The organism is Pseudoalteromonas sp. SW0106-04 (assembly GCF_001293805.1).
In the GTDB taxonomy this organism is placed as follows: domain Bacteria; phylum Pseudomonadota; class Gammaproteobacteria; order Enterobacterales; family Alteromonadaceae; genus Pseudoalteromonas; species Pseudoalteromonas ruthenica.
This window is the reverse complement of the sequence record NZ_BCAI01000006.1, coordinates 57672-115342: the sequence shown is the minus strand read 5'-3', so window position 1 is coordinate 115342 and position 57671 is coordinate 57672. Positions and strand designations below refer to the sequence as shown.

49 protein-coding genes (2 of these 49 cut by a window edge) are annotated in these 57671 nt (G+C 47.7%); 22 read left to right on the top strand and 27 right to left on the bottom strand.

Features of this window, described 5'->3' with window-relative positions; all coding sequences use genetic code 11:
- Positions 1 to 764, top strand: partial view of a TatD family hydrolase gene (locus W04_RS08865; protein ID WP_053910580.1) — the 3' portion only. Its footprint begins 4 nt before the window's first position; only the last 764 of its 768 coding nucleotides appear in the window; the start codon falls outside the window, past its left edge; the stop codon is at positions 762 to 764.
- On the opposite strand, the gene W04_RS08860 is transcribed toward W04_RS08865, so the two are convergent.
- Positions 731 to 1354: an AhpA/YtjB family protein gene (locus W04_RS08860; RefSeq protein WP_053910639.1), complete on the bottom strand. Its 624-nt coding sequence runs from the start codon at positions 1352 to 1354 to the stop codon at positions 731 to 733. The two genes, W04_RS08865 and W04_RS08860, sit on opposite strands and share 34 nt — an antisense overlap.
- Positions 1355 to 1447: 93 nt before the next feature.
- On the opposite strand from W04_RS08860, the gene serB reads away from it, so the two are divergent.
- Positions 1448 to 2467: a phosphoserine phosphatase SerB gene (gene serB, locus W04_RS08855; protein ID WP_231658091.1), complete on the top strand. Its 1020-nt coding sequence runs from the start codon at positions 1448 to 1450 to the stop codon at positions 2465 to 2467.
- Here serB and W04_RS08850 read toward each other — a convergent pair.
- A complete protein-coding gene (locus W04_RS08850) occupies positions 2464 to 4932 on the bottom strand; it encodes a PilZ domain-containing protein (RefSeq protein ID WP_053910579.1) in 2469 nt (822 codons plus the stop codon). The genes serB and W04_RS08850 overlap by 4 nt on opposite strands.
- Positions 4933 to 5035: 103 nt before the next feature.
- Here W04_RS08850 and radA point away from each other — a divergent pair, with 103 nt between their 5' ends.
- From radA to yghU, 3 genes are all read left to right on the top strand, one after another.
- Positions 5036 to 6406, top strand: coding sequence for a DNA repair protein RadA (gene radA, locus W04_RS08845; RefSeq protein ID WP_026111063.1), 1371 nt, complete (start codon positions 5036 to 5038; stop codon positions 6404 to 6406).
- A gap of 48 nt (positions 6407 to 6454) precedes the next feature.
- Positions 6455 to 7372 (top strand): hypothetical protein, encoded by a 918-nt coding sequence (locus W04_RS08840; RefSeq protein ID WP_053910578.1) that lies wholly within the window; start codon positions 6455 to 6457, stop codon positions 7370 to 7372.
- Between the two features lie 135 nt (positions 7373 to 7507).
- Positions 7508 to 8350, top strand: a complete 843-nt coding sequence (yghU, locus tag W04_RS08835; protein ID WP_053910577.1) for a glutathione-dependent disulfide-bond oxidoreductase — start codon at positions 7508 to 7510, stop codon at positions 8348 to 8350.
- A gap of 35 nt (positions 8351 to 8385) precedes the next feature.
- Here yghU and W04_RS19150 read toward each other — a convergent pair whose 3' ends face one another.
- From W04_RS19150 to W04_RS08805, 7 genes are all read right to left on the bottom strand, one after another.
- On the bottom strand, positions 8386 to 8511 hold the full coding sequence (locus W04_RS19150) for a hypothetical protein (RefSeq protein WP_022944597.1): 126 nt from the start codon (positions 8509 to 8511) through the stop codon (positions 8386 to 8388).
- Positions 8512 to 8589: 78 nt separating this feature from the next.
- Entirely contained in the window at positions 8590 to 9819 is a 1230-nt protein-coding gene (gene serA / locus W04_RS08830) for a phosphoglycerate dehydrogenase (RefSeq protein WP_053910576.1), read from the bottom strand.
- Between the two features lie 13 nt (positions 9820 to 9832).
- Positions 9833 to 10486: a ribose-5-phosphate isomerase RpiA gene (gene rpiA / locus W04_RS08825; RefSeq protein WP_022944595.1), complete on the bottom strand. Its 654-nt coding sequence runs from the start codon at positions 10484 to 10486 to the stop codon at positions 9833 to 9835.
- Between the two features lie 46 nt (positions 10487 to 10532).
- On the bottom strand, positions 10533 to 11144 hold the full coding sequence (locus W04_RS08820) for a 5-formyltetrahydrofolate cyclo-ligase (RefSeq protein ID WP_053910575.1): 612 nt from the start codon (positions 11142 to 11144) through the stop codon (positions 10533 to 10535).
- A 3-nt stretch (positions 11145 to 11147) separates the two neighbouring features.
- On the bottom strand, positions 11148 to 11699 hold the full coding sequence (locus tag W04_RS08815) for a hypothetical protein (RefSeq protein ID WP_053910574.1): 552 nt from the start codon (positions 11697 to 11699) through the stop codon (positions 11148 to 11150).
- Between the two features lie 120 nt (positions 11700 to 11819).
- On the bottom strand, positions 11820 to 13358 hold the full coding sequence (locus W04_RS08810) for a S10 family peptidase (RefSeq protein WP_053910573.1): 1539 nt from the start codon (positions 13356 to 13358) through the stop codon (positions 11820 to 11822).
- A gap of 60 nt (positions 13359 to 13418) precedes the next feature.
- On the bottom strand, positions 13419 to 14297 hold the full coding sequence (locus W04_RS08805) for an SDR family oxidoreductase (protein ID WP_053910572.1): 879 nt from the start codon (positions 14295 to 14297) through the stop codon (positions 13419 to 13421).
- Between the two features lie 134 nt (positions 14298 to 14431).
- Between W04_RS08805 and W04_RS08800 the strand changes: the two genes are divergently transcribed.
- The 4 genes from W04_RS08800 (at position 14432) to mrcB (ending at position 19931) form a co-directional block, all read left to right on the top strand.
- Positions 14432 to 15673: a response regulator gene (locus W04_RS08800; protein WP_053910571.1), complete on the top strand. Its 1242-nt coding sequence runs from the start codon at positions 14432 to 14434 to the stop codon at positions 15671 to 15673.
- 181 nt (positions 15674 to 15854) lie between these two features.
- Positions 15855 to 16193, top strand: coding sequence for a P-II family nitrogen regulator (locus W04_RS08795; RefSeq protein ID WP_022944590.1), 339 nt, complete (start codon positions 15855 to 15857; stop codon positions 16191 to 16193).
- Positions 16194 to 16204: 11 nt separating this feature from the next.
- Positions 16205 to 17434, top strand: a complete 1230-nt coding sequence (locus W04_RS08790; protein ID WP_053910570.1) for an ammonium transporter — start codon at positions 16205 to 16207, stop codon at positions 17432 to 17434.
- A gap of 286 nt (positions 17435 to 17720) precedes the next feature.
- Positions 17721 to 19931, top strand: coding sequence for a penicillin-binding protein 1B (gene mrcB / locus W04_RS08785; RefSeq protein ID WP_231658090.1), 2211 nt, complete (start codon positions 17721 to 17723; stop codon positions 19929 to 19931).
- A gap of 85 nt (positions 19932 to 20016) precedes the next feature.
- On the opposite strand, the gene hemL is transcribed toward mrcB, so the two are convergent.
- The 4 genes from hemL to W04_RS08765 all read right to left on the bottom strand — a co-directional run bounded on the left by hemL (position 20017) and on the right by W04_RS08765 (position 24712).
- Positions 20017 to 21297, bottom strand: coding sequence for a glutamate-1-semialdehyde 2,1-aminomutase (gene hemL, locus W04_RS08780; protein ID WP_053910568.1), 1281 nt, complete (start codon positions 21295 to 21297; stop codon positions 20017 to 20019).
- A gap of 142 nt (positions 21298 to 21439) precedes the next feature.
- The gene (locus W04_RS08775) at positions 21440 to 22456 is read right to left on the bottom strand and encodes an aspartate carbamoyltransferase (protein WP_053910567.1); all 1017 of its coding nucleotides are present in this window, start codon (positions 22454 to 22456) and stop codon (positions 21440 to 21442) included.
- Between the two features lie 126 nt (positions 22457 to 22582).
- Positions 22583 to 23017, bottom strand: coding sequence for a CopD family protein (locus W04_RS08770; protein ID WP_053910566.1), 435 nt, complete (start codon positions 23015 to 23017; stop codon positions 22583 to 22585).
- 12 nt (positions 23018 to 23029) lie between these two features.
- Positions 23030 to 24712, bottom strand: a complete 1683-nt coding sequence (locus tag W04_RS08765) for a chloride channel protein (protein WP_022944583.1) — start codon at positions 24710 to 24712, stop codon at positions 23030 to 23032.
- Positions 24713 to 24942: 230 nt separating this feature from the next.
- Between W04_RS08765 and erpA the strand changes: the two genes are divergently transcribed.
- Positions 24943 to 25281, top strand: a complete 339-nt coding sequence (gene erpA, locus W04_RS08760) for an iron-sulfur cluster insertion protein ErpA (RefSeq protein WP_053910565.1) — start codon at positions 24943 to 24945, stop codon at positions 25279 to 25281.
- A 63-nt stretch (positions 25282 to 25344) separates the two neighbouring features.
- Here the strand turns inward: erpA and W04_RS08755 are convergent, their stop codons facing one another.
- On the bottom strand, positions 25345 to 25527 hold the full coding sequence (locus W04_RS08755) for a hypothetical protein (RefSeq protein WP_053910564.1): 183 nt from the start codon (positions 25525 to 25527) through the stop codon (positions 25345 to 25347).
- A gap of 303 nt (positions 25528 to 25830) precedes the next feature.
- Between W04_RS08755 and W04_RS08750 the strand changes: the two genes are divergently transcribed.
- On the top strand, positions 25831 to 26073 hold the full coding sequence (locus W04_RS08750; RefSeq protein WP_022944581.1) for a helix-turn-helix transcriptional regulator: 243 nt from the start codon (positions 25831 to 25833) through the stop codon (positions 26071 to 26073).
- Positions 26074 to 26130: 57 nt separating this feature from the next.
- On the opposite strand, the gene W04_RS08745 is transcribed toward W04_RS08750, so the two are convergent.
- The 4 genes from W04_RS08745 to W04_RS08730 form a co-directional block, all read right to left on the bottom strand.
- The gene (locus tag W04_RS08745; protein WP_053910563.1) at positions 26131 to 27537 is read right to left on the bottom strand and encodes an MFS transporter; all 1407 of its coding nucleotides are present in this window, start codon (positions 27535 to 27537) and stop codon (positions 26131 to 26133) included.
- 62 nt (positions 27538 to 27599) lie between these two features.
- Positions 27600 to 28235, bottom strand: coding sequence for a peptidylprolyl isomerase (locus W04_RS08740; RefSeq protein ID WP_022944579.1), 636 nt, complete (start codon positions 28233 to 28235; stop codon positions 27600 to 27602).
- A complete protein-coding gene (locus W04_RS08735; protein ID WP_022944578.1) occupies positions 28232 to 28807 on the bottom strand; it encodes a YajG family lipoprotein in 576 nt (191 codons plus the stop codon). Before W04_RS08735 ends, W04_RS08740 begins: the two co-directional genes overlap by 4 nt.
- Before the next feature lie 8 nt (positions 28808 to 28815).
- The gene (locus W04_RS08730) at positions 28816 to 29940 is read right to left on the bottom strand and encodes a methyltransferase (RefSeq protein WP_053910562.1); all 1125 of its coding nucleotides are present in this window, start codon (positions 29938 to 29940) and stop codon (positions 28816 to 28818) included.
- A 110-nt stretch (positions 29941 to 30050) separates the two neighbouring features.
- On the opposite strand from W04_RS08730, the gene W04_RS08725 reads away from it, so the two are divergent.
- The 11 genes from W04_RS08725 (at position 30051) to nqrM (ending at position 39988) form a co-directional block, all read left to right on the top strand.
- Positions 30051 to 30611, top strand: coding sequence for an alpha-ketoglutarate-dependent dioxygenase AlkB (locus W04_RS08725; RefSeq protein ID WP_053910637.1), 561 nt, complete (start codon positions 30051 to 30053; stop codon positions 30609 to 30611).
- Between the two features lie 172 nt (positions 30612 to 30783).
- Positions 30784 to 31095: a BolA family transcriptional regulator gene (locus W04_RS08720; RefSeq protein ID WP_053910561.1), complete on the top strand. Its 312-nt coding sequence runs from the start codon at positions 30784 to 30786 to the stop codon at positions 31093 to 31095.
- Positions 31096 to 31175: 80 nt separating this feature from the next.
- Positions 31176 to 32366, top strand: coding sequence for an enoyl-ACP reductase FabV (gene fabV, locus W04_RS08715; RefSeq protein WP_053910560.1), 1191 nt, complete (start codon positions 31176 to 31178; stop codon positions 32364 to 32366).
- Between the two features lie 410 nt (positions 32367 to 32776).
- On the top strand, positions 32777 to 34120 hold the full coding sequence (locus tag W04_RS08710) for a Na(+)-translocating NADH-quinone reductase subunit A (RefSeq protein ID WP_053910636.1): 1344 nt from the start codon (positions 32777 to 32779) through the stop codon (positions 34118 to 34120).
- A gap of 1 nt (position 34121) precedes the next feature.
- The gene (locus W04_RS08705; RefSeq protein WP_022944572.1) at positions 34122 to 35324 is read left to right on the top strand and encodes an NADH:ubiquinone reductase (Na(+)-transporting) subunit B; all 1203 of its coding nucleotides are present in this window, start codon (positions 34122 to 34124) and stop codon (positions 35322 to 35324) included.
- Positions 35314 to 36081 (top strand): Na(+)-translocating NADH-quinone reductase subunit C, encoded by a 768-nt coding sequence (locus tag W04_RS08700; protein ID WP_022944571.1) that lies wholly within the window; start codon positions 35314 to 35316, stop codon positions 36079 to 36081. The genes W04_RS08705 and W04_RS08700 overlap by 11 nt, the downstream gene beginning before the upstream one ends.
- On the top strand, positions 36081 to 36710 hold the full coding sequence (locus tag W04_RS08695; protein ID WP_053910559.1) for an NADH:ubiquinone reductase (Na(+)-transporting) subunit D: 630 nt from the start codon (positions 36081 to 36083) through the stop codon (positions 36708 to 36710). Before W04_RS08700 ends, W04_RS08695 begins: the two co-directional genes overlap by 1 nt.
- Before the next feature lie 10 nt (positions 36711 to 36720).
- Positions 36721 to 37329, top strand: coding sequence for an NADH:ubiquinone reductase (Na(+)-transporting) subunit E (gene nqrE, locus W04_RS08690; RefSeq protein WP_022944569.1), 609 nt, complete (start codon positions 36721 to 36723; stop codon positions 37327 to 37329).
- A gap of 17 nt (positions 37330 to 37346) precedes the next feature.
- Entirely contained in the window at positions 37347 to 38573 is a 1227-nt protein-coding gene (gene nqrF / locus W04_RS08685; protein ID WP_053910558.1) for an NADH:ubiquinone reductase (Na(+)-transporting) subunit F, read from the top strand.
- Between the two features lie 95 nt (positions 38574 to 38668).
- A complete protein-coding gene (locus tag W04_RS08680; protein ID WP_053910557.1) occupies positions 38669 to 39700 on the top strand; it encodes an FAD:protein FMN transferase in 1032 nt (343 codons plus the stop codon).
- Positions 39701 to 39775: 75 nt separating this feature from the next.
- On the top strand, positions 39776 to 39988 hold the full coding sequence (nqrM, locus tag W04_RS08675; RefSeq protein ID WP_022944566.1) for a (Na+)-NQR maturation NqrM: 213 nt from the start codon (positions 39776 to 39778) through the stop codon (positions 39986 to 39988).
- Between the two features lie 86 nt (positions 39989 to 40074).
- Here the strand turns inward: nqrM and W04_RS08670 are convergent, their stop codons facing one another.
- From W04_RS08670 to W04_RS08630, 9 genes are all read right to left on the bottom strand, one after another.
- On the bottom strand, positions 40075 to 42750 hold the full coding sequence (locus W04_RS08670; RefSeq protein ID WP_053910635.1) for a TonB-dependent receptor: 2676 nt from the start codon (positions 42748 to 42750) through the stop codon (positions 40075 to 40077).
- Between the two features lie 73 nt (positions 42751 to 42823).
- On the bottom strand, positions 42824 to 43870 hold the full coding sequence (locus W04_RS08665) for a FecR family protein (RefSeq protein ID WP_231658087.1): 1047 nt from the start codon (positions 43868 to 43870) through the stop codon (positions 42824 to 42826).
- A 2-nt stretch (positions 43871 to 43872) separates the two neighbouring features.
- Positions 43873 to 44439, bottom strand: a complete 567-nt coding sequence (locus W04_RS08660) for an RNA polymerase sigma factor (RefSeq protein WP_053910555.1) — start codon at positions 44437 to 44439, stop codon at positions 43873 to 43875.
- Positions 44440 to 44508: 69 nt separating this feature from the next.
- Entirely contained in the window at positions 44509 to 47256 is a 2748-nt protein-coding gene (locus W04_RS08655; RefSeq protein WP_053910554.1) for a family 20 glycosylhydrolase, read from the bottom strand.
- Positions 47257 to 47399: 143 nt separating this feature from the next.
- Positions 47400 to 49685: a beta-N-acetylhexosaminidase gene (locus W04_RS08650; RefSeq protein ID WP_053910553.1), complete on the bottom strand. Its 2286-nt coding sequence runs from the start codon at positions 49683 to 49685 to the stop codon at positions 47400 to 47402.
- Between the two features lie 83 nt (positions 49686 to 49768).
- Positions 49769 to 52285 carry a TonB-dependent siderophore receptor gene (locus W04_RS08645; RefSeq protein WP_053910552.1) on the bottom strand — a complete coding sequence of 839 codons (2517 nt, stop codon included), beginning with the start codon at positions 52283 to 52285 and terminating at the stop codon, positions 49769 to 49771.
- Positions 52286 to 52574: 289 nt separating this feature from the next.
- Entirely contained in the window at positions 52575 to 55709 is a 3135-nt protein-coding gene (locus W04_RS08640; RefSeq protein ID WP_197275953.1) for an FG-GAP-like repeat-containing protein, read from the bottom strand.
- 379 nt (positions 55710 to 56088) lie between these two features.
- Entirely contained in the window at positions 56089 to 57246 is a 1158-nt protein-coding gene (locus tag W04_RS08635) for a glutathionylspermidine synthase family protein (protein ID WP_053910550.1), read from the bottom strand.
- Positions 57247 to 57671, bottom strand: the 3' portion of a protein-coding gene (locus W04_RS08630) for a DUF1190 domain-containing protein (RefSeq protein WP_022945795.1). Its footprint extends 163 nt past the window's final position; the window shows 425 of its 588 coding nt (coding positions 164-588); the start codon falls outside the window, past its right edge — the gene reads right to left on this strand; it ends in the stop codon at positions 57247 to 57249.

Genomic DNA, 57671 nt, shown 5'->3' with positions numbered 1-57671 from the left:
GGTTTATCGATTCTCATTGCCACCTCGATTTTAGCGAGTTCAATGGCCAGCGAGAGGCGATAATAGCGAATGCCCAAGCATTGGGCGTGGAGCAGTTTATTGTGCCTGGCATTAGCTTGGCGCAATCCCAGCAGTTGCTCGACTTCAGCCAGCACCATGGGTCCATTCATATCAGTGCTGGTTTACATCCCTACTTTTTATCGCAACACGCGAGTGAACATATCGTCGGCCTAGGCGAACTGGCAACAGCGCATAAGCACCGTTGGTGCGCTATCGGAGAGTGCGGCCTTGATCGCAGTATTGGAGAAATGGACAAGCAAGTGGCGCTCTTCGAAGCGCAAATTGCCTTAGCGAATGAACTGGCGTTGCCACTCATTGTTCATCATCGTCAGAGCCATGACTTAATCGCCGCGAGTTTTAAGCGTTGTCAGCCGCGTTATGGCGGCGTCATCCATGCGTTTTCTGGGTCCGAACAAGTGGCTAAATACTATATCAAGTTGGGCTTTAAATTGGGTGTGGGCGGAACCATTACCTATGCTCGAGCGGCTAAGACTCAGCAAGCACTGCGCAGTGTCGCAATAGAGCACCTGCTATTGGAAAGTGATGCACCGAGTATGCCGCTTTGCGGATACCAAGGGAAAATCAATACGCCAGAGCGTATTCCTCAAGTGTTTATAGCCCTAGCACGGCTATTGCAATGCCAAGACCTCAGCGCCTTGAGTGAGCAGCTCTATTTTAACTGCTTAGCTTTTTTACGAAAGTAACGCTTTAACTGCCAACGTTTTAATCCTCGTCCAAGCTGCCAAGTGAATACGCAGGTGATCAATAGCATAAGAAGTACTTGGCGACCGACCTCATGAAAATATCGGTGACTGTCATCAATGGCGACTTGGGGCAGATAATTAACGCGAGCAAAACCGACGGGCTTATTGCTTTGCAATGAGGTGATGGGGATGACAATAGGCTGACTCAATTTACTCACCCCCGGGGTTGCTTGCGTGACTCCAAACTCACGTTGATAGGGGCTAAACGCCTCACTGAGCGCCATCGCAGTGCCGTGAGCATCATAAATGGCTGCACTTTGAATACTCGAGTCTGTACTCAATTGATTGGCCAAGTGTCCCAAGCGTGGCTTATTGCTCTGCTCCAAAGGCTCCGCTGCGGTCAAGGCTAACTGTTCGGTGAGGCTTTTGGCATATTGATAGCTTTGCTGATAGAGCATTTGGTGGCCTTGAAAGCTGGTGTTAAAGGCCATCCAAGTCAGTAATACAAAGCAAAAAGCGGCAAACACCAAGCGCAGTAGCCGTTGCCACTGCGATGTTCGAACCGGGTTTTTCACTTGTTTATTTTTCATATCATGGGTGTACTTACTGACTTTCATCGCTAAGGGTGATTAAATTAAGCATCCGTTGTCATCAGCTAACGTGTTCACCTTTTTGGAGTTTTAATGTCGCACCAAAGCATGCTCTTGTCTACTTTAGCACAGCAAGACGATTTGTCTTTACAGCAAACCCTAAGTTTAAATACTTGGTATTCTTTTGACGATTCGCCTTTAGTGGCAAGTCAGCAGAGCGAACAGCCACTGGCTTATGTCAGTGTGTTTGGTTTTCAACTGGGCATGCACGTTGCTCAACTGGCACAGCAGCTGCTTGACTGGCAATGTCAGGTGCAGGCGGTGGTGCGGTATCACGCCGATGACGATTTACCTCCAGGGTTCGCGTTCGCGATTGCTAATCCCCGGGCTGAGCTTAACTCTCAGCTCAAGCAATATGCAGCTGAAAACGCAGTGCAATGCGCACTGCTGAGCAACCCGCCACGTTTACATACACCTGGCTTATTGGTTATGGATATGGACTCGACGGCGATCACCATCGAATGTATTGATGAAATTGCGCGTTTGGCAGGGGTGTACGACGAGGTCGCTGCGGTCACCGCACAAGCGATGGGTGGGCAGTTAGAATTTAGTGACAGTCTGCGTCAGCGCGTCGCTAAACTAAAAGGCGTTGAATTGTCTTTGCTTGCAGAGCTCAAAGAGCAGCTTCCCTTGATGCCAGGGGTCGACCACCTGTGCGCAACGTTAAAGCGCCATAATTGGCATTTGGCCATCGCCTCGGGAGGATTTATTCCATTTGCTGAGCAGGTACAAAAACAGCTCAAACTAGACCGTATTCATGCCAATCAATTAGCAGACGATGGTAAAGCGCTAACCGGAGTGGTCAATGGGGATATTGTTGATGCGCAAGAAAAAGCACGCTTTTTATTAGCTTACCGCGATGAGTTGGGCGTGGGCGCAGAGCAAACTGTGGCCATCGGTGATGGTGCCAATGATCTGCTTATGATGCACGCCGCTGGGCTAGGTGTTGCTGTCCACGGTAAGCCTAAAGTGGTGGCACAAGCTCCCACCGCCATCAATGCTGGCAGTTTGGCGCAGATACTGTATCTACTCAGTATTCCCGAGTTCAACTAACCTAAACGCTGTAGCCACAGGTTGCGGCGTTCAAGCATTTTTTGGTAATCCTGAACCTCTATATCACAGAGCTTTGGCACTAACTCATCAATAGCGAGGGCATCAATCACGCCCTCTACACGCCATAGCGCCTGCTCTAACTCCTTGGCTTTGTGCAGTGCATAGTGACTGATGTACTTCAGCTCGCTGATTAGGTATTTCGTGTCTGGGCGGCCAGTTTTCGATAAATGCAGGCGAAACGCAAACAACAAGCCCGATTTCAGCGCCTTGTTCACAAAGGGCAGCAGTGAGCTGTAGTCCTCTTCGGTGTTAATACAGCGGCTGGTAACTGCGCTACTGAGGTCGTCTTTTTTAAGGTTTAAGCGAATAAACAAGTCGAAAGTTTTGGGCTTATCTTGGCGGTTTCCATCGCGTAGGGTATCACTGAGCTGTTGGAACTCTTTGATACTCAGTAAGGGTTTTAAGTTTATTTGCGTAGAGAACTCACCAAACTGACGCCAAATATGGTGAATCGCGCTTTGATAACGTCCTTCACCTATTGCACCTAGCTCAAGGTGTGCTTCTTCTTTGGTAATATATAGCGGTGTTTGCGCTAGATTCTTGACCACAATATTACGCAAGGCTTTGGATAGCCCCGGCACTTTCGGCTCTTCCTCACACACTTGCAGTTTGTCTTTGTTGTTCTCTACTAGTTGCGAGAAAAACTGTACGCCAACATGGGGTTGCTTACTTTTTTGGTAGGCTTTTAAGTTTAAAATGGTGCCGGTCTTACTGACAGCCATCACCTCGTAAGGCAGCTGAGTGAGCTCAAATTTTTTCGTTATTTCTTGCAGTTGCGGTAAGCGCAGATAAATAACATCGCCTTTTTTGGTTTCAGGCGCTGGCTGGCTCAGCTCTATTTGCATTCCTAGTACACTGAAATCACGAGATTGTGCTGACATCGGCGCTGCCAAACCACTTTCAACGGTCACTTCTGTTTGGTACAGATACCGTTTGTGAGCCCGTAAGTTAGCATACTCCAAAGCAACGACTTCAAGCTCTGGCTCTGCCACTTTACGATGGCCAAATACTTTGAGCTGGTTGACCAAGCTTTTATCGAGGCGGTAGCGGCGCTTGTGTGCGGTTAAATTAGCAGAGCTCACCTCCGATAAGGTACACAGGTACTTTAGACCCTTTAAATAGCTTTGCACTCGAGCGCTCGGAGGCTTATTAAGTTTAGCGATGGCTTCGCCGGCACTGTCGGGGAGCGAGAGTGGAATATGGGAGTCTTCGCTTTGCACGGGAACCAATTGCAACTTAAATACCCGCCAAGACGGCTTCCTACTGGCATAGGAAAAAAATAACGAGCGTAACTTAGGGTAGGTGGCCAGTTCGATATCGGTGGCGCTGTAAAAGAAGACCTTGCCATTTTGGGTGTGACTAAAGCTGTAAAGTAGGGTTGATTTGACTTGCCCCTTGCGTGCCAAAATGCTGCTTATGCGCTGCGTATTAAGAATACTCGGCAGCACAGAGCGGCGCTCTTCATCACTGAAATAATAGTGAATGTAGGCATTATTCTCGGTGGTAAGCAGCAGTTTAGGGGTGAGCTTTTTATTGTTTACGCAAATGAAACTGAACAGCGAACTGACCCTTGGCAAGTAATACTGCTCATAACCTTTGGTTAAAACCGCATCGAGGGTGTTATCAAGGTTGACCTTGTAGCGGCGTTTATTACCGTTAATAAAGCGCGCCAGAAACTCATCGAATCCAGGGGTTGTCTCGCTACCGGTGCGCTTCATGCGGGCGTAATAAAAGTCGATGGTGCTCGCAGGATCTATGCCCACAATTTCATATTCTAAGCCGTTTTTGAGGCCCAGTTCGAAATCTTCCTCTAGACCGGTAAAGCGAACCTGCACTTTTTGCCCACGCTCAAGCATGGCATGACTAGGCAACTTAAGCTTACATCCCCCCAAAGAAATATCGCTGCTTTTACCCTCTATGGTTTTGTCATTCACCATAACACTGACTTTGATGGTGTAATTCATGCGCTCTTGCTGACGAAAATCATAGGAGGCAAAGTGGATGACACGGGCACTTTTTTCACTATTTTCCGGCTGTGGTGTTGCACCTTGGCGCAATTGGCGCTGATTGTTCACCTCTTCCATCACCATTTCATAAACAGCCATGGTGTAGTCGCCGAAGCGAGCGACGCCTTTTTCAAAGGTTGCGATGGCTTGAGCATCCATAAAGTGCTGCTGACCCTTGTATGAGTAGCTTTGCACCTCACCGGAAGCCGTGCCGCGTAAATCAATGGTGCGACTGCACGGCTGACGAAGACGATTAAACTCCATCTTTATAATAAATTGATCGCCCTTAGGTAGCTGTGCCGTTTTAGCGGCAAAATCGCGGCTAAAGCTCGCCTGCCCGAGGCTTTGCTTGAGTTCGTCAACTAAGGGTTGGTGTTTTAAAAGGGTGTCTTCAGCCATGCATTAAACCATTACCCAGTCGGCAAAAACCGTTATACTGGGTGTCAAATTATTGTTTATTCGTTATTTAAACGATTTATCCAGCAAAAATTATGCCCGTAATATGGTAAAAAAGAAAACAGCTTTTGTATGTAATGAGTGTGGTGCTGAGTTTGCGCGTTGGCAAGGTCAATGTAGCGAGTGCAAAGCATGGAACACAGTAACCGAATTTCGTGTGCCCTCGGTTAAATCGGCGCCACGCAATAGTGCTGCGAGCGGCTATGCCGGCATGGTTGAGGCCAAAATTCAAACCCTGGATGAGGTTAACCTTGAAAGCCTGCCGCGCTTCTCCACCGGGTTTGTTGAGTTTGACCGCGTGTTAGGGGGCGGTGTGGTGCCGGGGAGTGCCATTCTTATCGGTGGCGAGCCTGGAGCCGGTAAAAGTACTATTTTGCTGCAAACCATGTGTGGCCTCGCAGAAAATATGAAAACCCTGTATGTCACCGGGGAAGAGTCTCTGCAGCAAGTGGCTATGCGGGCAAAGCGTTTGGGGTTGCCCACCAATAAGCTGCAAACCTTAGCCGAAACCAATGTCGAAACCATTTGCCAGCTGGCGCTAAGAGAGAAGCCCGGGATCATGGTCATTGATTCCATTCAAGTCATGCATATGGCCGATGTGCAATCGGCACCGGGTAGCGTTTCCCAGGTGAGAGAAAGTGCGGCGTACCTCACCCGTTTTGCTAAACAAAATCAAATAGCCATGATCATGGTGGGCCATGTGACCAAAGACGGCTCCTTAGCCGGCCCTAAGGTATTAGAACACTGCATTGATTGTTCTATTTTACTTGAAGGCAGCAGTGATAGCCGTTTTCGCACTTTGCGTGGTCACAAAAACCGCTTTGGCGCAGTAAACGAGCTTGGGGTGTTCGCCATGACTGGGCAAGGCTTGCGTGAGGTGAAAAACCCCTCGGCTATTTTCTTGAACCGCTCACAAGAGCAAACACCGGGCTCGTTAGTGATGGTGGTGTGGGAAGGTACCAGACCGCTGCTGGTGGAAGTGCAGGCGCTAGTCGATTATTCGCAGCTTGCAAACCCTCGTCGCGTCACGGTGGGTTTGGAACAAAATCGCCTCGCGATGTTATTAGCAGTGCTACACCGCCATGGCGGTTTACAAGTGGCCGATCAGGATGTGTTTGTTAACGTCGTCGGTGGTGTCAAGGTCACGGAAACCAGTGCTGATTTGGCTTTGATTGTGGCTTTGGTGTCCAGCTTTAAAAATTATAGCTTGGCCCGTGAGCTCGTGGTCTTTGGTGAAGTTGGCCTGGGCGGGGAGATTCGTCCAGTGCCCAGTGGTCAAGAACGACTGCGTGAAGCCGCGAAACATGGCTTTAAACGTGCTATTGTACCCATTGACAATAAACCGAAAGAGGCAATCGAGGGCATGGAAGTCACAGCAGTCGCAAGCTTAAGCGATGCACTCGATGCGTTATTTTAAAGTAAAGTCCAAACTAGGAGGGAGCTGGACACTCCCAAGGAAGTCAACATGAAAAAACTACTCATTGTCGGTGCCGTGGGTGCCATCGCCATTGGCGGATACAGCTATGCCAATTATTATGTGTCGAAAGAAGCGCGCAAGGGCATTGATCAGCAGCTAATGCAAATTCAAACGCAAACAGGCCTTGATATTCGCTACGACGAGATTTCTGCCAATGTATTGGACAATGCGTTGGCGTTGGCCGATATTTCTGTCAATGACCACCTCGGCGAGCAAATTGCTCAGATTGAGCGTGTTGAAATGACCGGCTATGAGCCGAATAAGATTTCTGAATATTCTCGTGTCGAAATCAAAGACTTAACTTTCTCAGGTGCCGCAGTGCAAGGCATGGATGAGCTTAAAGGCGAGAATATCAATGTCTTGAGTGAGTTCACTTATGATGAAAAAAGTGGTGATGCGGATATTTTTACCAAGCTCAATGCAGGTAAATTAGCCGATGTTGAGTTTAGCTTTGCCATGACCAATTCACAGGCGTTAATGGCAGTGTCGCAGCAACTTAATGAGATGCAACAACAATCGCAACAAGAGCAGGGGAACTTACAGCAACAGCTGGCGCTTCAAAGCCAGATGATGAGTGCTGTGACCGAGTTGGTGCCAAAGAAAGTGAGCTTTAAATTAGCCAACAACGGTAAACTCAAGGCGCTTCTTGAGCGCCTAGTTGGCGAGCAAGGCATGACCTATGAGCAATTCCAACAAAATGCCCAGCAACAATTGAGCATGTCACCGGCGCCGGTGGTATTGCGAGAAGCGGCACTGAATTTTATCGAGGGCACGGAGCAGTTTGAAGTCTCTATGCAGGTTCCCGAGAATACCTCGGTGGCAGAAATTAATCAGCAAATGATGACACTAATGGGTAAGCCGGAAGAGTTGGCTGACTACTTTAGCTTGCATGCTGTAGGCAAATAATGATCACCCATAGCGCGCACGGATGTGGGCGGTAAAATTCAAAAAGGCACCTGAAGGTGCCTTTTTTGCTCTTGTAATTATATTATCCACCCTCAGGTCTATACTCAAAACGTTTTTACATCATCAGGAGCGACAATGAGTAAATCGACCTACACTCCGCCGAAAGTTTGGCAGTTCGATAGCGAAAGCGGCGGCAAATGGGCAAGCCTAAATAAACCCACAGCAGGAGCCACGTTCGAGCAGCATCTGCCAAGCGGACAGCACCCCTTTCAGCTTTACTCTATGGCCACTCCTAATGGTCAAAAGGTCACGATTATGTTCGAAGAGCTGCTAGAGCAGGGAATTAAAGGCGCCGAATACGATGCTTTTTTAATCGACATTAGCGAAGGCGACCAGTTTGGTTCTGACTTTGTTGCCATTAACCCAAACTCAAAAATCCCGGCGTTATTGGACACCTCCAGCACCCCCGCCACACCGGTTTTTGAATCGGGAGCAATACTGCTTTATTTAGCACAGAAATTTGCCACGCTTATCCCTTCAGAGCCTTATGCAAAGGCGCAGTGTATGAATTGGTTATTTTGGCAGATGGGCAGCGCGCCGTATCTAGGTGGCGGTTTTGGTCACTTTTATGCTTATGCCCCAGAGCCGATGGAATATCCCATCAATCGCTTTACCATGGAAACTAAGCGCCAGTTGGATGTGTTAGATAAGCACTTGGCGCAAAACGAGTATATGGCCGGTGAGCAATACTCTATTGCCGATATTGCTATTTGGCCTTGGTATGGGGCCTTGGTGTTAGGGCGGTTATACGATGCCGCTGAGTTTCTCAGTGTACACGGGTATAAGCATGTGTTGGCGTGGGCCAAGAGAATTGACGCTCGGCCTGCAGTAAAGCGGGGCCAACGAGTTAATCGCGTATGGGGTGAGCCGAGCGAGCAACTCAAAGAGCGCCATGCCAGTAGCGACTTTGATACCTAAACCAGCAGCCGCTTGGATTGGCAAGAGTCTGGGTATTACGCTAGAAGCTCGCCTACTTTAATACCCAAGGCAAAAATACCCACCGCCACTAAAAAGGCAATGAGGGTGATATGGCCGCGACGTTCTTTCGCTTTGTCTTTGTTATTATTGTTAGAGTCCATAAGGTGATCCCTATTAGTTATTGTTGATCAAAAAAGCACAGCCGAAGCTGTGCTTTTTAGTCTACCTATACAAACCATTTAGTGCAAAATTCGCGCACGTATGGTGCCGTCCACGGCGCTGAGTTCTTTCAATGCCACTTCGGAGTGGTCGCTATCCACATCAATAACGACATAACCTATGTTGTCATCGGTTTGCAGGTACTGCGCGGCTATATTAATGCCATGCTGTGCAAACGCTTGGTTAATTTGTGTCAGTACACCCGGGCGGTTTTGGTGAATGTGTAACAGGCGACTACGATTAGCCAGTTCTGGCAGGGCTACTTCAGGGAAATTGACGGCTGTCATTGTTGAGCCGTTGTCCGAGTATTTAGCGAGCTTACCGGCCACTTCCACACCAATACTTTCTTGCGCCTCTTGCGTGGAGCCGCCAACATGGGGGGTTAAAATAACGTTGTCGAATTGGCGCAATGGCGAGACGAATTCTTCATCGTTTGATTTCGGTTCAACAGGGAACACATCAATGGCCGCGCCGGATAGGCTCTGCTCTTCAAGTGCCTCGGCAAGGGCGTCAATATCGACAACGGTGCCGCGTGAGGCGTTAATCAAGATACTGCCTTTTTTCATGACCGCTAACTCAGCGGTGCCGATGAGGTTCTTTGTTTGCGGGGTTTCCGGCACGTGTAAACTGACTACGTCCGATTGTTGCAGTAGTTTAGTGAGGTTTTCTACTTGTTGGGCATTACCTAAGGATAACTTATCTTCAATATCGTAATACCGCACTTGCATGCCAATGTTCTCAGCCATAATGCCCAACTGAGTACCGATGTGGCCATAGCCTATGATACCCAATGTTTTGCCTCGAGCCTCAAAAGAACCTTCTGCTGATTTCAGCCACTGGCCTCGGTGAGCCATGGCATTGCGCTTAGGAATACCGCGCAGTAACAATAAAATCTCACCCAGCACCAATTCGGCGACCGAGCGAGTATTGGAAAATGGTGCGTTGAAGACCGCAATCCCCCGGCGCTTCGCGGCGTCGAGGTCAACTTGGTTAGTACCAATACAGAAGCAACCGACAGCGACCAGCTTTTGCGCCGCATCTAAGACCTGTTCTGTGAGTTGTGTACGTGAGCGCAAGCCAACGAAGTGCACGTCGCTAATGCGCTCTACAAGTTCACTTTCAGGTAGCGAGGTTTTAACGTAATCGATATTGCTGTAACCGTTGCGTTTTAGCGTTTCCACCGCACTTTGGTGTACGCCCTCTAGCAAGAGAATCTTAATTTTGTCTTTTGCTAACGATACCTTACTCATGTTCCTCATTCCTCTAACGTGTAGTAGGCCCCTGCGCAGTACCAACGACAACAGCATCGGCACCACGATGGGCAAATAGGCCGTTGGTTACAACACCGACGACTTGGTTTAATGTCTGCTCAAGCGACTTGGCATCAACAATATGTAAATTATGCACGTCCAAAATGACATTGCCGTTATCGGTAGTGACACCTTGGCGATAAACTGGGTCACCCCCGAGTTTAACAATTTCACGGGCGACATAGCTGCGCGCCATCGGGATCACTTCCACTGGCAGTGGGAACTCACCCAAGGTATCGACGATTTTGCTCTCATCAACGATACACACAAAGCGCTTGGCCACTGCCGCGACAATCTTCTCACGAGTCAATGCTGCACCGCCGCCTTTGATCATTTCATTGTTGGCGTTGATCTCATCGGCGCCATCAACATAAATATCGAGGCTACTGACATCATTGAGCTCAAATACCTCTATTCCTAACGCTTTTAACCGTTGTGTTGAGGCTTCAGAACTGGAAACGGCGCCACGAATCGTGTCTTTTATCGACGCCAGTGCATCAATAAAGTGATTCACAGTAGAACCGGTGCCAACACCAACAATCGTGTCGCTTTTTACATAGTCTAGCGCTGCCCAAGCAGCCGCTTTTTTCATTTCATCTTGAGTCATGGTGTGCTCATTAAAGAGTTAATAGCAAAGGGTTTCGGTTAGTGTATCACTGTGCACCGGGGCGATAAATTGTCTTCGGTGTCACAATATAATCAAGTGGCACATCCCAACTCGCGACCGGTAGTTGCGCCACTTCTTGGCATTGATGAGCAATGCCTATGAGCAGAGGGCGCTGACTTCGATCGGCGGGGATTTGTGCTAATGTGCGGTCATAATATCCGCCACCCATACCCAACCGATTGCCTTGACTATCAAATGCAACCAGTGGCGTGAGAATATAATCTAACTGCGCAACCGGACACACATGACTGCAATTCAACTTGGGTTCCAAGATACCATAGCGGTTTGTGCTCATGGGTGAATTTTCTTCATACCTCTGGAAGAGTAAATGAGTCTTTGAAAAGGGGTGAATGATGGGCAGGTTGGGTACTGCTTTTTTAGCCCATAAGTCTTCAAATATGGGAGATAGGCTGGGTTCCCCATCGTTCGCCAAGTACCCGCCTACTTGGGTCCCTTGAGTAACTTTTGTAACTTGAAGAAAATTAATGATGAGGTCGTCGGCGGCACTTTTTTGTTCAGAAGTGGATAAGCTTTTTCTCATTTCCCGCATCTTCTTGCGGATGTCAATACGTTGCTGATTAAACTGATTCGCACTCATAGCTTAAAAAGTTAGTAATTCAGGGTAGATGAAAGCCAACGCGAGCACACCAAGCAGAAGCACAATCAGCGCGATTAAGGTCAACAAAGGCCAACGTTTGCGACTAGGCTGGGGCGCCAGCTCGAGCTCCTCGTCGAGGCTGAGATCAACGGCAAAATCATCATTCACTTCATTACTAGAGTCTTGCTGTAGCTGATCATTGAGGCGGTTATCCATATCATCAAGACGCTCCTCAAGGCGAATAAGGCTACTGGTAATATAATCAAGCGCCGCCAAAATTTGTTCGTCTCTAGCAGCGGCCGATGCCGTATTCCCGGTCTCATTGGCTGTACTTTGCATGCTTTGCAATCGAGTACGAATGCCCAGCGAAGCCAACACCTTAGCTTGTTTTAATGCTTTGGTTTTGTCACTGGGAGCGAAGATACTCCGCCCAGTAAAAAACGCTTGCGCCTGCTTGGGTGACAGTTTGAGTTTCTGCTGCAACGCATGTGCGACTTCGCTTTGCTCAAGACCCTCATCGAGGCTGGCGAATACTAACCTATATTGTTCACTCATAGATATCCTGCTGTGCTGATACAGCTACAACGATTGTGTAGTTGTGAGTATAAATCCTTTTTTTTAAAAAGAAAAAGCCCACCATTGGGTGGGCTTTAATAGATACAGTGAGTATCCGGCTTAGTATTTAGCCGCTGCTCCTTGTTCTGGCAGAGCGTTCAAAATGAACTCGCGCAAATCGTTGTTTGAGCTTTCTAAATCAGCTCGACGTAAATACATCATATGACCACTGCGGTAGCCTTTAAAACTCAAGCGTTCTTTCATTTTACCGCTTGGGTCTAGCTGCCACATTGTGTACTTGGCATCAAAATAGTTGGTCGCACCATCGTAGTAGCCTGATTGGATTAGCACATTGAGGTAGGGGTTTTGTGCCATCGCCAAGCGTAGGTTTTCACCAGTGTTGTTATTGCTACGGTCCCAAGGATGCACCGAGCCAAACATGTTGTATTTCACATCGGTTTTGTAATTTAGCTCTTCACTAAGGTAGTAGTTGATAGCCGGTGTGAACGAGTGCAACCAAGAAGTCAGCTCCGCCCAGTAATCTGGACGCTCGCCGGTGTCACGCTTATCAATACCTAAATAACGAGAGTCCAAACGTCCCACTGTTTGCCCGCGCTCACGTAATAGCTCTTTCCAAAAAGACATGGTGGGCACATCGAGGTTGTTGCGCTCAATATAGGTTTCAGAGACGCCTGCATAGCGGGCCATTTGTGTAACGATGCGACGTTTTTCATCGTCAGAGATAAAGCCACCTTTGGCCAGCGCTGGGATCAGCTCATTGACAGTGAAGGTTTCTACTTCGCTTAAAAACGGCTCGAGGTCCATGTTTTGGTACTGCTCATCTAGCGCCTTATGATACCACGCTGTGGCAGCGAAGTAGGGCAGACGGTTAGCGGCTTCCACGGGGCCTTCGCGTTTGATACCGATCTCTGTAGGCGATACCAGCACCACACCGTTGAGGTACATCCATTGGCTGTTTTGTAACTCTAACGCCAAACCTGATACTCGGGTGGTGCCATAGCTTTCACCAATTAGGAATTTGGGCGAGCGCCAGCGATTATGACGATGTACAAAGGTATTGAGCCACTCAGCTAAATATTGAATATCGGCGTTAACGCCAAAGAACATATCCTTTTGCTTGTCGCGGCTAGGCATTTTGCCATCAGCGTCCGGCAATACGCGAGAGTAGCCGGTGTTAACTGGGTTTACATAGACAATATCCGCTACATCTAGCACCGAGTAGGGGTTTTCTTTAACACCGTAGGGTTGAACTGGGTAACCCTCGTCATCAATCTTTAATACCTTGGGGCCGGTGTAAGCTAGGTGCATCCACACCGACGCCGAGCCAGGTCCACCATTGAATGAAATAAGCAGCGGACGCTGGGTGTCATCATCAACACCATCACGCTTATAGTAGGTGTAATGCAGTGTAGCCACAGCATGGCCTTGGTCGTCCCACACCGGTTGCGTGCCCGTCTCGGCGGTGTACGATAAGCGATCGCCATTGATGCGCGCTTTGTGCTCGGTAATAACTTTACTATCGATATCAATTTGGCGGCTGTGCTGTGAGGCGTCGTGCTGATCGACCTCGGCAACAGCCAGTGGCGAAAGTGCCACTGCAAGAGTTAGGCTCAATGCCTTTAATTGTGTTGCGAACATGATTCACCCTTAGTTCCTGTAGTTTTCTCCATTAAAGGAGTTCAAAGTGACAAGTACAAGTTAATGCGACAAGTGGGGAGCAATCACTGTGGCGATACGAGCACTAAAATCACTATCAATGGTCAGCCCCATCGGCGCCAGTCGAGTATCACGCAATTGACAATCCTTGGGCCGTGGTGCAGCGTTGCTGTCCACACTGGCAGCACTGAGACTGTTGGGGTCAATATGTAATAGCGGTGCCATGGCTTGGGCCATTGCCAGTTTAGTGAGCTTTTCGCTGGCACTGATATGGAATATACCGCTTAGGTCGTTGTTCATCATATGCAGCGCATTACTGAGCACATCGGCAATATCGTTAACATTTGTTGGCAAGCGCTGCGCCTCATCGTCAAACTGCCGTTGTCCGGCTTTTAGTTGTGCCGCAATGGTGGTCACAGCCGATTCTTTTAAGTGAGAAACTTCACCGTAAAGTACCGGGATACGAACGATGGCTGCATCGGGGTAGTTTGCTTGCAATAGTGTTTCACTGCGCGCTTTGGATTCACCATAGAGGTTCAGTGGGTTGACGGCAGCGCCTTCTTCATAGGGCGGGTGCTGGCCATCAAATACGTAATCAGTACTAATAAAGATGAGTCGGCATTGGTACTCGGTGCATAACTGGGCGATATGTTCGGTAACCTCGCAGTTCAGTTGTATGCTGCGTTGCGGGTCGGTATCAAATTGGTCTGGGTTGCGCTCAGCGGCTGCATGAATAAACACCTCGGGGCGATGCTTTGAAAAAAGCGCGGACAATGCCTCGGCATCGGTCAGGTCGACTTTAACAAGGGGTGGCTGAGCACGGGAAAAACCTAACCCAATCACTTGGTGATGCGGCGCAAGACGCTGATAAAGCGCACGGCCGAGTAACCCGGTTGCGCCGGATAGCATGATAGTAGACATAATAAAAACGCAGGTCATCTATTGGTGGAACTCACCCTAGCGACACAAGTTTATAAAGTCAAAGATGTCCTTTAATGCCAAAGTGTGGTTAAATTTGGTCCGCTTAATGAAAGATATTCACCTTGGAGTTGGCGATGGCCCGAGTATTGATTGTTGAAGATAGTAAAGTTGTGCAGCAAGTATTGCGCCATTTGCTAACGCAAAAATTTGCCCGTGAATTTATTAAGCACGTTGATTTTGCTTGGAATTATGAGCAAGCCCAAGAGCTACTTGAGCAGCACACATATGATTTGGCATTGGTTGACATGACCTTGCCAGACTGTGCCAGTGGCGATGCTGCGCGCCTTACGATTGAACATAATGTCGCTTCAGTCATTTTAACCTCGAGTATGGATGAGTCTCAGCGCCAACAGATGCTGGAACTCGGCGTGGTTGATTATGTTATTAAAGATAACCGTGACTCCTACCTTTATGCCGTGCGTCTATTAACGCAGCTACTGCGTAATAAAGGTCTACCCGTACTGGTGGCTGATGATTCGCAATTAAGCCGACAAGTACTTAAGCAGTTACTACAGCGTCAGCTTTATCATGTTATTGAGGCTGAAGACGGTGAACAAGCGCTGGCGATATTGCGTGAAGACACCAGTATCAAGCTGCTGCTATGTGATTATGCTATGCCGAAAATGGACGGCTTCGAATTAGTACGAGCGGTACGTAACCACCGAGGCCGTGATGATCTGGCTATTATTGGTATTTCCGGGGCGGGCAACAATGGTTTATCGGCGAAGTTTATCAAATACGGCGCCAATGACTTTTTGACTAAGCCGTTCATGAATGAAGAATTTCATTGTCGCGTGCTGCAAACGGTAGAGCAGCTGCATTTAATCGAACAAATTAAAGCCACGGCAGAGCGTGATTACCTCACCGGCATGTTTAATCGTCGCTATTTACAAGAGCATGGTCGGCGCTTATTTGCAAAAGATAAACACGCTGTCACGGTGGCGCTTATCGACGCCGATAACTTCAAACAGATCAACGACCAGTATGGTCACCAAGCCGGAGACAGCGCGCTTCGACAGCTTGCCCAGCGACTACAGCAGCACCTTGATGAGCACATTGTTGCGCGGTTTGGTGGTGAAGAGTTCGCCGTGTTGGCACATTGTCACGATAGTGCACAATTGCAGCAGCAGCTGGAAAATGTAAACGATTCGCTGCGCGATGAGCCAATAGAACTAATCGATAGCACGCATACACTAAGTGTCAGCATTGGCTTAGCAGCGATGAATCATCATGACTTCGATGCCTGCTTAAGTGCTGCTGATAAAGCCCTTTATCGCGCTAAGGCGCAAGGTAAATGTCAGCTGGTGTGTGAATAACATCATCGCTGTGATGAGTTAACGCACAACTTTGGTCAGAGCGACTGATAAACGCACCACAATGGTGCGTTTTTTTATGCCTAGATAAGTTAATGCGCTGTTAAATAAAGGGAATTTAAACTGGCATAAAGGTTGGATTGGTCCTTAGACAATAATAATGAATATTGCCTAAGGGGGCCGTATGAAAATGATCAGCGCCATCATCAAGCCATTTAAACTTGATGAAGTACGCGAAGCCTTGGCGGAGCTGGGTATAGAGGGGATGACTGTGGTTGATGTTAAAGGCTTTGGCCGGCAACGCGGACACACCGAACTCTATCGCGGCGCCGAATACCAGGTGGACTTTATTCCCAAAATTAAAATCGAAATCGCAACCTTAAGCGACAACGTCGACAGAGTGGTTGAGCTCATCACCCAGGTGGCCTCCACTGGCAAAATTGGCGACGGTAAGATTTTCGTTTATGACCTTGACCAAATTGTGCGCATCCGTACGGGTGAGCTCGACGAAGAAGCGATTTAAGGGGAGCCATCATGGAAAATACGGTTGTAGAATTACAGTTTTCACTCAATACCTTTTACTTTTTAATCTCCGGGGTGCTGGTGATGTGGATGGCAGCAGGCTTTGCTATGCTCGAAGCAGGGCTCGTGCGCTCTAAAAACACCACCGAGATCCTAACGAAAAACATCGCTTTGTATGCTATCGCTTGCACCATGTACTTGCTGATTGGGTATAACATCATGTACGTGGATAACGCTGAGGGCGGCTTTATACCTAGCTTTGGAGCCTTGATAGGCACCCAAGCCAGTGATGCCGATCATGCGCTAGAGTCTGACTTTTTCTTCCAAGTTGTCTTTGTTGCCACCGCCATGTCTATTGTCTCTGGCGCTGTCGCGGAGCGTATGAAGCTGTGGGCATTCTTAATCTTCTGTGTTGCTCTCACTGGGGTGCTATACCCACTTGAAGGCTACTGGACATGGGGTGGAGGCTTTTTATCGGAAATGGGCTTTATTGATTTTGCCGGCTCAGGCATTGTGCACGGCGCGGGTGCATCAGCAGCGTTGGCCGGTGTGTTACTGCTCGGTGCGCGCCGAGGTAAATACGGTAAAAACGGTGAAATTTACCCCATTCCTGGTTCTAACTTGCCACTGGCAACACTGGGCACCTTTATTTTGTGGATGGGCTGGTTTGGTTTCAATGGCGGCTCGCAGTTATTTATTAGCGATGCTGAGAATGCCACCGCAGTGGGTAAAATCATGCTCAACACCAATGCTGCCGCAGCAGCCGGTGCCGTGGCTTCCTTACTTGTGTGCAAAACTTATTGGGGTAAAGCCGATTTAACGATGGTATTAAATGGTGCTCTTGCTGGGCTGGTGGTGATCACCGCTGAGCCGGCGTCCCCTTCACCCTTGCTGGCTATTTTACTTGGCGCGATAGGGGGCATTGCCGTTGTCTTTAGCATTGTCGCTTTGGATAAGGCGCGTATTGATGACCCGGTGGGTGCTATCTCAGTGCATGGGGTGTGCGGTGCTATTGGCTTAATGTTAGTGCCCTTGTCGAACGCTGACGCCAGCTATGCCACGCAGTTAATTGGTTTATTGTGTATCTTTGGCTTCATGTTCGTAGCGTCATTTATTGTTTGGGCTATTTTGAAGAAAATCATCGGCATTCGTGTCGGCGAGGAAGAAGAGCTCAACGGTATGGACCAGCACGATTGCGGTATTGATGCTTATCCGGAGTTTGTGTCTGTACGTTCCAGTTAAGCTCACCCATTCCCATAGAACGCCAGCCCCTAGCTGGCGTTTTTTATGCTTATTTGCTGCTGCATAAGTCAGTCACAGTTAAGTTTTACCACGCTAGAGTTCACTCGCACCCTGCTTGGCATGCTCGTGGGCGGTTAATTTCAATCACGAGTATGCTAAGCTTCTCAACAATTTCACCCTAGCTAGCATTTGCACATACATGGCGTCGAAAAAATCTCCCAGCAAAAAGAAGTCCAATTCCAAAAAAGCAGCCTCTAAGCAGCCATCATCAACCTTTAAGCGGGTTATGAAGCGGTTATTTTCCATTGCCTGGAAGCTGGCTTTAGTCACATTCATTAGTGTGGCTTTGTATATGATTTATCTCGATGCCAAAGTAACCAGGCAGTTTGAGGGGAATAAGTGGCAGTTACCTGCGCAGGTATATGCCCGGGCAATGAACTTTTATCCTGGGCAATACCTATCTCTTGAGGAAGTAGAGTGGGAGCTGCAACGCCTAAACTACACGCAAGTGACTAAGCTTGCTCATACTGGGCAATATGAGCAAAGTCGAACTCGGCTACGCATTTATCGTCGTGCTTTTGAGTTTGCCGATGGCGCAGAGCAAGCACATATTATTGAGCTGCGTTTCAAAGGTGACCGCTTAGCCAGCGTACAAAATAATATAGGCCAGCGCTTAGAGCGTGCGCGACTGGAGCCGGTGCAAATCGCTCGTATCGGCAATGACAAAACCCAAGACCGAGAATTTTTGCCCCTAGATAAGTTCCCACCATTATTAAAAGAGACCTTGCTGGTGGTGGAGGATCAGGACTTTTATCAGCATCACGGTGTCTCGCTTTGGTCAATTATGCGCGCCTTGTATGCCAATATTCGAGCTGGACGCACGGTACAAGGCGGCAGTACGTTAACACAGCAGCTTGCGAAGAACTTTTATTTATCGCGAGAGCGCACTTTAGTTCGCAAGATCAACGAGGCCTTAATCGCGCTGATCTTGGATTACCGCTATTCCAAAGATGCCATACTCGAGGCCTACCTTAATGAGGTTTACCTAGGTCAGTCATACACTAAAGGCGTGCATGGTATGGGGCTGGCATCGGAGTTTTACTTTTCCAAGCCCGTTGATGAGTTGGAGTTTGACCAAATTGCGCTACTGGTCGCCTTAGTGAAGGGGCCGTCGTACTATAACCCGCGACGTTATGAAGAGCGCGCCATGGAGCGACGCGACCTTGTACTGCGGTTAATGGCCGAAAATGGTTTGCTAACAACCAACGAATATCGTCGGGCCCTAAAACGGCCTCTGGATATCGTGGCGATGCGCCGTGATATCAATAAAACCTACCCAGGCTATTTAGAGCTGGTTAATCGTGAGCTCAAAGAGTTACTTCCCAATAAAGCCACATTGGATGCTGGAGTGCGGGTATTTACATACCTTGATTTACAAAAGCAAGAAGCGATGGAAGCGTCAATTGAAAAGTCGCTCCCCTATTTAGAACGGCGCCCGAAAACACAGCAGTTGGAAGCGGCGATGCTGTCAGTTAATCGTGAAGTAGGGGGCGTCTCTGCTCTAGTTGCTGGACGCGATGTCCGTTATTCCGGTTTTAACCGGGTACTGGATACTAAGCGGAATATCGGCTCTTTGGTGAAACCTGCGGTGTATTTAACAGCCTTGCAGTTACCACAATATAACTTAGGGACTTTGTTGGATGACAGACCACTGGAGGTGACTGACGAGCAGGGTGAGGTTTGGCAACCTGACAACTTCGATCATCAACACCGAGGGATGTTGCCTTTATACCGTGCCTTTAGCCAAAGTATTAATATTCCAGCGGTCAATTTGGGGCTAGACGTGGGTGTCGACAAGGTTGCCAATACTTTACAGGGGTTGGGTGTGCACTCGCGTATCAATCAATATCCATCGCTGCTGTTGGGGGCATTGGAGCTGTCGAGCTTTGAAGTGGCGCAAATGTACACCACATTGGCGAATGATGGCGCTTATGGCCAGCTAAGTAGTATTTCGGCATTGACTGATAACAGTGGCCGGGTGCTGTATCGCCATCAGTTTGCCCCGCAGCAACGTTTTGCTAAAGATGCGATGTACATGACCAAATATGGTATGAAACGGGTGACTAAAGATGGCACGGGTAAGCGTTTAAACAAACACTTCCCAACGATTCAATTGGCTGGCAAAACAGGCACCAGTAACAACTTACGTGATAGCTGGTACGCTGGGTTTGACCAAAGTACCGTCACTGTGGCTTGGGTGGGCCGAGATGACAACCAAAGTACCGGATTAACCGGTTCGGTGGGGGCATTGGAACTCTATATTCGTTATCTGCGTCAGCTCAACCCTCAATCTATCGCCGATACTCGCCCTGAAGGTATTCGTTGGGCTTTCGTTAACGAGACCACTGGTGAGCAAGCGCCTCCTGGTTGTGGCAAGGTTATCCAGCTCCCGGTGCGCGAGCGCGAGTTTAATCCACGCCCTCCGTGTCGGCAGTAACGGCCGTTAATAGATATGCATTAAAAAGCCGCCCTTGAGGCGGCTTTTTTTCAGCTAGTGAGCCATGGATTATGGCTTCACCGCCTTATAGCTTTGCAAATGCTCGCTCAGCGGCGGCAATGGTTGCTTCTATTTGCTCATCGCCATGAGCGGCGCACACAAATCCAGCCTCGAACGCTGACGGAGCGAGATACACCCCTTCTTCTAGCATTAGGTGGAAAAAGCGCTTAAAACGCTCAAGATCACATTCGGTAGCTTGCTGGTAGCTGCTTACCTGCTCGGCGTCGGTAAAGAAAAAGCCAAACATACCGCCTGCATAGTTAGTTGTCAGGGCGATCCCCGCTTTGTCAGCGGCGGCTTGGAAACCGCTACACAGCACCTTACTCTTCGCTTCCAGCTGCTCATGTAAACCTGGCTCGCTGAGCAGCTGCAAGGCTTTTAAGCCAGCTGCCATAGCGATGGGGTTCCCAGAGAGAGTACCGGCTTGATAAACAGGCCCAACTGGCGCGATATAGTCCATGATTGCTTGTTTACCGCCAAAAGCGCCCACCGGCATGCCGCCGCCGATCACTTTACCTAAACAGGTCAGGTCAGGGGTAATGTTGTAATAAGCTTGAGCACCGCCTAGTGCAACGCGAAAGCCGGTCATCACTTCATCGAAGATCAGCACACTGCCGTGTTCATCGCAAATTTCACGCAGGCCTTCTAGAAAGCCTGGTTGCGGTGGAATGCAATTCATATTGCCAGCCACCGGCTCGATAATAATACAGGCGATGTCTTGTGGGTACTCGGCAAAAATAGCCTTCACTTCGTCAAGGTTATTGAACGACACAGTAAGGGTGTGTTTGGCAAAATCTTCTGGGATCCCTGGCGAGTTTGGCACACCCATGGTTAATGCCCCTGAGCCTGCTTTAACCAGCAGAGAGTCAGCGTGGCCGTGATAGCAGCCTTCAAACTTTAGAATTTTATCGCGACCGGTGTAACCACGCGCCAAACGAATCGCGCTCATGGTGGCTTCTGTACCAGAGTTAACCATGCGCACCGAATCAATGGAAGGCACTAACTCTTTTACCTTCTCAGCCATATCAATTTCGGCTTCGGTAGGTGCGCCATAGCTCAAGCCGCGCTCTACTGCTTGATGTACTGCTTGTTTAATTTCAGGGTGGTTGTGGCCTAAAATCATCGGTCCCCAAGAGCCCACATAGTCGATGTATTTTTTGCCATCGGCATCATAGGTGTATGCACCTTCGGCATGAGTGATGAACAATGGCGTACCACCTACACCATTGAAAGCACGTACGGGAGAATTAACGCCACCGGGAATAGAGGCTTGGGCGCGGGAATATAAGTCTTGGCTTTTGCTCATAATGCTTCCTATAAATTCGGGTCAGTTGACCTTTTAAGTGTGTAGCAGCTCACTTGGCATGTTTACGAATCTGAGCCTGTGTAAGTTTAACTGCGTATCCAGGCGGGGCAGAGCCCCTCAGCGATATGCATACACGTCGGTTTTAGTCTTCACGTTTACGGCTGAACCACGGTACTGTGGTTTCATACTTTTCTACTTGGTTCTCGACCCCAAGGGTTAATGCAAACAGCGCCATACGAATTAACACACCATTTTGAACTTGGCGGAAAATCGCTAAATTATCATTGGCATTTAAATCATTATCTAATTCATTGGCATCGCTGCGACTATCTCGTGGCAACGGGTGCATCAGCACTGAACTGGGCTTGCAATGAGCGTTGTAGATGGATTGGGAAATACGAAAACCACCACGGTATTTATTGGCTTCTTCTTGGCTTGGAAAGCGCTCTTCTTGAATGCGAGTTTGGTAGACGATATCAGCGGCCAGGTTACCTTCCATTTTATCGGCGAGGACAATGTGGTGGCCGGCATCGCTGACGCTGTCTAGAATGGTTTGTGGCATTTGCAAGCCATCCGGGGCAACCATGGTAAAGCGCACGTCTTTATAATGACAGAGTAACTTGGATAACGAATGCACGGTACGGCCATATTTTAGGTCGCCGACTAGAGCGATATGCATGCCATCAATTTTTTGGCCAAAGCGGTTTAACTCGCGGTCGATGGTTAACAAGTCGAGTAGTGCTTGAGTGGGATGCTCGTTGGGGCCATCACCGCCATTAAGTACAGGGACGCTACAGCCGGTGGCAAACTCGGCCACGGAGCCGGCATCGGGGTGGCGCATAGCGACAGCATCGGCATAAGCAGAAATGACGCGTGCGGTATCGTAGAGGGATTCCCCTTTGGCCAAAGCGGAGCTTTGCATGCCTGTTGTCTCGCGCACTAATCCGCCTAGCAAGTTAAAGGCGGTGCCAAAGCTGACCCGTGTACGGGTGCTAGGCTCAAAAAATAGATTCGCAAGAATCGCCCCTTCGAGCACTTTTGTGCGTTTTTGTTTTTTGGCATAAGGTTCCATCCGTTTAGCCACTGCAAATATATGCTCGATACTTTCTCTATCAAGTTGATTTACAGACAGAATGTTTTCACCTAAGAAGCGTAGCATGGAGGTCTTCCCAAACATTAAAGTGAGACAGTATGAGGGTACGTTGGGCCTAACACCGCCGTCGAGTGTAAGCCGTAAGTACGCCACCGCGTTTGGAGGCGCACTATAGCAGATTTTTTCTAATTTTTAGAGTGCCGGCTTTAATACTGCCAAAAAGATGATTGCCAGCAGTACTAACACAGGGAGTTCATTGAAAATACGATAGAACCGGTCACTACGGGTGTTTCTATCGTGTTTAAAATCACTTAAGAGCTTAAAGCAGTAGCCATGATAGGCGTACAAAATAAGCACTAAAGTGAGTTTGTAGTGCAGCCACATGCTAGCGCGAAACCACTCGCGGCCATACTCGACGATCATCAGTACTCCAAACACCGCAGTTAAAATCGCAAACGGGGTAACGAACAGGAGTAACCGGCGCTCCATAACTTTTAGCATAGAGCTGCATGATTTCTCTTCGTTGAGCGCGTGATAAACAAACAAACGTGGTAAATAAAAAATACCAGCGAACCAGGCAACCATGAAAAATAGGTGTAGAGCTTTATATACCAAAATCAGTGACATTGTACTTCCCAGTTAGAGTAAGGCATTACGAATAGTGAGAATGTGGCGGATTTGATCCCAGCGCATAATTCCCAAAATTTCTTTGTGATCGTGCATATCATACACATATACGGCGCCGCTGCGCTTGTCTTTGAGCACATCGAAGGCATCCGATAGGGTGGCCTGTGAGCTCACCCCTTCGAGCGTAACGTAGCGGATATTGATATTTTCCTCAGACATTAAATTAAGATCATATTCCGCAAGTCGATAGCCATTTTCTTCATCATAAACAATCAGCGGCGTTTGTCCGTCGAGATTATCCAAAGACTCTTTGATTTGCTCTTTGTCCTCAGCGTATAGCAGCTTAAAGTCTTCATTCATCTCTGCCATGATGCCGACTTTTTGCAGTGCCTCCGTGGCTGGAGATACTTGGTAGGTCAGCCCCTGAAAGTCGAGTTGTTGGAGGAAAATAGAGCGGTTGCCAAACACTTGTAAGGCGGTGACGTAAGCGGTCACAATCACTAACATCGCTGGCACAATAATTTGCGGACTGGAAGTGAGCTCCATCACCGCTGTCAGCGACGCCAGTGGTGCATGCAGAGTCGCGGCAAGTAATCCGGCCATGCCTAATACACCATAGGTGCCAGCAACGTCGGTGCCGGGGGCAACAAGGTGGGCGAAAAATGACATTAAGGTGCCCATAATAACTCCCAAACCAATAACCGGGCCAATCAGGCCGCCAGGTATACCTAAGCCGATGGCAAACAACGTTGCCAGTAGTTTAGCGATCAATATGGTCAGCAGCAGTTGTACATTATCCGGTGAATGAGTAGCGATAGTAATGGCGCTCATTCCCGAGCCCATTGCTTGCGGGACTAGGTAACCGATGCCGCCGGCAATAATGCCGGCAATAATCAATCGCGGCAGCATTGATAAGGGTTTAAAGGTGCGAATAATGAGCATCAGATTTTTGTTAAAGGCATAGGCGATGGCGCCTAAGGTCATGCCGCAAATGACTAAGTAGGGATAATGCCAAAAGCTCAGTGGAGTAACGCTGATGAGCGCCAACTCTATGTCATCACCAAAAACAAACTGAGTAGCTAAAGCCCCGGTAACGGCGGCGAGCATAATAGGAACAAAGATATGCACTTTGTATTCACGGAGGACCACTTCCATAACGAAAATTACGGCTGCTAAAGGGGTGTTAAAGGAGGCTGCAATCCCTGCGGCTACGCCACAACCGCTGAGTGTCCGCATGGCGTTATAGGGCAGGTGGAGCTGATTAGCGAGCATGCTTGCACCTGTTGCACCCATATGGACGGAGGGGCCTTCACGACCTACCGAGAAACCACTAATCAATGCTAGAGCACCGCCAAAGAACTGGTTTACTGTGTTATAAAAAGGCATTTGTCCGTAGTGCATTTTCATACGGTGAATAACAAAGGGAATACCAAGGCGGTAGTGCTTAAAGCCAGTAAGGTAGGCAAACAGTGCGATAATACAGGCTGCGCCAACAGGCAATAAAAACCGTTCTAATGCCGATAAGGTGGTAAAGTCATCAAAGTTATCTAGAAAGATGTTTTGTACTAACACAATAGTCAAACGAAATAGAATAATTAATCCCGCTGCAATCAAACCTGCGGCAATACCGAGAAGGCAAAGCTGGATTGAGGTTTTAGGGCGAGCAAGGCGTCGTCTTAGCGCCTCTAGTTGCATACCTATTCCTTTGTTCTTAATGACTATGGAGTGCGCTTAAGTCTACCAAAGGTTTATATATAAATCCTTGTTTAACGTCACACTTTGTCAGAGCAATGATGGCAGGCTAATGTTGCTGGCCGCACTAGCGTCGCACATGAGCCATGTTATGATGCTTTCGCGCGGCAATACTTGATTAACTTAGTCGGGTATTAGATAATTCGCAGTAAATGAGCAGTGAGAGAAAGAGTATGTCCGAGCAATTACCAATTAAATTCAGTGATGCCGCTGCTGCGCGTGTAAAGCAGCTTATTGAAGAGGAAGAGAATCCTTCATTGATGCTGCGCGTTTATGTCACTGGTGGCGGCTGTTCAGGCTTTCAGTATGGCTTCACGTTTGCGGAGCAGGTCAATCCAGGCGACATGCAGATAGAAAAAAATGGTGTGACCTTAGTGGTCGACCCAATGAGTATTCAATATCTGGTTGACGGTGAAGTCGATTATACCGAAGGGCTTGAGGGGTCACGCTTTTTTGTGAATAACCCGAATGCCACTACAACCTGTGGCTGTGGTGCTAGTTTTAGCGTTTAAGCATTAGGTTGAATCAGAAATTGAAAAAAATGCCGCGTTCGCGGCATTTTTTGTGGTTGAACGTTATTCTAGCGGAGTGTTGGTAACAAACAGCATCAAGGTGAAGAAACCTAAAACTAAGGTGGACAAAGCAACAATATACACAAACCCTTTACGACCTTGTTTTAGCGGTATACGGTTGTAATGGAGAAAAAGCCACCACAATAAACACAAAAGAATTGGCAAGATAAAGAGCAATCTGAGCATTTTTTCCCCTAAATTCCCTGTTTTCCTTCATATTAGCTTATAAGTACCTAACGCTAAAGGTAAAAATAAACTATCGATTTTATGAGTGAAATTAATTAATATCTTGTTAAACTCTAGTGCGTGATTCATTGCGAAAATTGCAGTGAAAATTCTCGCGCCGGAATTAGGTAAATTTTTGTATATAAACTATACCTAAAATAGGACATGTGGTTTAATACCGCGTGAATGAGACGGGCAAATTTCATTCAATCCTATTTATCAACCGTGATATGTATAGCAATTCATCTAGTAGGAGATGTAATTATGATGGGTAAAACCGTTTCTTCCGAAGAAAACGGAAGACTAACAAAGTGGCTAAAAGACAAACGCCATGAAAAAGGCCACACTATGCGCAGCTTGGCTCAAGTTTTGGGCACGCCGCACTCTTTTATCGGTAAAATAGAAAACCAAGAACGTCGTTTAGATGTTATTGAGTTCATGCGTTATTGCGACGCCCTTGAAGTTGACCCTTATGAAGGTCTATCACTACTTCAAGAACAAGCGTAATACCGATAAGCCAGAGCCCAGGAAGGGCTCTAGGTTCTTCTTCCTATACCCTACCAATTATTCTTTAACCTTCGCTGAACGTGCATGATACTGTTGTTCAAGCTGGTATAACCGTTTTCTGATTAGATATAAAAATAGTAGTGATGGCAGCACCATAAGTGCAGTCAGTATAAAGAACGTGGACCAGTCGCCGTGAAGCCAATCATCAACCACTACACCACTGTATCCAGAGAGCAAAGTGCGCCCCAGGTTGCCCAATGAAGCCAGCAGCGCGTAGTGCGTAGCGCTGAAGGCGCGGTCGCATAGCATGGAAATAAACGCAACCATAGCAACCAGTGACCAAGCTTGAGTAAAACCGTCTAAAATAATGGCCAACGCATATAAATGCAGCTTAGGGCCAGCAACGGCTATCCAAGAAAACATTAAATTAGATGCGGCCATTGCTACGCCACTGATAAATAGCCCTTTTACAATACCAAAGCGGGCATTGAATAAACTCCCTAGGAACGCGAAAATAATCGTTAGTACCGCCGTACCGAGTTTTGAAAAGGTGGCTATATCGGAATTGCTAAAGCCCACTTCTTTGTAGAAAACGATGGACATTCGCGCTAAAAATGCCTCACCAATTTTGAATAAGAAAATAAACGCTAGCAGAGCAATAGCGGTTTTCACGCCATTTTTAGCAAAAAAGCTGCGTAGCGGCTCGATAATGGTGACCCCTAACCAAGCCAAGGTTTTTTTCAATACTAACGGAAGAGCGTTAGAATGTTGTTGTAACTTTTGCTGATACTGATGTTCCAACTGTTCATGAACATGCTCACGGTTTGACAGTGGTTCGTTAGCAACAAACACATAGGCAATGAGAGCGGCAACTATCAGCGCCAATGCGAGGTAGACATCTGGCCATTCAATGCCGGGGATATCAGCGGCGAAAAAAGGCATGGCACCGAGTAGAGCATAACCTGTCCACCAACCACAGGTTGCCATTGCCGCCGCCGCCGACATCTTTTCACTTTCATTTTCATCCAAAATATCAATACGATAAGCATCAATTGCAATATCTTGAGTGGCAGAAGCAGTGGCAATTACCAGGGCAAGCAGCGCTACTAAATACAGCTGTGCGCCTATATCAACAAAAGCCATAGCCAGCGTGCCCAGCAATATCACACACTGACAGCAAAGCAACCAGCTTCGGCGTTGCCCAAGCCAGGCAGTCACATAAGGAATTTTGACCCGATCAACCAAAGGTGACCACAGGAAGTTAATAGAGTAGGCACCAAATACCATGCCAAATAAGCCAATCATACTGCGGCTTAAGCCCTCATCTTTAAGCCACGCACTCATCACCGAGCCGATCAACACCCAAGGAAAGCCGCTGCTGATGCCAAAAATAAAAATAGTGAGTAAGCGGCGATCACGAAAGTAATTGATAAAAGTCTGAAGTGATACGGTGTTATGGCTCATGATGACGGCTTACTTGAGATTTTGGGAGGATAAGGGCGGTGACGACCGCCCACAGCTGAAAACTAATAAGGTTGCGCTTCAAGTACTTTAATATTGAAAATGATAACCGGTTGTTTAGGAACGTAGGAATAGCCTATTTTCTCTTGGTAGTCGGTCTCGACACGCATGATTTTATCTAAAGTTTCAAACCCCTCTACGACGGAGCCAAACACCGCAAAACCCCAATCACTGCCGGGATTTAGGTGGTCATTATTATCCATATTGAAGAAAAACTGACGCGTTGCAGAATGCGGCTTGCGGTCTTGGTAAGCCATGGCAATGGTATACATATCGTTTTCCAGGCCGCTGCCACTTTCATTAAAAATAGGGTCATTCTCATGCAGGCCGTCATAATTCTTGTCGTAGCCACCCCCTTGGATGACAAAGTCGCGGTCGTTTTCTTCGTCGCGCTCAACCCGATGAAACACCGACCCTTTGTAACTGCCGTCTTGTACGTATGTCAGGAAATTATTGACCGTAATTGGTGCTCGTGAGCGGTCTAGCTCAACAACAATCTTTCCTTCACTGGTTGCGAATTCTACTCGTGGGAAGAGGTTGTCCTTTTGCACAAATTGACCTTGTACAGCCGCGAGTGTGGGCAAGCTGATAAAGAAAGTAAGGAATACGGCGGTAAGTGTGCCAAGAAAACGAGTGTTCATGATGCTCCCTTTTGCATGTAATTGTTCAGTTCAGGGTCGTTCATTATACGAATTACCAGTTGCTCAATCTGCTTATTAAGCTGCGCTTCTACTTTGGCTTGATCATAACCAAATGGGCCGCTGAACTGGCTTTGGCCATTATACATTTTATTGAATTGACTACCATTACGCTGCACGAACACTTGTAGGGCAATCTTCGCAGTGCTGTTATGATCGACGGTGTTTTGTTCAACATGAGCGTGTAAATCATGAATAGCAATACGGATATGGGTGGCTCCCATGGCGCTGACCTGAGCCCCATTGCGTTGTAAACCTTGCTCAAACACCCTCGTTAGTTTGCTATTAAGCCCTTGAGTGAGCTGCTGTTGTGAATGCTCGCCATCGCTCACTATCACAGTGGCTTTATTAGCACGCTGGTCATTTACTTGCAGTGATACTGTTTGATTAAATTGATGATATTGACCGCCTTGGTATTGTGGGTCAAGAATAGCCTCGGCTGCGCGGTTAGCGCACCCGCTCACAGTAACCAGTGCGGCGCTCAAGAGAAAAAGACGAATAACTGTGTTGCTCATGATCCTACCTATTTTTTTGCACTTAACACGACGAACTTTTTATTCGAACCCAGCAGCTTATGACCACCGAATAAACGGTTAAGTTTCTCATGGTATTGTAAATGTCGGTTGCCTACGATACGAAGCTCGCCGCCGGGGCGCAATACTTTTTTCGCGTCATTAAACATTTGCCAAGCAATATGGTCGGTAATCGCGTTTTGTTGATGAAATGGCGGGTTACATAAGATCAGGTCTTGGCTGGCAGCGGCAAACCCTGTTAAACAATCTGACTGCACAAATTGGCAACGGTGTAAATCATGTTCATGGTTTTGTTCAACATTAAGTCGTGCTGAGGCCACTGCCATGCATGATTCATCAACGAAAGTAAGTTTTGCTTGTGGGCATTGAGCCAAAGTAAGCAGACCAATGACGCCATTGCCACAACCCAAATCTACAATGCGCAGTACTTTTTTGGACTGCGGTAGGTAGTTGCTGAAAAAGCGAGCGCCAATATCCAATGAATCGCGGGAAAATACATTAGCGTGATTATGCAGGGTATAAGGAGTGCCCTCAAGTGACCAACTTTTAGGAAAAGGGCTTTGTTGCGCTTTATTGTGCATAGAGGCGGTGATAAGCCGCGCTTTTTTCACGGCCAAGGTGGTGCTTGCTGGGCCTATGTAGCGCGATACTAGATTTATTGTTGAGGTATGAACAGCTTTAGTTTTGCCACCTAAGATCACCGGCGTGTTTGGGCTTAATGTCTGTGATAAAAGGGCCAGTTGATGTTGCAGGTAGCCACTGTTTTTAGGAATTCTGCCGATGACTAAATCATAGTCGCCCAGTTTATCCATGCTGCTAAGTGCAGTGAAATTACTTTCATCTAAAGCGTTTTGCGCCAGGTTATAATGCCAAGCTTGGTGGGCCACGTACGAGTCACTGAGCGCACTAATATCAAATTGATGCAAAGCGCAGGCGAGGGCACCAAAGTCGTCATTTAATATAAGCAGCTTTTTTGCACTGGGATGATGCTCTTTGACATAATCAATTAAGTACTCGTCGGCGGCATCCCACGCCTGTAAGCTACGGTTTTTTTGCTCCAGAGGAAAGCGGTGTAGGGTGTAGTGGGTGCCACCGAGTAGGGCGGATGTTATCATAACGGTCAATGTGTAACGGATAGTAGCGCTAGTTTACCACGATGGATGGGAATTCGAAGGTGTTTAACACTGATACCGGCAACCTGTTGCCCGATGAGCTACCAGCAGACATGTTTCACTATCAGCTGCAGGCGCTGAGTGCTGATAAGGCCACCCAGCTCTATCATTACTTGCGTGATAATTTGGCTTGGCAACAGCCAAGCATACAGGTTTTCGGTAAATGGCATCCTATACCTCGTTTACAGGCCTATATCGGCGACCCAGACAGCGCGTATGAATACTCAAAGCAAGTGTTTTCGCCTATGCCCTGGCCTGAACCTTTGGCACGCATGCGGGAGCGCCTTAGTAATCAGCTAGGGTGCAAATTTAATGCGGTACTGGTTAATTATTATCGAAACGGTCTCGATAGTATGGGGTGGCATGCTGACGATGAACCTGAGCTTGGAGCGCAGCCGACCATTGCATCGTTATCCTTAGGAGCGCTGCGTAAGTTCAAGTTACGCCATAAGCACTCGCGGGTGGTGACAGATGTGCCTTTGCGTCACGGTAGTTTGCTGATCATGAAAGGCCAGAGCCAGCAACACTTCGAGCACAGTCTACCGAAGCAGCGTAAAGTGACCCAAGGGCGCATTAACTTAACGTTTCGCCACATTGACGCTTCTTTGTTATAGTAATGCTCCAGTTTACGCTGACGAGTCAGTAATTTATGTCTATGCAAACTCAGATAGAGCAAAAACTCGCTGCCGCCATTGCGTGCAAGCATTTACATGTGGAAAACGAAAGCCACATTGACGCTTCTTTGTTATAGTAATGCTCCAGTTTACGCTGACGAGTCAGTAATTTATGTCTATGCAAACTCAGATAGAGCAAAAACTCGCTGCCGCCATTGCGTGCAAGCATTTACATGTGGAAAACGAAAGCCATATGCACGCCCGAGGTGAAGATTCTCATTTCAAAGTCACTGTGGTCAGTGAGCAATTCAGCGGTCAACGCTTATTACAGCGCCACCGCGCCATTAATGAGGTATTGGCCGATGAGTTGCGCGAACACATTCATGCTCTTGCGATTCATGCTTACACACCTGAAGAGTTCAGTGAGCGACAGAGGCAAGCTCCGCAGTCTCCTAATTGTTTAGGTGGCTCCAAATTCGATTAAGTAAAGTCATCAGACCTGTGTAATGGGCTTTAGTCGTTACACTAGCGCTAAATTTTTCGGCAACGATATGGAATTTTATCATGGTCATTAAGCCTAAAATTCGTGGTTTTATCTGCACTAACGCTCATCCTGCGGGCTGTGCAGCGCACGTACAACAACAAATAGATTACGTAAAACGCCAAGGTGATTTAGGGCAAGGCCCTAAAAACGTTCTAGTCATTGGCTCGTCAACCGGCTATGGCTTGGCCTCACGTATTGTTTCAGCCTTTGGTCATGGCGCCAAAACATTGGGCGTGTTTTTCGAAAAGCCAGGTACAGAAAAGAAAACGGGTTCTGCAGGGTGGTACAACACCGCTGCTTTTCAAAATGCAGCCGATGAAGCAGGCTTGTGGGCAAAAAATATCAATGGTGATGCCTTTTCTGATGAAATCAAAGAAAAGACAATTGATGTTATTAAAAATGAATTAGGCAAGATTGATTTAGTTATCTATTCCCTTGCTTCGCCGCGTCGCACCGATCCAAAAACAGGTGAAACGTTCTCTTCAACGCTAAAGCCTATCGGTGAAGGCGTGACCACCAAGAACCTCAATACTTCAAAGTGTATTATTGATGAGGTGAGCGTTGAGGCTGCCAGTGATGAAGAAATTGCCAATACCGTGAAAGTCATGGGTGGTGAAGATTGGCAGCTGTGGATTGATGCTTTAAATGAAGCGGGCGTGCTTGCCGATAACTTCAAAACCACCGCTTACACCTATATCGGTAAAGAGCTGACTTGGCCGATTTACGGTCACGCCACAATAGGCAAAGCCAAAGAAGACTTGGACCGTGCCGTTGAGGAAATTAAAGCATCTACCGCTGATATTTCCGGTGAGGCTTATGTGAGCTCTCTTAATGCTGTAGTCACGCAAGCCAGCTCGGCAATACCGATTATGCCTTTGTATATCTCTGCGCTGTTCAAAGTGATGAAAGAAGATGGCACCTATGAGGGGACTATCGAGCAAATTACCGCGTTGTTTAAAGAGAACTTATACGGCGAAACGCCGCGCTTTGACGAAGGCGGTCATTTATTCCAGAACTACAAAGAGCTTGAAGACGATGTGCAGCAACGAGTGCAGCATATTTGGGATCAGGTGGATACCGACAGTATTGACGAGCTAACCGATTATGTTGGTTATCACCGAGAGTTTTTACACCTGTTCGGTTTTGATCTAGACGGTGTTGACTACGAAAGTGATGTTAACCCTGAGGTTGAAATCAACAATCTCGTTTAAGTACCGCTGTTTTACATAGAAAGGCCAGTCAATAGACTGGCTTTTTTGTGTTTTTACAATCTCAGGCTGTGAAATTAAGACTTTGGTCTATATTGAAGTTTATTCACTAATTTTAGCTCGGATTGCTTAGATAATTTTTACTTTTTAACTCGCATAGTCGCCGTGATTGATGTTAAAATTCGGCAGATATGTGACAAGTTCACTGCGTTGCTTTGCTCACTAACCGAAATGGGTGCTCTTTTATACCGTATGTATTAATCGTGTGGACGACTTTTGCTTGCACAAGTGCGTAAGTGCGCACCGAGCAATAAGCGAACCGCCTTTTACGCGGCCATCACTCAACTCGGCCAACTTAGCAGCGTGGTTGGTAAGATTTTAAGTTTCTTTCCGTTAATGTAATGCAAGTGCGTATGATCAACATAAAAAAAGGTCTGGATCTACCGATAGAGGGCGCACCTCAGCAAGTTATTCACGACGGTCAACCCGTCAAACGAGTAGCCGTGCTAGGTGAAGAATATATCGGCATGCGTCCTACCATGCGAGTTCGTGTGGATGACCAAGTGAAAAAAGGCCAAGTTCTTTTTGAAGACAAAAAGAATCCTGGCGTTATCTACACTGCACCGGCCGCCGGGGTAGTTAAAGAAATCAATCGTGGAGCAAAACGTGTTCTGCAATCTGTTGTGATCGAAATCGATGGCAACGAGCAGGAGACCTTTGCAAAGTTCGACCAGGGTGAGCTTGCTAGCCTTGACCGCCAAAAGGTGGTTGACCAGTTAGTTAACTCAGGTCAATGGACTGCGCTTCGCACCCGCCCATTCAGCAAAGTACCCGCTGTTGATGCCAAACCTAGCTCTGTTTTTGTAACAGCGATGGACACCAATCCGCTTGCAGCTGATCCAGCTGTAATTATTGCTGAGAATGCGGAAGCATTTGAAGCTGGTTTAGCGGTTGTCTCTCGTCTTACAGAAGGCAAAGTGTTTGTGTGTAAACAAGCCGGTGCTCAAGTGCCTAGCTCTTCTGTGGCTTCTGTAGAAGTTCATGAGTTTGGCGGTAAGCACCCTGCAGGTCTTGTTGGTACTCACATTCATCACCTAGATGCAGTGTCTGCATCGAAGCAGGTATGGCACTTGGGCTACCAAGATGTGATCGCTTACGGTCACCTTTTCCTAAGTGGTGAAATTTACACTCCGCGTGTGATTTCTTTAGCCGGCCCACGTGTTAAGAACCCACGTTTGGTGAAAACACAGATCGGTGCTGCTTTGGATGAGTTAGTGTCTGGTGAACTGGAAGACGGTGACAACCGTATCATTTCAGGCTCAGTACTTTCTGGTACCAATGCAACGGGTCCACATGCGTTCCTTGGCCGTTATCACACGCAAGTGTCGGTGCTGCTAGAGGGTCGTGAGAAAGAGTTGTTCGGCTGGATTGCTCCAGGCAGCAACAAGTTCTCTGTAACGCGTACCTTCTTAGGCCACTTAGCGCCAAGCCGTTTGTTCAACATGACCACATCAACCGGTGGTTCAAAACGTGCGATGGTACCAATCGGTAACTATGAGCGCGTGATGCCGCTTGATATTTTGCCTACCTTATTACTGCGCGATTTAATCTCGCGTGACCTAGATGGGGCAATTTCACTCGGCGCGTTGGAGCTAGACGAAGAAGATTTAGCGTTGTGTACCTTCGTTTGTCCAGGTAAATACGAATACGGTTCTATCCTTCGTGACTGCCTGACAACAATCGAGAAGGAAGGCTAAAATGGGCTTGAAGAAATTTTTAGAAGATATCGAACCGCATTTTGAAGCGGGTGGTAAGCACGAAAAGTGGTATGCACTGTATGAAGCAGTTGCGACTATTTTTTATACCCCTGGCTATGTCAACAAAGGCGGTACTCACGTTCGCGATAACATCGACCTAAAACGTATTATGATTTTAGTGTGGATGGCAACGTTCCCTGCCATGTTCTTTGGCATGTTTAACATTGGCCACCAAGCGGCAGAAGCGTTAGCAAACGGTTTTGCATTAGGTGATTCTTGGCAAGTAGGATTGTTCCAACTGTTAGGCGGTGAGCTCACTGCTGATTCAGGCTGGGGCGCGAAAATGTTCTACGGTGCCTGTTTCTTCCTGCCAATTTATGCCGTTACCTTCGGTGTCGGTGGCTTCTGGGAAGTGCTATTCGCGTCAATACGTAAGCACGAAGTAAACGAAGGTTTCTTCGTTACCTCTGTGCTATTTGCATTGATCCTGCCTGCAACCATTCCCCTTTGGCAAGTTGCCCTAGGTATTACCTTCGGTGTGGTTATCGCCAAAGAGGTATTCGGTGGTACAGGTCGTAACTTCTTGAACCCTGCGCTTGCTGGCCGTGCGTTCCTGTTCTTCGCCTATCCGGCGCAGATTTCAGGTGACACAGTGTGGACAGCTGTTGATGGTTTCTCTGGCGCGACTTACCTAGGCCAAGCGGCAACAGGTGCGCTTGATTATGCCAACATGGAGCTATGGTGGAATGCGTTTTACGGTTTCATTCAAGGTTCTATGGGTGAAACATCAACCCTAGCAATCTTATTAGGTGGTTTGTTCCTAATCTATGTGCGTATTGCTTCTTGGCGTATCGTGCTAGGTACCTTCTTGGGTATGGTAGTCACTGCAACGCTGCTTAACTTTATCGGTTCAGACACCAACACCGCGTTTGCAATGCCTTGGCACTGGCACTTAGTCCTTGGTGGCTTTGCGTTTGGTATGTTCTTTATGGCAACCGACCCGGTATCAGCGTCATTTACCGATAGAGGTAAGTGGGCCTATGGTGCACTGATTGGTTTTATGGTGGTGATGATCCGCGTGGTTAACCCGGCATACCCTGAAGGCATGATGCTCGCTATCTTGTTTGCAAACCTATTTGCACCGCTATTCGACCACTTCGTAGCGCAGTCAAACATCAAGAGGAGATTGGCACGTGTCCAGTAATAACGAATCAATCGGTAAAACGCTCGGTGTAGTTGTTTCGCTATGTTTGGTGTGTGCGGTTATCGTATCGTTCGCATCGGTGCAATTGCGCCCGCTGCAGCAAGAAAATAAATTAAAGGATATTCAAAGCAATATTCTTTCAGCCGCTGGATTTAATGATGTCAAAGACGTGCAAGCTACGTATGACGAAAACATTGAAACCATCGTTGTTGATGTTAATAACGGCCAACAAGTTGAGTTTGACTCTGAGCAAGCTCGCAGCGAGTGGATCAAATCTTACGACTTTGAGAAGAGTAAGTTTGACGCCGATATGAGCATTAAGTTGCCAAAAGAGCAAGACAAAGCGGGCATTCAACGTCGTACTACGGAAGCACCGGTTTACATTAACCGTGCCGACGACGGCTCAGTGAAGTCAATCATTCTACCAATCCAAGGTTATGGCCTTTGGGGTGTTATGTATGGCTTCTTAGCTCTTGAAAGTGATGGCGAAACTGTTAAAAACATCATCTTCTACAAGCACAACGAAACCCCAGGTCTAGGTGGTGAAATCCAAAACCCAGCTTGGACGGCTCAGTGGCAAGGCAAAGAGCTGCCGGTAGACTTAGTGAAAAGCGGTGCTGACAACGAGCACGAAGTAGACGGTCTCTCTGGCGCAACCCTGACCTCAAACGGTGTTGATAACACAGTTGATTATTGGACAGGTGAAAACGGCTTTGGTCCTTTCCTTGCGAAAGTACGTGAAGGAGCGTTGAAATAATGGCTGATACTAAAGAAATGAAGTCGGTTCTATTTGGACCTGTCTTCGCAAATAACCCTATCGCTCTGCAAGTACTCGGTATTTGTTCGGCGCTAGCAGTAACATCAAGCTTGAAAAATGCATTGATCATGTCAATTGCTTTGACCCTAGTAACGGGCTTCTCAAGTTTTTTTATCTCTATGATTCGTAACCAGATCCCATCAAGTGTGCGGATCATCGTACAGATGACCATCATTGCCTCATTGGTAATCGTGGTGGACCAGGTACTGCAAGCCTTCTCGTATGCAACAGCGAAAGAACTGTCGGTATTCGTTGGTTTGATTATCACCAACTGTATCGTAATGGGTCGTGCTGAAGCGTACGCGATGAAGTCACCGCCGTTTATGTCTTTCCTAGACGGTATTGGTAATGGCTTAGGCTACTCAGTAGTACTACTGACTGTTGGTTTCATTCGTGAGCTATTCGGTAAAGGGTCGCTGTTCGACGTAGAAATCATCCCATTAGTACAAGACGGTGGCTGGTATCAGCCTATGGGTCTATTGATCCTGCCGCCTAGTGCATTCTTCATCATCGGTCTATTCATTTGGGTGCTACGCACTTATAAGAAAGACCAAGTAGAAGCGAAATAAGGGGCGAGTCGTGGAACAATATCTTAACTTATTTGTTAAAGCGGTTTTCATTGAAAACCTGGCGCTTGCCTTCTTCTTGGGGATGTGTACTTTCCTTGCGGTATCAAAGAAAGTAAAAACCTCAATTGGTCTAGGTGTAGCGGTTATCTTCGTACTGGGTATTGCCGTACCGGTGAATAACTTAGTTTATCACGCGGTATTAGCACCGGGCGCACTGGAGTGGTTGGGTTTCCCTGACGCTGATTTAAGCTTCTTGCGCTTTTTGACGTTCATCGGTGTTATTGCTGCCCTAGTACAAATCCTAGAAATGGCATTGGACAAGTTCTTCCCACCGCTTTATAACGCGTTGGGCATCTTCCTACCATTGATCACGGTAAACTGTGCGATTTTCGGTGCGGTATCGTTCATGGTAGAGCGTAATTACAACTTCGGTGAGTCAGTGGTCTTTGGCCTGGGTTCTGGTGTAGGTTGGGCGCTGGCAATCACGTTGCTAGCGGGTATTCGCGAGAAGATGAAGTACTCAGACGTTCCTGATGGTTTGCGTGGTTTAGGTATCACCTTTATCACAGTAGGCCTAATGGGTCTGGGCTTTATGTCATTCTCTGGTATTTCACTATAAGGTAGCGAGGAGAAATCATGCTTGAGGTATATTTAGGCGTAGGTGTATTCGTCGCTATCGTGGTTATGCTGGTTTTGGTCATCATTGCGGCCAAGTCAAAGCTAGTACCCACAGGTGACGTCACCATCGGGATCAATGGTGATCCTGACAAAGCAATTACAACATCACCAGGTAGCAAGCTACTGGGTGCCCTTGCAGATGCAGGTATTTTCGTATCGTCTGCATGTGGCGGCGGCGGCTCATGTGGCCAGTGTCGTGTTGATGTTAAAGAGGGCGGTGGTGATATCCTGCCGACCGAACTTGACCACATCTCTAAAGGTGAGGCACGTCAGGGCTGTCGTCTTGCGTGTCAGGTTGCTGTTAAAAGCGACATGGAGATTGAGCTAGAAGAGTCTATCTTCGGGATCAAGAAGTGGGATTGTGAAGTTATCTCTAACGATAACAAAGCAACCTTCATCAAAGAGCTTAAGCTTAAGATCCCAGACGGTGAAGTTGTACCTTTCCGCGCCGGTGGTTATATTCAAATTGAAGCACCTGCTCACCACGTTAAATACAAGGACTTTGATATTCCTGAAGAGTATCGTCCTGATTGGGAGCGTTTCGGCTTCTTTGACCTAGAGTCAAAAGTAGACGAAGAAACGATCCGTGCTTACTCAATGGCGAACTACCCAGAAGAGTACGGCATCATCATGTTGAACGTGCGTATTGCTACGCCGCCGCCAAACAACCTAAGCCTGCCATGCGGTAAGATGTCATCGTACATCTGGTCGCTTAAAGAAGGCGATAAGGTAACTATTTCTGGTCCATTTGGTGAATTCTTCGCTAAAGAAACTGACGCAGAGATGGTCTTTGTCGGTGGTGGTGCAGGTATGGCACCGATGCGTTCACACATCTTCGACCAGCTGAAGCGTTTGAACTCAGATCGTAAGATGAGCTTCTGGTACGGTGCACGCTCTAAGCGTGAGATGTTCTACGTTGAAGACTTTGACGGTCTAGCTGAAGAAAATGATAACTTCGTGTGGCACGTAGCGCTTTCTGATCCTCAGCCAGAGGACAACTGGGAAGGCTATACTGGCTTTATCCACAACGTATTGTACGATAACTATCTTAAGGACCACGAAGCGCCTGAAGACTGTGAGTACTACATGTGTGGGCCACCGATGATGAACGCAGCCGTAATCAACATGCTAAAAGACTTAGGTGTTGAAGACGAAAATATCCTACTGGATGACTTCGGCGGCTAAACGAATGTCACGCATTCGTCATTGATTTATAAAAGGCTTCCTAACTCGGTTAGGAAGCCTTTTTTCGTTTACTGTTCACCAACTTGAGGCTAGCAATGTTACGCAGCGTAAAAGCCGTATTTGGCTTGTTATTCGTCCTTTCTTTATTTGCCTTATCGGGGTGTGATAACGCCCCAGAATCCGACCAACAAGAGGTGTTGTTGCAAGGGAAAACCATGGGTACCACTTTTAATATTAAGGTGTTTGTACCACAGCAACAGTTACCTCAACTTAATTTATACGCTGATGTCACTGAGGAGCTTAAAAAAGTGAATCAGTCGATGTCGACGTACATTGAAGACTCCGAGATTAATCAATTTAATCGCTTACCTGCAGGTGAAGTGATGCCCATCAGCAGCGATTTCCGCGCTGTGGTGAGCGAATCTATTCGCCTTGGACAATCGACAAAGGCGCTGGATGTGACCATGGGACCGCTTATTGATCTTTGGGGGTTCGGCCCCGATAAGCGACCCACACAGCGCCCAGAGCAAGCTGAGCTCGATGCCATGCTGGCGAATATTGGTGTTGATAAACTGGTTTTGAGCGAGCAAGGCTTGGCTAAAACCGTGGATGGCTTAGAGCTGAGCTTTTCCGCTACTGCAAAAGGCTATGGTATTGATAAGGTTGCTGAATTATTGCAAAGCCATGGACTCACCAATTACATGGTAGAAATTGGTGGAGAAATGCGTATCTCAGGGCACAAGCCCGATAACAAGCCGTGGCGCATTGCTATCGAGCAGCCCGATGCACCGCCGGGACAGCGCAAAATTCACCGCGTAGTTGAGCCAGGTAGTATGGGCGTTGCCACTTCAGGAGATTATCGTATTTTCTATGAAATGGATGGCGAAACCTATACCCATTTAATTGACCCGCAGACAGGCATGCCAATTAAACATGATTTGGTTTCGGTAACGGTATTGCACCCCAGCGCCATGACTGCTGATGGCCTAGCAACGGCACTGACCGTTATGGGCACAGAGCAGGCCAAAGCCTATGCTGAGCAGCATAATTTACCGGTGTACTTGATCAGCAAGACTGACAGTGGTTTGCAAACCCATGCAAGCACAGCTTTTAAGCCATATTTGTAGTTAGTTTTTGCTCGGCGTATAATAGCGGGTAAGGCGTTTTGCGCCTTAACTTGTCAACTTAAAGGGGCACAGACAATGCAACTATTTCTTCTTACATTTGGCCTACTCGTCTTAGTCGTCGCGGCGATGGCCGTTGGCGTTATTGTACAACGTAAAGCCATGGCCAGTAGTTGCGGAGGTCTTGGCTCTGTCGGCATCGACAAAGCCTGTGACTGTGACGACCCGTGTGACAAACGTAAAAAACGTATGGCCAAAGAGCAAGCCTGGAAAGAGAACCAAATTATCTAAACGAGTGTTCTTTTATAATGGCCAAAAAGCGAGCTTATTAGCTCGCTTTTTTGTTGCTCTAGCAACCTCAAGTGTCGTGGCTCACCTCAAAATTCATAACTCATCGACAGTGTGATTGTGCGGCCAAAAATGGGTCTGGCGTAAAATAGCGCTTCCTGATGGCTTAAATCATCGCGGGGGTTACCCTCGGTAAGGCCTAGCGTGTTGGTTAGGTTTTTAATCTCTAATTGCACCTTTAGGTGCTCATTCAGAGCGACTTCTGAGAACAGATCCCAAGTATGATAAGCAGGCAGAGCAAAGCGGTTGGCGACATCAGAATAGCGCTCGCCAATGTACGAAAAGGTCAGTGCAGCGGTGATAGGCCCTTGACTATACTGAGGGGTTAGTCGCAGTTGTAACTCTGGCGTTCGGGTAATTTGATTGCCGTTGAATTGGCTTTGCGGCAAAGATGCAGGAATGCCGTAAAAGCCTGCATCCTGCCACACCCCAATCGCTTTTAACTGCCAGCTCGCGTTGTAGCGGTATTCATATTCAAATTCGACACCGGTTGTTTGCGTATTGATTAAAATGGCGTGCTGCGGGCTCGTTGCACCGCGATACACGGTGAATGGCAGTGGATCAAAATGAGTAGTAAATAACGCGCCACTGAAGAGCGAGTGGGCTGTTTGGTATCGCAAACCTATCTCACTAAGCGTGAGACGAATAGGTTCACCGTAATCAACTTCGCCGCGCTGATGAGCATTGCCAGTCCAGCCTAGGGCATTGCCGAAATTAATAAGCCGTGGCATTTCAAATGCATTGGCATAACGGGCAAACACAGCCATATGCTCCGCAGCCTGATAGTTCACTCCCACACTAATGGCATTGTCACTAAAGTGTTGACGCAAAGAGGTGCTGGGGCCATAATGTGAGTAAAAAAGTTGGCCGTTATCAGCTTGAGAGCGCTGGCCTTGGGCGCTGGTGCTGTCAAGTGTTAGGTGTTCGTGGCGTATCGCCGCATCAAGGCGTAGCTGCTCGGTGATGCGCCAGTCAATATTGGTGTATAAGGAGTGCGATTGTGACACTCCATGACCTTTTAAATAAACCGGCCCCGCATGCGATAAAAAGCCACTGTCGGTGAATTTATCTACAACCTGGTTATGCTCATCAATAAGCACTATATCTAGGCGCTGAGGCTGGTGTTGCACATCGGTTAGCAGCTCCCCGAGCCACTGATCTAAGGGTAGGGCGCCATAATCGCTATGGGCATAGAGATGACCCAACGTCACAGCCCAGTCCGAGTCTTGGTAACTAAGGCTAAGGTGATTGATTAATTGCGTTTGTTGGTAGCGCGAGTACAGTGGAAAGGTTGCAGTAACAAGGCCATTGTTATTAAGCGTTGAAGGGTCGGCGATTAGGCTGCCATCGCTGACCCGTTGATAGGCCAAGCTTAAGCTGTCATCTGCGGCATTGTCCCTGAACTGACTGACATCGGCCAAGGTTAAACGCTGCTCGGCGCTATTAATCGTTTGGTTGCCTAAATTCATCAAGGTGTACAGGCTATTATTGAGTAGCGCATAACGAGTGCGGTTGTCGATGGCTAGGTGTGTTGATAGCGGTGCATTAAACAGCACGGTGTAGCTGTTCATACGCGTTTGCTGCGCATCCTCTAAATCATGGGATGTTGTCCCTTCGGGGGTAGAAAAGTTCAGTAATTGCATATCCTTACTGAGTAGGGTGCCGTAGTCATGGGGCAGGCTCGATAAGGCCTCAATCCCGTGGTGATTTTGCATCACTAAGGGAGCGTAAAAGCTGGTGTTGTCTTGCAAGTGTTTGTAAATAACATCGAGCTCAAAGGCATCGGTTCGCAAGCTCAGGCGAGCGCTTAATTGCCCGCCTAAGTCACTGATAAACCCCGGTTCGCGAATGCCATCAGAGAAGCGGTAAAAGCCACCCACTGTATAAAATAACCGCTCGTTGATGGGGCCACTGGCAACCCCATCCAGACGCGAGTAGTCATAATTTAGACCCTGGCTGAGTTTGAGCAGTTGCAACGGCGTATGTGAGCCGCGTCGGCCAATATAGTTAACCATCGCTGCTGGCCCATTAAGGGTGAAAATCCCACTACTGCCACCGCGCACTGCTTCGATTCGTTGATGGGTTAAGTCTGGACGTAAAAAAAAGTCACTCCATATGCCGTCGTAGGTCATGGGCAGACCATCTTCCATCAAGCTAATAAAGCGAAACCCTTCGCCGCCCCTTAGCCCTCGTGGCGAAACATTGTTATTGGTTTCGCCGCCTGAGTCCTCGACCCAAAACCCGGTGACGTTTTTGAGCACTTCAGCACTGGAGTAGGGCGTGCGTTGCCTCAGTTCTAAATTAGATAACTGGGTAATGGCGATGGATGAATTGAGTATATTGCGGCGCTGACCACTGACGCCGGTGACAATAATGCGCTCAAAATCGCCCTTGGGTGTTGCTTCACTTGCCGCAGTAATAACAATACGGCGCTCGCTCACGTCCAAGGCATATTCATAGTGCGTGTCACGGAGACTGAGGTTTAAAACATGCTCTAGGCTGTATCGTCCATTAAGGGCCGCTAGGGGGGGCGATTGCTCAATCGCTGCGGCATTAAGCTGCCAGTTGCTCTGTGCAGCAATATCCAGCAAGCGCTGCTGCAGTGTCGCTTCAGGCAGCGCAAACGAATGTTCGCTTTGGGCATAAGTACAGCTACTAAATAATATTAACCATGGCAGAGCGATGGCTAATAACCTTAATAACATGGCGGGTTCAGCTTTATTTTTATTGTTTGAATTTTGTACCACACTTTGGCTGTGGTCACTATGCCACTTTTAGCTAATTCGCCACCAAGGTCACTTTATCACCGCTGCGCAATACCTTAATGGGGTAAAGCTGTTGCAGACTCGTTAGCCACGCTTCGATTTCAGTCGTTAAAAAAGTGCCTGTATACACTAAGTGCTTTAACTTTTCGTCGCTGATTGTGATGTCCATTTGGCTATAGCGGGCGACATCATGGAGTACATCACCTAAGCGAGCATTATGATAAATTAAGTGACCTTGTTGCCAAGCCATTTGGGTGCCTTTTCCCTGTGCCTGCCTGCGAGTAATATTGCCATCTGTGGCCACTTCTGCGGCTTGTCCTGCCGTTAATTCAATGGCGTGTTGTTGCGCTAGGGCAACTCGTCCTTCTAATACATCAACACGCACTGAGTCAGGGTTGGCGCGGACGTTAAAAATAGTGCCTAACGCCTCTACCTGGCTTTGTTGGTAACGTACAATAAATGGTCGCGCCGGGTCCTTGCTGACATTGAAAAGCGCTTCCCCTTGATATAGCAATAACTCTCTCGTGCTATCGCTATAACGCACGGCGAGCTGGGTGTTGGCACCTAAGGTGACCTGCGAATTATCATCCAAGGTCACGGTTTTATGCTCGCTCACCGGGGTGTGGAAAAACTCGCTGTACACCTTGCTACTGGGTATGGCGGGACTGTTAACGATTTGTCGTGGCGCCGGGGAGCTGGGCGGCCACAGCATCAGGGTGCTCACAAGCACAAAGGACGCTGCTAAGGCTGCGTACCAAAGCGCAGCTGGTTTTTTTTGCTTGCGCTTGGTTGCGGGCTCGGCGTCAAGGTGAGCAAGCTGACTGTCAACAAACGCTGTGTCGAGTTGTGTCGACAATGCCCACAGTTTGTTTACCTTAGTAAAGGTTTCACGGTGGCGGGCACTTTGGGCAAGCCACAGGGTAAGCGCCTCAGGGTATAGGCTTTCGTTGTCATGAGCCAGTTGCTGCTCATGGAGCGTCAGTAGCCACTGTGTGGCTTGTTGCTCGATGACAGTTTCATCATCACCGGGAAGGGTCATATCAATATCCTTTCTGCTCATGCTTAAAGCTCATGCTCAAGTTGTTGGTAGCAATGACGAACTGCACGTAGAACGTATTTTCTCACCATACTGGTCGATATTTGCAGGGTCAACGCGATCTCCTCATAGCTTTGTCCGCGCATTTTATATAACAAAAAGGCCAAGCGGCACTTGTCTGGAAGGCTCGCGAGGGCTTTTTCCATTTCTTTGAGTAATTCGTGATTATGATGGTTTTGCTCCGGTCCCGTTGGCGCACACAGCTTAGGTAATTCATCACTGTCACTAACATAGTGATCAAAGGGGCTGCGAGCCTTACGCCTAAGCTTATCAATGGCCAGGTTAGTGGCTATTTTATATAGGTAAGCGGCTATATAGCTGCTTACCTTCTCTTGCTCTAGACCCAGCAGCTTAACAAAAGCTTCTTGGGCAATGTCTTCGGCTTCACGCTTATCCAGCCCCTTGGCCATAATGTGGCGGATGAGCTTGCGTTGCTGCTTTAAAAACAGTTGCTCTACTTGCTGACGTCTATCTGATTCATAGCTACTTTCGCTGTTCGCCGCTTTGCGCTTAAACGATAATAAAGATGGCATGGTTACGCATCCTGCTATTCCTTTTATTTAGCGTACAGCGAGCCTTAAGCGTAGGCTCGCCGCCTTGATTTACTCGGACAATGTGGCCACTCGACTCACTCGTCCAGAGTCACTCACAGTGCGTAATTGTACTGATGCCGAGGTGGTAAGTGGGACTGGCTGTTGGTAGTGATGCCAGGTCGCACCTTGATCTAAGGAGTACTCGGTATTCATCCCTGCAAAGCGAGTATTGACCACCAGCTTTCCGTTTTCTATGGCGCCACCGGGCAAGGGGATGCGGTAGTTTACGCCATGCTGATGGGGTATTTGACCATAAATGTCGACCACTTGGTAATAGTCTAATAGTGGTAGAGCGTGCTGTCCCAAGGTGTTCGCAAAAGTGTCCCAGGCCTGTTGTGTTGCTAAGCCTTCAGCGGGCATGGTTTGTACCCAAGCGCGCTCGGCGGCTCCGAGTAACTTCGGAAAGGTCATGTAATCAAGGATCTCAGGGGATTTTTGATTTTCACCAAAAAGTTGCGCCTGAATGCCATCAATATTTTGTTTACCCGTGGCGCTCAATGGCAGCCAATTTTCTCCCCAAGGGACCGGGTTACCGAGCTTATCAGACTCGGCATTGGCATAGATATTAAAGGGGCGATAGGTAAAGGTTTTTTTGGTATCCGTATAGCCCGCCCAATGATAACCCACCTCGTCCGGGTGCTTATTATAGGCTAAATCGAGATACATATTCGTGGCATGCGCGAGCACCACTTTATAACCTTGATTGGCAAATTTATAGGCTTGATGCTCGTTGCCCCAGCCCCAAACATTATTCCAAAACACCGGGTATATGTCGCCATAATCGACGTTGCCGGTGCCGTTATGAGAAAGCACATCGCCCCAGGTAGCCATATCAAAGCCATGGCTATTAATGATGTCTTTCCAGCGCGTGAAAAAGTAGTCAAATAGTTCGGCGTCGGTTTTTCCTGCTGTTGCTGGGTTCGCCTGCACGGCCGGGGATTTGGCCCACCATTCATTTGCGCCTAAATGCGGCAGTTCATCGCCACCGCCGTGTAAGCGCGTGCGCTTGGCATCGGGCACCGCATCGTACATAGCGCGAGTCTCTCTGACCACATGGTTGAGAAAAGTGAAGGTGCCCTCTAGCGCTGGGTTGATAAAATTGTCGGTGTAAAACTGCGGAGTGTAGTATTGAGACTCATCGAGTGGGTCAATCAATCGGTATTGATTGGCGGCAATCGGATCGGTGTCTTTGTATTTGTTATATCTGTATTCCATGGCTTTGATGGCGGCACGAGCATGGGCGGGGAAGTCATACTCAATAATGACATCAATATGGCGGTCTGCCGCGTATTGTAGAATCTCTTGAAACTCTGCAACGCTATAATAACCCCAGCCTTTACCAAGGAAGTTTTGCTGAGCTATTTCAAACCCTTGGAACTGTGGCTCGGTGCCTAAGTTAGCCGCTACTTTATCGGCTGGTTTGTTGTCGATGCCGTCACCGGGCGCAAATTCATTGGCTGCGCCCATAAAGGTATGCAACATCGTGTTCTCTTCAAGGTCGTGCCCGCGCTTGGCACCAAACTCAGTGAGCTCCGGCAGCCCAGGTATTTCTAAGCGCCATCCCTCGTCATTAGCAACATTAATCTCGAATTTATTGAGCTTATAAAATGCCATTAAATCCAATAGTTTAAAAACAGTTTCAAGTGATTGAAAGTTACGCGAGACATCGAGCATCATGCCTCGATAAGCAAAGCGAGGGGCATCTAAAATCGTGCTTGCTGGCAGCACTGCATTATCAGCCAAGGTATTTGAATTAACAGCGTTTTTATATACGGATGTAGGAATTAATTGGCGCAAAGTTTGGATGGCGTAAAACACCCCTTGAGCATCGCGACCGGTGATAGTAATACCGGAAAATGCATCTATCTCAAGGCGATAACCGCCGGCATCCGGTTGGCCATCGTTGTTGGTATCGAGCTGAGCATCTAGTTGCAAAGTGATATGGTTCGGGCCATTTTGCGCAGCGCCATTAATGGCAAAAGAACCACTGAGAATGTCGCCGAGCGCCGTTTGTAAATAGGCCGCTTCCGTGGCCAAGGCGGAGGGCGCCGAGATGCCCGTTAATTGGCTCATTAGGGTGAGAAACTCATCGTTTTTATGCTCGACGGAATAAGGCTGTGGCACTAACTGATGTTGCAAGGCTAAGGGAGTGAGCGCTGTGGTGTTCTCTGTAAATCGCAGTGCCGTGGTTTGCACTGGCATAGTGTCATTGCTAGCTTGAGTGGTTTGCTTCGGATCGCTGGGGTCCATGGTGACATTCACCAGCACAGCCTGAGGCGTTTGTCCGTCATAACTGATATGAAAGCCAGAAGGCGAGTCGTTTTTAAGCATTTGCCAGTACTGAGCGATTATCTCTATCTCTCGCGACTGCCCAGGTTGAATGGGCACAAAGCCAGGTTGCGGCTTTAACACAAAGTAATCGCCGCTTTTGGCGACATCGGCATTATCCAAACTGAGGTTTTGCGCCGCTATATGCTGACGCGCATAATCGCCATTAGCATCACCGCTTGGTAACACACTGGCTGGGGGGCGCACTGAGCTGAAATACAGTGCCCATCCAGAGTCTGAAAGTGGCTCCGTGCCGTTATTAGTGATGGTTAAACTGCCGAGAAAGATATTCTCGCCAATTCCGTGATCGACCACTTGCCAGTGTAAATCGAGGTTATCAGGATGGGGCTGAGCAACGGCTAACTGGCTCGCGCTTAATAAGCTCAAACCTGCCAATGCGAGTGTGAATTTAGATAGTTTTGCAACCATGAGGGCTCCTAAGACGTTGTTATTATGTAGTGAGAGCGAGTACCGCAAGTGGCTCTATTGCTATAAACGTCTTAGCGTTAAGGTTTGGGAATAAAAAATGGCAATAAGCCCTAAATACGTATTTAGTACTAGGGCTTAAAAGGTTAATACACCGCTATTTCATCAATGTATAAAGGCAATTTGGGGATTTGTATATCCTGAGATTGCTTACTATTGATGGCACTCACTTTGAGGTAGCGTACACGCGTGGCCGCAAAAGAGAGAGTCGACATGGGCCCGGGAGGTTGCTGAATGTGGGCCAGCGGTTGCCAGTTTTTGTTATCGTTAGAGCCCCATACCTTGATGCTCGTTGGCGGATGCAGTTGTCGGTGACGACCGCTGTTATAACCTATTTCCACGCGCTCGACTAAGGTTGGGCTGTCTAAATCGATGACCGCTTCAAGGTCGCTATCATAAAAAATGGCGTAGTCATTGACGCTATAAAATTGATCATAGGCGAACTGACCGTCTTGCAGTTTAGTGGCAGAGCCTTCTGCTGGCGGATAGCTAAAGCTTATTTTTTTCCCCAATGCGAGGTGCGGCGCTAAGGTAAGCTGTGCGTCTCCTACTAGTTGCCCGAGCGGCTTTGCAAAACTACGCGCGCGCACGCGCGTGCGCTCGCTGACAATAATAGGTTGCTGATAACGTAACGAGGTGAGTGTCGGCTCGCTGCCATCGAGGGTGTAGTAAATCTCGGTGCCTTCGATATCAGTGCGCATGGATACCTGTAGTTGCTCGCCTTTTATCGTGCTGCTGATGGTGGGGTTGTAGGCGCTGGTGGCGGCATTTATATGCATTTTTTGGTAGCGCTGCATTAGTTTGGGTAAGCGCTGTTGGCTATATTCAGACCACGACTTATCTGCTTTTGCAGACCATAAGGTTTCGGCCAACGCACTTAAGCGCGGAAAAACCATATACTCGGCGTGGCGCGGTGTTTTTATATACTCCGTCCATAAAGCACCTTGCGCACCAATGATGAGCTCTTGCTGCTCGGGGCTCAGATGGCTGGGCTGGGGCTCATAATGATAAACGTTTTTGAGTGTGGAAAGGCCATGAATGGCCTTGGGCTCATCGAGGTTACGCGATTGATAAGCGTCAAAGTATATATACTGATAGGGGCTCATTACCACTTGATGGCCTAGTTTGGCAGCGGCTATCCCTCCTTGCGTTCCGCGCCAAGACATCACCACAGCCCCCTCTGCGACACCCCCTTCTAAAATTTCGTCCCAGCCAATCACTGTTTTGCCCTGCGCTTGAACAATACTGGCGACACGCTTTATAAAATAGCTTTGTACTTGCTCAGGCGTGTTGAGCTGGTGTTCACGCATGAGCTGCTTTACAAAGGGGCTGGCGAGCCATTGCTTTTTAATGACTTCATCGCCGCCAATGTGAATATATTGGCTAGGGAAAAGCTCGGCCACCTCTTTATACACTGTGCTTAAAAATGCAAATACATCCTCTCGGGGGCAAAGTACGTCCTCAAAAATACCAAATTGGGGTTGTACTTTGACCGGCTGTTGATGACAAGAGAGCTCCGGGTAAGCGGTCAGCAAGGCACTAGTGTGCCCGGGAATATCAATCTCTGGTATTACCTCAATATGGCGGGCCTGTGCATAGGCTATCACTTCTTTTATCTGTGCTTGGGTGTAAAAGCCAGAAACGGGTTGCTGATCAAACAGCGGTTGATAGTCATAGGTATGACCGACCACTGTATGTGAGCGAGTGGCGCCAATTTCAGTTAATTTCGGATAGGCATCAATGGCAATGCGCCAGCCTTGGTCATCGGTTAAATGCCATTGAAAGACATTAAATTTATGCATAGCTAACCAATCGATGTAGCGCTTTACAAAATCGACATCGAAGAAATGGCGGCTTACATCTAAGTGCATACCACGGTATTTAAAGCGCGGCTGATCGTTAATGGTCACTTGGGGGATAGCCCAACTGGCTTGGTTTATAGGCATGCGCGATTCTATCTCTGCAGGGAGCAATTGCCGCAATGATTGCACCGCCCAAAATAGTCCCGTTGGCGTTTGCGCGCTTATTTTTATGCTGTGTGCACTCACTGCTAGTCGGTATTGCTCCTCGGCAAGCGCACTATCCACAAGATGCAGCGTGATGACGTTTCTTTGGCTACGCGTTTGCTTGGTTACAGGAAGTAAATAGCCTGTGGGCGGGCGTAAAAACTCTGCCAAATACTCAGCGACCGGCTTAGCATCGGGGTGATTGAAGCTTATTTCGGTCTCCTGAGTGAGCTCAAACTGGCCTTGTGCATAGGCTATATGATGGGGTTTTGGGGTGATATCAGCATACGCTAGTTGGCAGCTGAACAATAACGCGAATGCCACCAAGGTGCTGGATAAGTAGTAAGAAAGAGTACTGTCATTCATAGTCAATTCCTGAGAAAAGCCCGCAACAGCGGGCTTGGGTGTACTAATTGGCACTGGGCAAAGCGCTAATTAGTAGGGGAATATTAAAAGTTAAGCGTTAATGAGGCACTCACTGTGCGCCCCAGAATCGGCCTGGCGTAGTAATAGTCATAGCCCGCTTGAACATCGTTCACGGCACGTGGATTGCCTTCGGTTAGACCTAGCTCGTCGGTGAGGTTTGTGGCTTTAACATGCAACGCAGCGGTGTCGTTAAAGCGGTAGTTAACGCCCATATCCACGGTGGTATAGTCGGGAAGAACAAACTTATTTTCGCCATCGGAATAACGCTCACCTAAGTGGTGGATGGTTAAGTACACATCGCCATCGTCAAAATAATAGGTTGGGGTGAGTCGTAGTTGCACCTTCGGAGTGCGCTTAACCTGTTTACCCTGCCAATGTGCAAAGGCGCCCGTGAAGCCCTCCATTTTTGGATCTTGTACCACCCCGGTTAAGGTCAGCTGGACATCATCCAAGGCTTGCCATACGGCCTCGAATTCGACGCCATCGGTAATAGTGTCAATTACTTGATTAGCGACTTGGCCATCACTGCCGGTAAAGTTACGTTCAACTAAGTCATTAAATTTAGTGCGGAATAAGGTAACAGAAGCGCCCAAGTCCGCACCCGAGTAGCGGGCCCCAAGCTCGCCAAAGGTCAGGTTTACACTGTCGTTAAAGTCTGCCTCGCTTTGGGCATGAATATTCTGACCAAAGCTCATTAAGCGCGGCATTTCAAAGGCATCAGCATAACGACCAAAGGTCGATACACTCTCAGAGAGGCGGTAATTGAAACCGACGGTCCAGGCTGTCTCGGTTTCACTGCGGGTTTTCGATAAGAATTGCTGCGAAGGTGTATCAACGTAGTTATTAGCTAGGTTGTTGTCGGTATCGTTGCCATTGTCGTCAAATGCACCGTCTACCGGCTGTGCAAACTCGGTGCCCGACGCAGTACTATCAAGCTCTAGCCACTCGAGGCGAAGGCCGCCGTCTATACGCAGCTTATCCGTGACCTGAAATTGTTCATTGATAAAGAAAGAATGCGAGGTACTGGTGCCAAAAGCGGTCGCTTGACCCCATCCGGGTGCATACCCTGTGGAGCCTCTATCGGTGAGTTGACCCACCACCTGCTGGTTATTGTCTACGGCTACGATATCGAGCAACCGGGCGTTGTCTTTTACCTCGGTAAGGAACTGTGATTGCCACTGATCAACTGGCAGTGCATCGGCATCAACATAAGCAAATAGCCAACCCATAGTCACTGTATGTTGGTCGCCCTCATAGGTAAAGCTCAGCTTATTTACGAACTGTTCGGCTTGGTATTGTGAGTACAAAGGGTAGCTTGTGGTGACCAAACCATTGCCATTGAGATTACTGACATCTGTCAGTAGTTCACCGTTATCCACGTAACGATATCGCGCTGTAACAGCGCCCTCATCGGCAAATTGTGTCAACATTGCGGTGACATCTTGCTGGCCTAGGCGCTCGTTGGCATTGATTAGTGTGGAGTTATCAAAGTTCAGCAGGATATACATGTCATTCTCAAAGCGAGAGTAACGCCCGGCGGTGTCGAGTAGCCAGCGATCGTTGAGCTCCCAATCCAGGTTATATCCTAAAGTGGAGAACTTAGTATGTTGTCCATCTTTGAGGTCTCGGGTTTGATAGCTGCCATCTTGTTGCAAGTACTGTAACAGCCGCTGGCCATTACCTATTAAGGTGCCATGTTGCGGGTCGACACCAGGGATGCCCTCGGGATCATCTTGGTTTTGCAGGGGGATCGGCACAAAGAAAGTGGTGTGATCGTTTAAATGCTTGGCAGATAAAGTTAACTGACCTTTATCAAACTCTCGGACTAAACTCATGCGCAGCTGGCCGCCATGATCTGCCGTAAATTCGGTATCTCTGACTCCGTTTGAGCGTCGATAAAAACCGCCCAACGACATTTTCCAATCATCGCTAATAGGGGTGCCGTAAAAGAACTCACTGCGGTACATGCCATAGTCGGCGGTGGTTAAGCGAATGGTGGCTTCTTCAATGCTATCGGGTTTGCGGGTAATAAAGTTCACCAAGGCTGCTGGACCATTGGTGGTTAGCAAGCCCGAGGTGCCACCGCGAACCGCTTCCATATGTTCGATTGTAATGTCTTGGCGCTGATAAAAATCGACCCAGACGCCGTCGTAGACCACCGGTAGCCCATCTTCTTCCACGCCTATGTAGCGAAACCCTTCGCCGCCGCGAAGACCCCTTGGAGCAACGTTATTGTTGGTTTCACCACCAGAGTCTTCAACCCAAAACCCGGGAACGGTTTCCAGTAAGTCTGCCGTGCCCAGTGGTGCTTCGCGGGCGAGATCTTCGGCGCTCAAGGTGGTGATAGACACCGATGACTCAAGCTTAGTTTGCCCACGTCCGCCACTCCCTGTGACCACAATGCGCTCAAGGTCGAGCAACTGCTTTTTATCGGATTGTTGTTGTGATTCTGTAGCGGCGAACGCTTGGCTACTGGAAAGTACACTGCTTATAGCAAGCGCAATAAGGTGTTTTTTATACTGAAGTGTGTGCTGGTTCATTTTGGCCCCTTCGTTTTTATTATGAGCAAAACCAATAGTTTTTGGCTTTGTAAATCTATTAACGAACGAGGGCGGCGTTTTAGGAATGTGATTTACGCAGTTATCTCGATTGACGATCGAATGCTTGAAAGGATAAGAGCGTTACACTCAGCTGAATTGGCAGTTTGTTATATGCGGATGTGGATAATAAGTGGGATAGGGGTTCATACTAGATAGGATCTAGCATCTTAGTAGATGCAGTGGCTATATCGTTTTTGAACATATAGCCACTGAGATAAAAGCCTTCGTTTTATCTTTGAACTGGTGCTTGCACGCTCTTAATCAACGTTTTCTTAGGGTTGCGTCTGAACAATAGCGTGCCCATCATAAGCAGTGATAGTAATGATAGCGCTCCACCGCTTCCCTCTTGTTTATCCTGATCGGGAACCGCTTGACCAACGACCTCAAAGGTCACCGTCTGCACTTGAGAATACTGTGCTCCATCATATACGCGATAGCTCACTTGATCTTGGTAAGATACTTTACCTTGCGGCTCATAGGTAAATAGGCCTGTATCTTGCTCAAATTCGAACTTACCTTTTGACGGAGGAGTAACTACCTCGTAAGTCATGGGATCATTATCAGCGTCGGTGGCTAAGAATTTGCCGCTTAGCGTACTGCTGTAGTAGGTGTCAACACTGGCGGTTTGTCCCTCAGGAGCGGTGTTACTGAAGTGAATAGTTGCCACGGCGGCTTCTGTGGATTCCAAGCCGTCAGTAACAGTAAAGTTAAAGCTAATAGGCTCTAAACTATTATCGCTCGACACGTAGCTAACTTTTCCTAAGCTATCATTCAGTAACGTTAACTCACCCTCATGAGGCACAGTGGTCAGAGAATAAAGCAGGGCGTCACCATCTGCATCTTGTGCAGCAATATGAAACGTACTTTCGCCACGCCAGTGCATGGTGAATGTTTGATCACTTGTTTGTGGCTTTTGATTAACTAGCTCAATGGTAATGATTGCTTCATTAGACTCTATACCACCTAAAATTGCTATAAAGCTAAAGTTATCCTCACCAATAAAGTCTCCATCGGGCGTATAGGTAATAAGCCCCTCAGTGCGATCCTCGAAGGTCACATCACCATGTTTAGGTGGCTTTAACACGAAAAATTCCACTTCCTGATCTGTGGTTGCAGTTAAGCTCGTGGTGACACTTTGTTTTGCATGAGTAGACATACTTTGCCCGAGTGCTTCTAGATTGGTATTTGATGTGGGTGTTTGCAATAGCGTTAACATGTCTCCCCCAACCAGATAACGGGACTTACCTTCAAATTCAAAATATGAGACATGGTGTGGATTAGAAACTGGGTGACGCCATTTAATTTCACTGTTCGTTAAATCAAAAAGACCAATGTGATCACTACAGCTAAATGCAACTTTAGTATTGGAAATGGTAGAAAGGTAATCGATAGGTTGAGTGCAAAGGTTACTGATTACTGTGGTGCTAAGACCCATATTTACAGCAAGTATTTGGCCCTGCTCATCTCCAATTAAAAGGCTCTCACTTTCTTGATATATGCCTTTGGCCAAGGCTGTAAAACCTTGCTCTTGGCTTGTTTTTAAGACTCCCGTAGTAACATCAAAAATATGCACTTTGCCGTCCAATATAGCGACAACATCAGTGTTACCGTCTTTATTATAATCATAAACTTCGATGTGCTCGATATCTGTCCAGTTATTTCCTAGCGATGGGGATGTTTGCTCTACTTCGCCGTTCACACCATTGATTACGTATATAAAACGCCCAGGAGAGCCGGTATGCGCGATCCCACCTGAGGTAATTATTTCGATTTGGCCATCGTTATCTATATCAGCGGTTGTAACGGCGTGAAGAGGCGACCCCCTATCAAGCGTTTTGGTGAATTCGAGTTCACCGTTTTGACCATTGAGAACGTAAAGTGCACCATCATAAAGCGTGTCGGTTACAACAAGTATCTCATTGGTATTGTCTCCATCAATATCAGCAATGCTTAGGTCATGTAGCCCGGTCACAGCTTGGCCTCCAAATGGAGATTGTTCAGTGGTGGACCATTCAAGTTCATATGTACTAGCGTTAAATACATAAATAACACCATCATCATAACCACTGTTGGACTTGTTAGAGATTGCTATGATTTCTAACTCTCCATCACTGTCCACGTCTGCGATATCATAGGCGTTGAATGGGCCAGAGATATCTTTAGTTTTAGCTTCTCTGTGTTTTGCCTCTAAGTCATAAACGTAGAGGTGATCTGACCCCGAAGATGAATAGCCTGCGCCCCAAAATATTTCCAGTTCAGAGTCATTATCAAGGTCGCTGATCATAATGTTGGTAACACCGTGGTCAGGATTGGCAAGGGACCACAAGCGTTCTCCTGATGCTGCATCTAGCGCATGAATACTGCCCCATTGACCATCACCATATAGCAATTCTTTCTTACCATCGCCATCGATATCAAAAGTGAGTAATGCATCAATATCTAAGTCAGCTTTATAAGACCAAATCTTGGACTGGCTATCGATATCAAAAGCTTGGATGTCGTACCAAGATTTAGCCGTAATGAGTTCGTCACTGCTGTCCTCATCCAAATTGACAGTAGTAAGGTGGCGACCAAATGGCTCACCATAGGACCAAATTAATTGCTCAGTTTGCTCTGATAGCTGATAAACATGACCGCTGCCAAAGGCAATTTCCAGAGCTCCACCTGCGACAAATTGGCCAACGGCTGCGTGCTCTCCGCCAAAGCTATAACTGGCAATCAACTCTTTAGTACTAATGTTAAATATGTTTGTTTGATCTGTGCTAACAGCAATTAATTCGTCACTGCCGTTATTATCAATATCAGCTAACAACAACTGCTGAGCTGATTTTGTAGTTAAGCTCTCGGTCCAAATTTGTGCTGAGAGGTTGTACGACCATATGCCGTCGTCTGTACTAATAAAAAGTAAGTGATTGTCAGAGGATTGATCAAAGGCACCCACTAGGTCAATCACGCCTGCAGAGTTAAGTGTTTTTTCCTGATGGCTTATGACGTATTGATTATCTTTGAACTCCACGATGGAAATTTTGGTGCTTGCACCAAAACCGTCGCCACTAGCAAACGCTAAATTCTGTTTGTCGTTGCCATCGAAGTCACCAGAGTAAAAGCCAGAAGCTCCGATTCCTGAGCCATAGGTATAAAAACCCCACACTTGGGATAATGTATTTTCTATATCACTATTGGTGGCCGTGATTTTATCTGCCTGTAATGCATTACTAAAAGCTCTTTCCTGTTTGTCCTGAAACAACTCTTGTGACAGCTGCTTACGCTCATAATTTATGAGCTGGTCATTATTTTTTACATTCAGGCCTTGGGCGTTTGTGGCGGTATCTATCGCAGCGTAGGCTCCATAACTATTGATCAAGCTGAAGCTCAAAGTTGATACCAAGGCGGTGAGAACATTTATTTTAGTTGGTCTGAATATCACTGCAAATATCTTCCATTCTATGCTTAGTGGGAGTGGGGTTATAACTACGACAAGCCAATGAAGCTAGTTTAAAGAGCGTGAGCTGAGTGAAATTAGCACTCGGCTAGATACGTAAGTTAAATCTATAAATTCAATTAACAGCTTGCCGGTATTTCTATTTATTCCAAAGGGCAGGGGGGATCTTCACTTGGTGGGTAAATATTACTTTAACCACAGCAAAAACTCCTTGTAAGTAAGTCATACTAGTCCCTAGTTCATACTGTATTCATAAAATCGGCACTGATTGTACCGACATATGAAATAAAGTGAAGAGTAATTACCCTAAAATAGTATGAGGGACGAACCGAGAGGTATCTTTGGTGATGGGGCCGTCATCTTCGCGAATAGTGAGGCCGCAACTTTGGTGCCCGACGACCCAAGAGCCGATTAAGGTGTGATTACCAGCAAACACGGGTAAGGGTGCTAACGCTTGAGTAATAAAGCCTTCGCTACCGTAACTGCCGCTTTGGTGCACACGGCCCTTATCTGGGTGCACCCAAGTAATGTTTTCACCTTCGCGGCTAAACAGGGGTTTATTGACAAAGCCTTGCTCCAGCCCATCGCCTTCTTCACCGCTAAAGTAGGCGGCTAGGAGATTCGGGTGGCCGGGAAACATTTGCCACAGCAGCGGTAATATGGCTTTATTCGATAACACTGCCTTCCAAGGCGGTTCGAAAAACAGGGTGTCGGTGCTGAGCACATGGGGAGCAAAGTCGTCATGCAGCAACTCTTCCCAAGGGTAAAGTTTAAAGAGTTGCGCGATAGGAGCATGTTCTAGGTCAGTGAGCTGGCCGTGCTCATCAACGCCAATATCTTCAATAGCCATGCGTGCCGTGGGCATACCTGCTTGATAGGCACAGTCCTGTAAATAACTGACGGTGCCTTTATCTTCAATTGAGTCACGACTGTGGACAAAGTGCAGCAATTCGCGGTTAGAGAAGAAGTTAAAACGCTCAATAAGCGCCTCTTGAATACTGTTGAATTGATCACTTTGCCGTGGCAGTTTGCCTCTATCTACTTGTTGTTCCAGCCACAGCCATTGGAAAAAACCCGCTTCATAGATGGAGGTGGGGGTATCGGCGTTGTACTCCAGTAATTTCGCAGGGCCGTTGCCGTGGTAACTAAAGTCCATACGGCCATATAAGCTAGGCTCTTTGTTGTTCCAACTGGTGGCGATAAAGTCCCAATACTGCTCGGGCAAAGCGAATTTGCGCAGCCAATACTCGTCACGCACAACTTTGTCGACCAACTGCAAGCACATTTGCTCCAGTTCATTGGTCGGTTGCTCTAAGTCGTTCTCAATTTGCTCTAGAGTGAATTGGTAATAAGCGCTTTCATCCCAGTACTTTTCACCATCAATGCGGCAAAAGTCAAAGCCGAAATAATCGGCCTGAGCGGCTAAATCCGGCCGCTCAGCAATAGGGTGGCGAAACATTTAACCACCAAAGCTACGTGATGAAGCGCGGCGGCCAAAGCCTCCTCGGCTGCGAGTAACGCGCTTGGGCTTAGACGCGTATTTAACTTTAGACTTTTTCACCATCGTGGTGCCGCGATTGTTGACTGAGCCAATGTAATCATTGTTGGCATTGCGAAAGCTGAAAAAGTCATCGCGTGAGCGATAAAGGGGCTTCGCACCTGAGTAGTAATTCCCCCCTAAAAACGCGTATTTTTTGCGTTTTTTCTTCTTCTTCATAAGGTCTAAGCCTTCATCCACCGCCTCAGCGACGGCGGCAATCATAAAGCCAGCCATAATGGGTCGCCAAATACTGCCTTCTTGCTCACAGCGCTCAAACCCGAAGTCATTTTCACAGAGGTTTTCATTGGCGTACTTTGGCGCTTCAATATCGTGATTAGCTAAGG

Excerpts from the sequence above, each read along its gene's own strand:
- W04_RS08860 (WP_053910639.1), bottom strand. The coding sequence starts at position 1,354 with ATGAAAAATAAACAAGTGAAAAACCCGGTTCGAACATCGCAGTGGCAA.
- serB (WP_231658091.1), top strand. The coding sequence starts at position 1,448 with ATGTCGCACCAAAGCATGCTCTTGTCTACTTTAGCACAGCAAGACGAT.
- W04_RS08850 (WP_053910579.1), bottom strand. The coding sequence starts at position 4,932 with ATGGCTGAAGACACCCTTTTAAAACACCAACCCTTAGTTGACGAACTC.
- radA (WP_026111063.1), top strand. The coding sequence starts at position 5,036 with ATGGTAAAAAAGAAAACAGCTTTTGTATGTAATGAGTGTGGTGCTGAG.
- W04_RS08840 (WP_053910578.1), top strand. The coding sequence starts at position 6,455 with ATGAAAAAACTACTCATTGTCGGTGCCGTGGGTGCCATCGCCATTGGC.
- yghU (WP_053910577.1), top strand. The coding sequence starts at position 7,508 with ATGAGTAAATCGACCTACACTCCGCCGAAAGTTTGGCAGTTCGATAGC.
- W04_RS19150 (WP_022944597.1), bottom strand. The coding sequence starts at position 8,511 with ATGGACTCTAACAATAATAACAAAGACAAAGCGAAAGAACGTCGCGGC.
- serA (WP_053910576.1), bottom strand. The coding sequence starts at position 9,819 with ATGAGTAAGGTATCGTTAGCAAAAGACAAAATTAAGATTCTCTTGCTA.
- rpiA (WP_022944595.1), bottom strand. The coding sequence starts at position 10,486 with ATGACTCAAGATGAAATGAAAAAAGCGGCTGCTTGGGCAGCGCTAGAC.
- W04_RS08820 (WP_053910575.1), bottom strand. The coding sequence starts at position 11,144 with ATGAGTGCGAATCAGTTTAATCAGCAACGTATTGACATCCGCAAGAAG.
- W04_RS08815 (WP_053910574.1), bottom strand. The coding sequence starts at position 11,699 with ATGAGTGAACAATATAGGTTAGTATTCGCCAGCCTCGATGAGGGTCTT.
- W04_RS08810 (WP_053910573.1), bottom strand. The coding sequence starts at position 13,358 with ATGTTCGCAACACAATTAAAGGCATTGAGCCTAACTCTTGCAGTGGCA.
- W04_RS08805 (WP_053910572.1), bottom strand. The coding sequence starts at position 14,297 with ATGTCTACTATCATGCTATCCGGCGCAACCGGGTTACTCGGCCGTGCG.
- W04_RS08800 (WP_053910571.1), top strand. The coding sequence starts at position 14,432 with ATGGCCCGAGTATTGATTGTTGAAGATAGTAAAGTTGTGCAGCAAGTA.
- W04_RS08795 (WP_022944590.1), top strand. The coding sequence starts at position 15,855 with ATGAAAATGATCAGCGCCATCATCAAGCCATTTAAACTTGATGAAGTA.
- W04_RS08790 (WP_053910570.1), top strand. The coding sequence starts at position 16,205 with ATGGAAAATACGGTTGTAGAATTACAGTTTTCACTCAATACCTTTTAC.
- mrcB (WP_231658090.1), top strand. The coding sequence starts at position 17,721 with ATGAAGCGGTTATTTTCCATTGCCTGGAAGCTGGCTTTAGTCACATTC.
- hemL (WP_053910568.1), bottom strand. The coding sequence starts at position 21,297 with ATGAGCAAAAGCCAAGACTTATATTCCCGCGCCCAAGCCTCTATTCCC.
- W04_RS08775 (WP_053910567.1), bottom strand. The coding sequence starts at position 22,456 with ATGCTACGCTTCTTAGGTGAAAACATTCTGTCTGTAAATCAACTTGAT.
- W04_RS08770 (WP_053910566.1), bottom strand. The coding sequence starts at position 23,017 with ATGTCACTGATTTTGGTATATAAAGCTCTACACCTATTTTTCATGGTT.
- W04_RS08765 (WP_022944583.1), bottom strand. The coding sequence starts at position 24,712 with ATGCAACTAGAGGCGCTAAGACGACGCCTTGCTCGCCCTAAAACCTCA.
- erpA (WP_053910565.1), top strand. The coding sequence starts at position 24,943 with ATGTCCGAGCAATTACCAATTAAATTCAGTGATGCCGCTGCTGCGCGT.
- W04_RS08755 (WP_053910564.1), bottom strand. The coding sequence starts at position 25,527 with ATGCTCAGATTGCTCTTTATCTTGCCAATTCTTTTGTGTTTATTGTGG.
- W04_RS08750 (WP_022944581.1), top strand. The coding sequence starts at position 25,831 with ATGATGGGTAAAACCGTTTCTTCCGAAGAAAACGGAAGACTAACAAAG.
- W04_RS08745 (WP_053910563.1), bottom strand. The coding sequence starts at position 27,537 with ATGAGCCATAACACCGTATCACTTCAGACTTTTATCAATTACTTTCGT.
- W04_RS08740 (WP_022944579.1), bottom strand. The coding sequence starts at position 28,235 with ATGAACACTCGTTTTCTTGGCACACTTACCGCCGTATTCCTTACTTTC.
- W04_RS08735 (WP_022944578.1), bottom strand. The coding sequence starts at position 28,807 with ATGAGCAACACAGTTATTCGTCTTTTTCTCTTGAGCGCCGCACTGGTT.
- W04_RS08730 (WP_053910562.1), bottom strand. The coding sequence starts at position 29,940 with ATGATAACATCCGCCCTACTCGGTGGCACCCACTACACCCTACACCGC.
- W04_RS08725 (WP_053910637.1), top strand. The coding sequence starts at position 30,051 with ATGTTTCACTATCAGCTGCAGGCGCTGAGTGCTGATAAGGCCACCCAG.
- W04_RS08720 (WP_053910561.1), top strand. The coding sequence starts at position 30,784 with ATGTCTATGCAAACTCAGATAGAGCAAAAACTCGCTGCCGCCATTGCG.
- fabV (WP_053910560.1), top strand. The coding sequence starts at position 31,176 with ATGGTCATTAAGCCTAAAATTCGTGGTTTTATCTGCACTAACGCTCAT.
- W04_RS08710 (WP_053910636.1), top strand. The coding sequence starts at position 32,777 with ATGATCAACATAAAAAAAGGTCTGGATCTACCGATAGAGGGCGCACCT.
- W04_RS08705 (WP_022944572.1), top strand. The coding sequence starts at position 34,122 with ATGGGCTTGAAGAAATTTTTAGAAGATATCGAACCGCATTTTGAAGCG.
- W04_RS08695 (WP_053910559.1), top strand. The coding sequence starts at position 36,081 with ATGGCTGATACTAAAGAAATGAAGTCGGTTCTATTTGGACCTGTCTTC.
- nqrF (WP_053910558.1), top strand. The coding sequence starts at position 37,347 with ATGCTTGAGGTATATTTAGGCGTAGGTGTATTCGTCGCTATCGTGGTT.
- W04_RS08680 (WP_053910557.1), top strand. The coding sequence starts at position 38,669 with ATGTTACGCAGCGTAAAAGCCGTATTTGGCTTGTTATTCGTCCTTTCT.
- nqrM (WP_022944566.1), top strand. The coding sequence starts at position 39,776 with ATGCAACTATTTCTTCTTACATTTGGCCTACTCGTCTTAGTCGTCGCG.
- W04_RS08670 (WP_053910635.1), bottom strand. The coding sequence starts at position 42,750 with ATGTTATTAAGGTTATTAGCCATCGCTCTGCCATGGTTAATATTATTT.
- W04_RS08665 (WP_231658087.1), bottom strand. The coding sequence starts at position 43,870 with ATGAGCAGAAAGGATATTGATATGACCCTTCCCGGTGATGATGAAACT.
- W04_RS08660 (WP_053910555.1), bottom strand. The coding sequence starts at position 44,439 with ATGCCATCTTTATTATCGTTTAAGCGCAAAGCGGCGAACAGCGAAAGT.
- W04_RS08655 (WP_053910554.1), bottom strand. The coding sequence starts at position 47,256 with ATGGTTGCAAAACTATCTAAATTCACACTCGCATTGGCAGGTTTGAGC.
- W04_RS08650 (WP_053910553.1), bottom strand. The coding sequence starts at position 49,685 with ATGAATGACAGTACTCTTTCTTACTACTTATCCAGCACCTTGGTGGCA.
- W04_RS08645 (WP_053910552.1), bottom strand. The coding sequence starts at position 52,285 with ATGAACCAGCACACACTTCAGTATAAAAAACACCTTATTGCGCTTGCT.
- W04_RS08635 (WP_053910550.1), bottom strand. The coding sequence starts at position 57,246 with ATGTTTCGCCACCCTATTGCTGAGCGGCCGGATTTAGCCGCTCAGGCC.